At 66.4% G+C, this 55274-nt stretch carries 57 protein-coding genes and 5 tRNA genes (1 of these 62 cut by a window edge); 54 read left to right on the top strand and 8 right to left on the bottom strand.

Going from position 1 to position 55274, the window contains the following annotated elements:
- Positions 1-118: 118 nt before the first annotated feature.
- The 3 genes from alaS to EDC25_RS07765 all read left to right on the top strand — a co-directional run bounded on the left by alaS (position 119) and on the right by EDC25_RS07765 (position 3341).
- Positions 119-2755: an alanine--tRNA ligase gene (alaS, locus tag EDC25_RS07775; RefSeq protein WP_123521714.1), complete on the top strand. Its 2637-nt coding sequence runs from the start codon at positions 119-121 to the stop codon at positions 2753-2755.
- A 205-nt stretch (positions 2756-2960) separates the two neighbouring features.
- Positions 2961-3167, top strand: coding sequence for a carbon storage regulator CsrA (gene csrA, locus EDC25_RS07770; RefSeq protein WP_123521713.1), 207 nt, complete (start codon positions 2961-2963; stop codon positions 3165-3167).
- An 81-nt stretch (positions 3168-3248) separates the two neighbouring features.
- Positions 3249-3341: transfer RNA gene (locus EDC25_RS07765), tRNA-Ser, on the top strand.
- A 420-nt stretch (positions 3342-3761) separates the two neighbouring features.
- On the opposite strand, the gene yjgA is transcribed toward EDC25_RS07765, so the two are convergent.
- Positions 3762-4376 carry a ribosome biogenesis factor YjgA gene (gene yjgA, locus EDC25_RS07760; RefSeq protein WP_123521712.1) on the bottom strand — a complete coding sequence of 205 codons (615 nt, stop codon included), beginning with the start codon at positions 4374-4376 and terminating at the stop codon, positions 3762-3764.
- Positions 4377-4489: 113 nt separating this feature from the next.
- Here yjgA and EDC25_RS07755 point away from each other — a divergent pair, with 113 nt between their 5' ends.
- The 4 genes from EDC25_RS07755 (at position 4490) to pmbA (ending at position 9729) form a co-directional block, all read left to right on the top strand.
- Positions 4490-6850, top strand: a complete 2361-nt coding sequence (locus tag EDC25_RS07755; RefSeq protein WP_132577386.1) for a serine/threonine-protein kinase — start codon at positions 4490-4492, stop codon at positions 6848-6850.
- Complete coding sequence (locus EDC25_RS07750) at positions 6847-7578, top strand: sensor histidine kinase (protein WP_205984929.1); 732 nt, start codon at positions 6847-6849, stop codon at positions 7576-7578. Before EDC25_RS07755 ends, EDC25_RS07750 begins: the two co-directional genes overlap by 4 nt.
- Complete coding sequence (locus tag EDC25_RS07745) at positions 7575-8243, top strand: response regulator (RefSeq protein WP_123521710.1); 669 nt, start codon at positions 7575-7577, stop codon at positions 8241-8243. Before EDC25_RS07750 ends, EDC25_RS07745 begins: the two co-directional genes overlap by 4 nt.
- A 121-nt stretch (positions 8244-8364) precedes the next feature.
- Positions 8365-9729, top strand: coding sequence for a metalloprotease PmbA (pmbA, locus tag EDC25_RS07740; RefSeq protein WP_123521709.1), 1365 nt, complete (start codon positions 8365-8367; stop codon positions 9727-9729).
- Between the two features lie 369 nt (positions 9730-10098).
- Here pmbA and EDC25_RS07735 read toward each other — a convergent pair whose 3' ends face one another.
- Positions 10099-14475, bottom strand: coding sequence for a glycosyltransferase (locus tag EDC25_RS07735; protein WP_123521708.1), 4377 nt, complete (start codon positions 14473-14475; stop codon positions 10099-10101).
- A gap of 150 nt (positions 14476-14625) precedes the next feature.
- On the opposite strand from EDC25_RS07735, the gene EDC25_RS07730 reads away from it, so the two are divergent.
- From EDC25_RS07730 to EDC25_RS07505, 46 genes are all read left to right on the top strand, one after another.
- Positions 14626-14711, top strand: a tRNA-Tyr gene (locus EDC25_RS07730).
- A gap of 16 nt (positions 14712-14727) precedes the next feature.
- Positions 14728-14801, top strand: a tRNA-Gly gene (locus EDC25_RS07725).
- A 30-nt stretch (positions 14802-14831) separates the two neighbouring features.
- Positions 14832-14907: transfer RNA gene (locus EDC25_RS07720), tRNA-Thr, on the top strand.
- Between the two features lie 76 nt (positions 14908-14983).
- The gene (gene tuf, locus EDC25_RS07715) at positions 14984-16174 is read left to right on the top strand and encodes an elongation factor Tu (protein ID WP_132577383.1); all 1191 of its coding nucleotides are present in this window, start codon (positions 14984-14986) and stop codon (positions 16172-16174) included.
- 98 nt (positions 16175-16272) lie between these two features.
- Positions 16273-16348 (top strand) — tRNA-Trp (locus tag EDC25_RS07710).
- A 115-nt stretch (positions 16349-16463) separates the two neighbouring features.
- On the top strand, positions 16464-16844 hold the full coding sequence (gene secE / locus EDC25_RS07705) for a preprotein translocase subunit SecE (RefSeq protein WP_123521485.1): 381 nt from the start codon (positions 16464-16466) through the stop codon (positions 16842-16844).
- Positions 16845-16846: 2 nt separating this feature from the next.
- Positions 16847-17407 (top strand): transcription termination/antitermination protein NusG, encoded by a 561-nt coding sequence (gene nusG, locus EDC25_RS07700; protein WP_123521484.1) that lies wholly within the window; start codon positions 16847-16849, stop codon positions 17405-17407.
- Between the two features lie 83 nt (positions 17408-17490).
- Positions 17491-17919 carry a 50S ribosomal protein L11 gene (gene rplK, locus EDC25_RS07695; RefSeq protein WP_123521483.1) on the top strand — a complete coding sequence of 143 codons (429 nt, stop codon included), beginning with the start codon at positions 17491-17493 and terminating at the stop codon, positions 17917-17919.
- A 4-nt stretch (positions 17920-17923) separates the two neighbouring features.
- Entirely contained in the window at positions 17924-18628 is a 705-nt protein-coding gene (gene rplA / locus EDC25_RS07690) for a 50S ribosomal protein L1 (protein WP_123521482.1), read from the top strand.
- A 350-nt stretch (positions 18629-18978) separates the two neighbouring features.
- Positions 18979-19506 carry a 50S ribosomal protein L10 gene (gene rplJ, locus EDC25_RS07685; protein ID WP_123521486.1) on the top strand — a complete coding sequence of 176 codons (528 nt, stop codon included), beginning with the start codon at positions 18979-18981 and terminating at the stop codon, positions 19504-19506.
- A 51-nt stretch (positions 19507-19557) separates the two neighbouring features.
- Positions 19558-19935: a 50S ribosomal protein L7/L12 gene (gene rplL, locus EDC25_RS07680; RefSeq protein ID WP_123521481.1), complete on the top strand. Its 378-nt coding sequence runs from the start codon at positions 19558-19560 to the stop codon at positions 19933-19935.
- A gap of 239 nt (positions 19936-20174) precedes the next feature.
- Positions 20175-24260: a DNA-directed RNA polymerase subunit beta gene (rpoB, locus tag EDC25_RS07675; RefSeq protein WP_132577385.1), complete on the top strand. Its 4086-nt coding sequence runs from the start codon at positions 20175-20177 to the stop codon at positions 24258-24260.
- Positions 24261-24283: 23 nt separating this feature from the next.
- The gene (gene rpoC, locus EDC25_RS07670; protein WP_132577384.1) at positions 24284-28504 is read left to right on the top strand and encodes a DNA-directed RNA polymerase subunit beta'; all 4221 of its coding nucleotides are present in this window, start codon (positions 24284-24286) and stop codon (positions 28502-28504) included.
- 163 nt (positions 28505-28667) lie between these two features.
- On the top strand, positions 28668-29042 hold the full coding sequence (rpsL, locus tag EDC25_RS07665; protein WP_123521480.1) for a 30S ribosomal protein S12: 375 nt from the start codon (positions 28668-28670) through the stop codon (positions 29040-29042).
- A 21-nt stretch (positions 29043-29063) separates the two neighbouring features.
- Complete coding sequence (rpsG, locus tag EDC25_RS07660; protein WP_123521479.1) at positions 29064-29537, top strand: 30S ribosomal protein S7; 474 nt, start codon at positions 29064-29066, stop codon at positions 29535-29537.
- Positions 29538-29567: 30 nt separating this feature from the next.
- Positions 29568-31658, top strand: coding sequence for an elongation factor G (gene fusA, locus EDC25_RS07655; RefSeq protein WP_123521478.1), 2091 nt, complete (start codon positions 29568-29570; stop codon positions 31656-31658).
- Positions 31659-31700: 42 nt separating this feature from the next.
- Positions 31701-32891: an elongation factor Tu gene (gene tuf / locus EDC25_RS07650; protein ID WP_132577383.1), complete on the top strand. Its 1191-nt coding sequence runs from the start codon at positions 31701-31703 to the stop codon at positions 32889-32891.
- A 120-nt stretch (positions 32892-33011) separates the two neighbouring features.
- Entirely contained in the window at positions 33012-33323 is a 312-nt protein-coding gene (rpsJ, locus tag EDC25_RS07645; protein WP_123522568.1) for a 30S ribosomal protein S10, read from the top strand.
- A 13-nt stretch (positions 33324-33336) separates the two neighbouring features.
- A complete protein-coding gene (rplC, locus tag EDC25_RS07640) occupies positions 33337-33975 on the top strand; it encodes a 50S ribosomal protein L3 (RefSeq protein ID WP_123522569.1) in 639 nt (212 codons plus the stop codon).
- A gap of 10 nt (positions 33976-33985) precedes the next feature.
- Positions 33986-34585, top strand: coding sequence for a 50S ribosomal protein L4 (gene rplD, locus EDC25_RS07635; RefSeq protein ID WP_123522570.1), 600 nt, complete (start codon positions 33986-33988; stop codon positions 34583-34585).
- Entirely contained in the window at positions 34582-34881 is a 300-nt protein-coding gene (rplW, locus tag EDC25_RS07630; RefSeq protein ID WP_123522571.1) for a 50S ribosomal protein L23, read from the top strand. The genes rplD and rplW overlap by 4 nt, the downstream gene beginning before the upstream one ends.
- A gap of 16 nt (positions 34882-34897) precedes the next feature.
- Positions 34898-35719, top strand: a complete 822-nt coding sequence (gene rplB, locus EDC25_RS07625) for a 50S ribosomal protein L2 (protein WP_123522572.1) — start codon at positions 34898-34900, stop codon at positions 35717-35719.
- Positions 35720-35733: 14 nt separating this feature from the next.
- Positions 35734-36006 (top strand): 30S ribosomal protein S19, encoded by a 273-nt coding sequence (gene rpsS, locus EDC25_RS07620; protein ID WP_123522573.1) that lies wholly within the window; start codon positions 35734-35736, stop codon positions 36004-36006.
- Between the two features lie 12 nt (positions 36007-36018).
- A complete protein-coding gene (rplV, locus tag EDC25_RS07615; protein ID WP_123522574.1) occupies positions 36019-36351 on the top strand; it encodes a 50S ribosomal protein L22 in 333 nt (110 codons plus the stop codon).
- A 10-nt stretch (positions 36352-36361) separates the two neighbouring features.
- Positions 36362-37111, top strand: coding sequence for a 30S ribosomal protein S3 (gene rpsC / locus EDC25_RS07610; protein WP_123522575.1), 750 nt, complete (start codon positions 36362-36364; stop codon positions 37109-37111).
- A 6-nt stretch (positions 37112-37117) separates the two neighbouring features.
- Positions 37118-37531, top strand: coding sequence for a 50S ribosomal protein L16 (rplP, locus tag EDC25_RS07605; protein WP_123522576.1), 414 nt, complete (start codon positions 37118-37120; stop codon positions 37529-37531).
- Positions 37531-37716, top strand: coding sequence for a 50S ribosomal protein L29 (rpmC, locus tag EDC25_RS07600; RefSeq protein ID WP_123522577.1), 186 nt, complete (start codon positions 37531-37533; stop codon positions 37714-37716). The genes rplP and rpmC overlap by 1 nt, the downstream gene beginning before the upstream one ends.
- Positions 37717-37728: 12 nt before the next feature.
- Positions 37729-37992 (top strand): 30S ribosomal protein S17, encoded by a 264-nt coding sequence (rpsQ, locus tag EDC25_RS07595; protein WP_123522578.1) that lies wholly within the window; start codon positions 37729-37731, stop codon positions 37990-37992.
- A gap of 31 nt (positions 37993-38023) precedes the next feature.
- Positions 38024-38392 carry a 50S ribosomal protein L14 gene (rplN, locus tag EDC25_RS07590; protein WP_123522579.1) on the top strand — a complete coding sequence of 123 codons (369 nt, stop codon included), beginning with the start codon at positions 38024-38026 and terminating at the stop codon, positions 38390-38392.
- A 13-nt stretch (positions 38393-38405) separates the two neighbouring features.
- Positions 38406-38726, top strand: coding sequence for a 50S ribosomal protein L24 (gene rplX / locus EDC25_RS07585; protein WP_123522580.1), 321 nt, complete (start codon positions 38406-38408; stop codon positions 38724-38726).
- Between the two features lie 11 nt (positions 38727-38737).
- Complete coding sequence (gene rplE / locus EDC25_RS07580) at positions 38738-39280, top strand: 50S ribosomal protein L5 (RefSeq protein ID WP_123522581.1); 543 nt, start codon at positions 38738-38740, stop codon at positions 39278-39280.
- 68 nt (positions 39281-39348) lie between these two features.
- Positions 39349-39654, top strand: coding sequence for a 30S ribosomal protein S14 (gene rpsN / locus EDC25_RS07575; protein WP_123522582.1), 306 nt, complete (start codon positions 39349-39351; stop codon positions 39652-39654).
- A 72-nt stretch (positions 39655-39726) separates the two neighbouring features.
- Entirely contained in the window at positions 39727-40125 is a 399-nt protein-coding gene (gene rpsH, locus EDC25_RS07570; protein ID WP_123522583.1) for a 30S ribosomal protein S8, read from the top strand.
- Between the two features lie 13 nt (positions 40126-40138).
- Positions 40139-40666 carry a 50S ribosomal protein L6 gene (rplF, locus tag EDC25_RS07565; protein WP_123522584.1) on the top strand — a complete coding sequence of 176 codons (528 nt, stop codon included), beginning with the start codon at positions 40139-40141 and terminating at the stop codon, positions 40664-40666.
- A gap of 5 nt (positions 40667-40671) precedes the next feature.
- Positions 40672-41034 (top strand): 50S ribosomal protein L18, encoded by a 363-nt coding sequence (rplR, locus tag EDC25_RS07560; protein WP_205985011.1) that lies wholly within the window; start codon positions 40672-40674, stop codon positions 41032-41034.
- Between the two features lie 10 nt (positions 41035-41044).
- The gene (gene rpsE / locus EDC25_RS07555) at positions 41045-41569 is read left to right on the top strand and encodes a 30S ribosomal protein S5 (protein WP_123522585.1); all 525 of its coding nucleotides are present in this window, start codon (positions 41045-41047) and stop codon (positions 41567-41569) included.
- Complete coding sequence (rpmD, locus tag EDC25_RS07550; protein WP_123522586.1) at positions 41559-41750, top strand: 50S ribosomal protein L30; 192 nt, start codon at positions 41559-41561, stop codon at positions 41748-41750. Before rpsE ends, rpmD begins: the two co-directional genes overlap by 11 nt.
- A 7-nt stretch (positions 41751-41757) precedes the next feature.
- Positions 41758-42192, top strand: a complete 435-nt coding sequence (gene rplO, locus EDC25_RS07545; protein ID WP_123522587.1) for a 50S ribosomal protein L15 — start codon at positions 41758-41760, stop codon at positions 42190-42192.
- A gap of 30 nt (positions 42193-42222) precedes the next feature.
- Positions 42223-43575, top strand: coding sequence for a preprotein translocase subunit SecY (gene secY / locus EDC25_RS07540; RefSeq protein WP_123522588.1), 1353 nt, complete (start codon positions 42223-42225; stop codon positions 43573-43575).
- A 73-nt stretch (positions 43576-43648) separates the two neighbouring features.
- Entirely contained in the window at positions 43649-44005 is a 357-nt protein-coding gene (rpsM, locus tag EDC25_RS07535; RefSeq protein WP_123522589.1) for a 30S ribosomal protein S13, read from the top strand.
- A gap of 12 nt (positions 44006-44017) precedes the next feature.
- Positions 44018-44410 (top strand): 30S ribosomal protein S11, encoded by a 393-nt coding sequence (gene rpsK / locus EDC25_RS07530; RefSeq protein ID WP_123522590.1) that lies wholly within the window; start codon positions 44018-44020, stop codon positions 44408-44410.
- A 12-nt stretch (positions 44411-44422) separates the two neighbouring features.
- The gene (gene rpsD, locus EDC25_RS07525) at positions 44423-45052 is read left to right on the top strand and encodes a 30S ribosomal protein S4 (RefSeq protein WP_123522591.1); all 630 of its coding nucleotides are present in this window, start codon (positions 44423-44425) and stop codon (positions 45050-45052) included.
- Positions 45053-45068: 16 nt separating this feature from the next.
- The gene (locus EDC25_RS07520; protein ID WP_123522592.1) at positions 45069-46064 is read left to right on the top strand and encodes a DNA-directed RNA polymerase subunit alpha; all 996 of its coding nucleotides are present in this window, start codon (positions 45069-45071) and stop codon (positions 46062-46064) included.
- A 131-nt stretch (positions 46065-46195) separates the two neighbouring features.
- Positions 46196-46588, top strand: coding sequence for a 50S ribosomal protein L17 (gene rplQ / locus EDC25_RS07515; protein ID WP_123522593.1), 393 nt, complete (start codon positions 46196-46198; stop codon positions 46586-46588).
- Positions 46589-46733: 145 nt separating this feature from the next.
- The gene (locus tag EDC25_RS07510) at positions 46734-47234 is read left to right on the top strand and encodes a disulfide bond formation protein B (protein WP_123522594.1); all 501 of its coding nucleotides are present in this window, start codon (positions 46734-46736) and stop codon (positions 47232-47234) included.
- A gap of 52 nt (positions 47235-47286) precedes the next feature.
- Positions 47287-48672: a class II 3-deoxy-7-phosphoheptulonate synthase gene (locus EDC25_RS07505; protein ID WP_123522595.1), complete on the top strand. Its 1386-nt coding sequence runs from the start codon at positions 47287-47289 to the stop codon at positions 48670-48672.
- A 56-nt stretch (positions 48673-48728) separates the two neighbouring features.
- On the opposite strand, the gene EDC25_RS07500 is transcribed toward EDC25_RS07505, so the two are convergent.
- Positions 48729-50303 carry a CSLREA domain-containing protein gene (locus EDC25_RS07500; protein ID WP_123522596.1) on the bottom strand — a complete coding sequence of 525 codons (1575 nt, stop codon included), beginning with the start codon at positions 50301-50303 and terminating at the stop codon, positions 48729-48731.
- A gap of 257 nt (positions 50304-50560) precedes the next feature.
- Positions 50561-51145: an LOG family protein gene (locus tag EDC25_RS07495; protein ID WP_123522597.1), complete on the bottom strand. Its 585-nt coding sequence runs from the start codon at positions 51143-51145 to the stop codon at positions 50561-50563.
- A gap of 159 nt (positions 51146-51304) precedes the next feature.
- On the opposite strand from EDC25_RS07495, the gene EDC25_RS07490 reads away from it, so the two are divergent.
- On the top strand, positions 51305-51727 hold the full coding sequence (locus tag EDC25_RS07490) for a DUF6916 family protein (protein ID WP_123522598.1): 423 nt from the start codon (positions 51305-51307) through the stop codon (positions 51725-51727).
- Positions 51728-51739: 12 nt separating this feature from the next.
- Here the strand turns inward: EDC25_RS07490 and ung are convergent, their stop codons facing one another.
- From ung to EDC25_RS14910, 4 genes are all read right to left on the bottom strand, one after another.
- Positions 51740-52465: a uracil-DNA glycosylase gene (ung, locus tag EDC25_RS07485; protein WP_240639681.1), complete on the bottom strand. Its 726-nt coding sequence runs from the start codon at positions 52463-52465 to the stop codon at positions 51740-51742.
- The gene (locus EDC25_RS07480) at positions 52462-53397 is read right to left on the bottom strand and encodes a cell division protein FtsX (protein WP_123522600.1); all 936 of its coding nucleotides are present in this window, start codon (positions 53395-53397) and stop codon (positions 52462-52464) included. Before EDC25_RS07480 ends, ung begins: the two co-directional genes overlap by 4 nt.
- Entirely contained in the window at positions 53394-54080 is a 687-nt protein-coding gene (ftsE, locus tag EDC25_RS07475; RefSeq protein WP_205985016.1) for a cell division ATP-binding protein FtsE, read from the bottom strand. Before ftsE ends, EDC25_RS07480 begins: the two co-directional genes overlap by 4 nt.
- Positions 54081-54358: 278 nt before the next feature.
- Positions 54359-55274 carry the 3' portion of a response regulator gene (locus tag EDC25_RS14910; RefSeq protein ID WP_243695109.1) on the bottom strand. The gene runs 587 nt beyond the window's last position, so 916 of the gene's 1503 nt are visible here — the last part of the coding sequence; its start codon lies beyond the right edge, outside the window — the gene reads right to left on this strand; the stop codon is at positions 54359-54361.

The following is a 55274-nucleotide window of genomic DNA, read 5'->3' as shown; positions in this document are numbered from 1 at the left end:
CCGGCCGGGATCGGGAGGCGCGGACGGGGTTTCCCACGCACTTCGCCAACCCGGCCATGGCGTTCCGGCCGATTTTTCGTCATTCTTTTGTGCTACGCACAAGCCGCCGCAGCCACCCATGTACAGCTCCAAGCAGATCCGCCAGCAGTTCCTCGACTTCTTCCGCAGCAAGGCGCACGAGATCGTGCCCTCGGCGCCGCTGGTGCCGGGCAACGACCCGACCCTGCTGTTCACCAACTCGGGCATGGTCCAGTTCAAGGACGTGTTCCTGGGTGCGGAAAAGCGCAGCTATGTGCGTGCGGCGGACGTCCAGCGCTGCCTGCGCGCCGGCGGCAAGCACAATGACCTGGACTCCGTGGGCTATACCGCGCGCCACCACACCTTCTTCGAAATGCTGGGCAACTGGTCGTTCGGGGACTACTTCAAGAAGGAGGCGATCGCGTGGGCCTGGGAACTGCTGACCGGCGTGTGGAAGCTGCCGGCCGAACGCCTGCTGGTGACCGTCTATCACTCCGACGACGAGGCCTACGCCATCTGGCGTGACGACATCGGCGTGCCGGAGTCGCGCATCGTCCGCATCGGCGACAACAAGGGCGCGCCGTACGCGTCCGACAATTTCTGGCAGATGGCCGACACCGGCCCCTGCGGACCCTGCACGGAGATCTTCTACGACCACGGCGCGCACATCGCCGGTGGCCCACCGGGCTCGCCGGACGAGGATGGCGACCGCTTCATCGAGATCTGGAACCTGGTGTTCATGCAGTTCGACCGCCAGCCCGACGGCACACTCGTGCCCCTGCCGGCGCCTTGCGTCGACACCGGCATGGGCCTGGAACGGCTGGCGGCAATCCTGCAGGGCGTCCACTCCAACTACGAGATCGACCTGTTCCAGGCCCTGATCCGCCGCGCCGCCGAGCTGACCGCGACCGCCGACCTGCAGAACAAGTCGCTGCGCGTGATCGCCGACCACATCCGCGCCAGCGCCTTCCTGATCGTCGATGGCGTCCTGCCTTCGAACGAAGGTCGTGGCTACGTGTTGCGCCGGATCATCCGTCGCGCGTTGCGCCACGGCTGGATGCTGGGCGTCCGGGAACCCTTCTTCCATCGCCTCGTTGCCGATCTCGTCGCGCAGATGGGCGATGCCTATCCGGAACTGGTCCAGCGCCAGGCGGTGGTCGAGCAGGCCCTCAGGGCCGAGGAAGAGCGCTTCGCGGAAACACTCGATGCCGGCATGAAGATCTTTGACGAGGTGGCAGCGCGCGCCACCGGTACCATCGCCGGCCAGGATGCTTTCCGTCTCTACGACACCTATGGTTTCCCGGTCGACCTGACCGCCGACATCGCCCGCGAGCGTGGACTGTCGCTGGACATGGCCGGCTTCGAAGCGGCCATGGAACAGCAGCGCCAGACGGCGCGCGCCGCGGGCAAATTCGGCGGCGGCCACACCATTCCGGCGGAGCTGGTGGCGCAGCTGTCGGCCACGCAGTTCCTCGGCTACGACCAGGTCGAAGCCGAGGACCTCAAGGTCGTCGCGCTGCTGCGGGACGGCCAGTCGGTCGCCGCCATCGGCGACGGCGAGCGCGCGCTGGTGATTCTCGACTGCACGCCTTTCTACGGCGAATCCGGCGGCCAGGTCGGTGACACCGGAGAACTGTCCAGCGCCACTGGCCGATTCGCAGTCGAAGACACGCTGAAGCTGGCGGGCGCGTTCCACGCCCACCTCGGGCAGTGGACCGGCGGCACGCTCAAGGTGGGCGACCTGGTCAACGGCCGCATCGACCGCGACCGCCGCAGCGCGATCGTGCTCAACCACACCGCCACCCACCTGCTGCACGCCGCGCTGCGCAAGGTGCTCGGCGACCACGTCCAGCAGAAGGGTTCGCTGGTGGCGCCCGACCGCCTGCGCTTCGACTTCGCGCATTTCCAGCCGTTGTCGGCGGATGAGCTGGCGCGGATCGAAGCGCTGGTCAATGACGAGATCCGCGCCAACCACGACGCCGACATCCGCCACATGGGCATGCAGGAAGCGCTGGATTTCGGCGCCATGGCACTGTTCGGCGAGAAGTACGGCGAGCGCGTGCGCGTCCTGCGGCTGGGCGAATTCTCCACCGAGCTGTGCGGCGGCACCCATGTGCGCCGCACCGGCGACATCGGTGTCTTCAAGATCCTCTCCGAAGGCGGCGTCGCTGCCGGCGTGCGTCGCATCGAGGCGGTGACCGGCACGGGCGCCCTGGCATGGATCGGCCAGCAGCAGGCGCGCCTGGATACCGTCGCCGAACTCCTCGGCGGTCGCCGTGACGAAGTGCCCGACCGCGTTCGCGCCCTGATCGAGCGCCAGAAGCAGCTCGAGAAGGACATCGAGGCACTGAAGGCCAAACAGGCGGCCAGTGCGGCGGGCGATCTCGCCGCCCAGGCGGTGGACGTGGCCGGACTGAAGGTGCTGGCGGCGGTGCTGGAGGGCGCCGACAGCAAGGCGCTGCGCGACAGTGTCGATCGCCTGAAGGACAAGCTCGGCAACGCGGTGATCCTGCTGGCCGCACGCAGTGGCGACGGCAAGGTGCAGCTGGTGGCCGGCAGTCACGGCGCGGCGCTGGCGAAGGTCAAGGCCGGCGAACTGCTGGGTCATGTCGCCAGCCAGATCGGTGGCCGCGGCGGCGGCCGTCCCGACCTCGCCCAGGGCGGCGGCGAAGACTCGCCGGCCCTCGACGCGGCGCTGCGCGCGGTGCCCGACTGGGTGCGCGAGCGGGCGGCCTGAGTACGGGTTGATCGCCTTCACTGATCGTGAAGGCGGTCACATCCCTACGTCGAAGTACGGCTTTCTGCGCATTGCGGGCGTTCGCGCGGCTCCATTACTATCGAAAAGACAGGGGCCCGACCGCGATGCATGTGCGGGGTCGGAGCATCGGAAGCTCCATACACTGGTGCCGCGAGGTACCGCGGGCGTCAAGGAGGCAAGCAACATGCTGATTCTCACACGCAGAGTCGGCGAGACCCTGATGATCGGGGACTCGGTGACCGTTACCGTGCTCGGTGTCAAAGGCAACCAGGTGCGTCTGGGCATCACGGCGCCGCGTGACGTCACCGTGCATCGCGAGGAAATCTTCCAGCGCATCCACCCGGAAGGCGAGTCACGCCCGACCGGCGAGAAGGAAAAGCCTGCCAGCTGAGCGCGCAGCTTTGACCCGCCGCGAGGTTCCCGCTATTCTTCCCGCCCTTGCACGGCCCGAGCGGTCGCTGCAATCCAGTCCGGAGTGATGCCCGAGAGGCCGAAGGGGCTCCCCTGCTAAGGGAGTATGGGGTCAAAAACTCCATCGAGGGTTCGAATCCCTCTCACTCCGCCAGATAGGACAAGGCCCCGAAAGGGGCCTTTGTTCTTTCCACGGGCCTGTCGGTGCAGACGGATCGTCACCGGTTCGTCGGCGGGGCAGTCCGTGCCGCACAAGTCAGCTTGCTGCCTCCCGGATGGAATCCGCGCCCGTTCGCCTGTTCCGCCACGCAAGGCCTGCGCCGCACCTGGCCCGGGTCATTCCGGCGAGGTGCCCGACACGGCGCCGGCAGACCGGCTCCGCTCCGCCAGCCGGCGACGGCGCTGGTCGGGCCAAAGAAAGGTTGGCTGGGCGGGCCCCAAGGCGGTGCGGTCGGGTGCACTTCCGCAGCATGCGCGCCCTGCACACCCGCCATGGTCGAGGAGAAACACCCGCCCGGGGCGTCCCTGTCACGCGTGCGAACCGAAGCGATGACCGGCCGTCGAGCTTAGGACCTCACGATTCCCCGTCGAAACCGTCGTCGTCATCCTGGATGTCAGCGCCCGCATCCGTTGCGGCCGGCGCATCCAGCAGTTCGCGCAGATAGCGGAACAGTTCGCGCGCGGCCCGTGGCGTGGCCGCCTGCTGGCGCTCGCGGGCGGCCTGTCGCTGCAACTGGCGCAGGCGATTGCGGTCCGCATCGGGATGCTCGTCGAGCAGTCCGGCAAGGGCTTCGTCACCCCCGGCGATCAATCTGTCGCGCAAGGCCTCCAGACGGTGCAGGCGTGCCGTTTCCTGCCGCACCTGCGCCTGGTCGACGACGAAAACCCGCCGCAGGGCGTCCAGTTCGTCCTCGTCGAGGCGGCGCAGCTGCTTGGCCAGGTACTGGGTCTGGCGCTTGCGTGCGATCTGCTGGCGGATGCGCCGCGATGTGCGCAACAGTTCGGCGAGTTCTTCCGACATCGGCAGCCTGGCGACGATGCCGTCGGTGGCGTCCATCATCTTTCCGGCCAGGTCGAGGACGTCCAGCGCTTCGCGACGGCGATGGCTGCGCGAGGGGCCGGTGGCGCGCTTGCTGATGCGCTGGGGGGGATCGTCGTTCGGGAGGTCATCCCGGGAATGGTCATTCATGGCGAAAGCTTACCAGTGCGCTGTCGGCACCGTTGCGCGCTGGCGTGTTGCAATTCGACACAGGCGTGCCGTTGGCGTTGTGGCAGCATGAGACGCATGTGCAGGGAGAGGCCATGACGGCGACGGCCGTCCAGGTTGGCGGATTCACCATGGTCGAGGAAATCGGCCACGGTTCGATGGGGCGCGTGTTCCGGGCGCGGCAGCGCCAGCCGGCGCGCGAAGTCGCCTTGAAACTGGTGGCCGCGCTCGGCCCCGAATCACGCCTGCGGCTGGCGCGCGAGGTCGAGGCGCTCGCCCGTCTCGAACACCCCGGCATCGCCCGTCTCTACGCAGCGGGCACCGAGACCGTCAATGGCGTCGAACAGCCCTGGCTGGCCATGGAATACGTCCGCGGCGTCGGCCTGCGCGAATGGTCGGAACCGCTGCCGCTGGCGGCGCGGATCGCGGCGATGGCGCAGGTCTGCCGCGCCGTCCATCACGCGCATGGGCGCGGCATCATCCATCGCGACCTCAAGCCGGCCAATATCCTGGTCGAAGCCAGCGGCCAGCCACGCGTGCTGGACTTCGGCGTTGCCCGCGTCCTGGAGCCGGAAGCGGGGCCGCAGACGCGGCAGGGACAGGTCTTGGGGTCGCTGCCATACATGAGCCCTGAGCAGCTGGGTGGCGACAGCCACGCCGTCGATGCGCGCAGCGACGTCTATGCGCTGGGTGCGATCGCCTACGAGCTGGTCACCGGGGCGCTCCCGCATCCCGGTCTTCTGGACGCGAGCCTGTTCAAGGCGCTGTCCATCCACCGCGACGGCAAGATCCTCCCGCCCTCGTCACGGCTCCCGGCCGCGCGCGGCGACCTCGACGCGGTGCTGATGAAGGCGCTGGCGGTCGAGCCCGAGCGCCGTTACGCCTCGGCCGCCGAGCTGGCGGCCGATTTCGAGCGCTGGCTGCAGCATCGGCCGGTGGATGCGCGGCCGCCGACGCCGGGCTATGTCATCAGTCGTTTCATGCGCCGTCACCGCGCTGCCAGCGCCGCTGCGGGGCTGGCGGTGCTGACGCTCGTCATCGCCACCGCGGTCTCGCTGCGATTCGCCTGGCGCGCGCAGCAGGCGCAGGCGCTGGCCGAGCAGCGGGCGACCGAGGCCGGAGCGGTCAACACATTCCTGGAACGCATGCTCGCGGCCGCTGATCCGGCCCAGGCGCAAGGCCGCAATGTCGGCGTGGCCGAAATCCTCGATGCCGCCGAGCAGACGCTCGCCGCTGAAGCGCCGGCGCCGGCGGTGCGTACCGCGGTGCTGCGGACACTGGCCGGCACGCGCCTGGCACTGGGCGATTACGAACGCGCGCTGGACATCAGCGGCCAGGCGCTGGCCGACCTTCCGGAATCCGACGCGACGACGCGGCTGGCCCTGCTGCGCATGCGTGGTTCCATCCTGACGGAACTGGGCCGCTTCGATGAAGCCGCTTCGGCATTGCGCGAAGCCGACGCTTTCGCCGCCAATGCGGACGCACCTGCCCGGCTTGGCCTGCGCCTGACGCGCGCGCGCCTGGATGACGAAGCCGGCCGTCGCGACGAGGCGATGGCCGGCTACCGCGAACTGATCGTCGCCGGTGAAAGCGGTGCGTTGCCGGACAGCGACCTGTCGCTGGAAATCGCGCGCAGCAACCTGGCCGGTCTGCTGCGTGATGAAGGGCGCTTCGACGAGGCACTCGCGCTCAGCGACGCGGTGCTGGAACAGCGACGGCAGCGTTACGGCGAACGGCATCCCCGTACCCTGGCAACCCGGCACTCGCGCTCGCTGATCCTGCAGGAAGCCGGACAGCTCGACCTCGCCGCCGCGGAATCGGAGGCGGTGCTGGCATTGCGCCGGACCGTCCTCGGCAACGACCACGCCCATACCATGACGACGGCGCAGATGCTGGCCAACATGCGCCTGGAACAGGGCCGCCTGGATGAAGCGGCACCCCTGATCGAGGAAAGCCTCGCGTTCTTCAGCAGCCGCCTGGGTGCATCGCATGCGCAGACGATCACCAGTTTCAACGCACTGGCCTACCTGCAGTCCGAGCGGCGTGAGTTCGATCTCGCCGAGGCGACCTATCGCCGCATCCTCGCGCTTCAGCGCCAGGCCAATGACAGTCATCCGGCCACGCTGGGGCCTCAGAACAACCTGGCCATGCTGCTGCTGGATGCGGGCCGGGCACAGTCGGCGGAAGTCGAACTGCGGGACCTCATCGAACGCAGCCGCGGCATCCTTGGCGAAGGACATCCCCTCGTCGCGGTGTTCCAGAGCAACCTCGGCCTCTGCCTGGGCAAGCAGGAGCGCGACACAGAGGCCATCGACGTGCTGACGGCTGCGCAGGCCCGGCTGGCCGGAACCTTCGGTGCCGAGCATCCGCGGACCCGAACCGCCGCCGAACGCCTGCAGGAAATCCTCGCGCGGCAACCGGCGCGCGCTGTGCCGGCGCAAGACGGGCGTCCGTGAGCGCGCTGCCCTGGTCCATCGCGGCGCTGTCGCTCCTGGCGCTGCCGGTATTCGCGGCCGGGATGTCGCGCCGGCTGCGTCAACAGTCCGCGCGCCTGCACCAGGAGCTTGCCGCGCAGCGCGCGCAACTTGCGGCACAGGCGGTCGCGGCGGAACGCGAGCGCATCCATGCCGACCTTCATGACGACTTGGGCGCGCGCCTGCTGGAGCTGATCTACGCCGCGCCCGATCGCGCCACGGCCGACCGTGCCCGTGCCATCCTGCAGGACCTGCGCGACGTCGTTTCCCGTTCGCGCGGCGAGCCCGGCACGCTGCAGGATGTCCTCGCCAGCATCCGCAGCGAAGCGGCGCAGCGACTCGCAGCGGCCGGGGCCGGGCTGTCCTGGGAGGAGGAAGAGGCCTTGCCCGACCCCATGCTCGACCCTGCGTCCTCGCTGCACCTGCACCGCATCGTGCGCGAGGCGATCAGCAACGCCCTCCGCCACGCCGGCGCCCGCAGCCTGCGCATCCGCGTCCGAGCCTCTACGGCGGGCGAACTGTTGCTGGAGCTGACCGACGACGGCTGCGGCGGTGGAGACGTGCCGCCGTCCGGCGGTGGTGGCGCCGGTCTCGACAACATGCGCGCCCGGGCCCGCGAACTGCAGGGACAGATCGACTGGACAGCCGGTACGCTCGGCGGTACCAAGGTCCTCCTGAAGGCGCCGTTGCCCGGCGGAACGCGAGCGTGACAACCGTCCAGCGCATTGTGGTCGTCGACGATCTTCCGGCCAGCCGGGAGTGGCTGGCGCGCGCTGCCGCGCGGGCTTTCCCGGGCGCGGAAGTGGAGGTGTTCGCGGATCTTGCCGGCGCCCTCGGCACCGTTCCGGCGCCGCCCGACCTGGCGCTGGTCGACCTGGGGCTTCCGGACGGATCGGGTATCAGCTACATCGCCGAGCTGCGGGAGGCTTCGGCGCCCACGCTCTGCGTGGTCGCGACCGTGTTCGACGATGATGCGCACCTGTTCCCGGCATTGAGTGCCGGCGCCCAGGGTTACGTGCTCAAGGACCTCGCGCTCGAGGACCTGGTGGAACTGCTGCGCGGCATCGTCAGTGGCCAGCCGCCGCTGTCGCCGAGCATCGCCCGTCGCCTGCTGCGCCATTTTTCCACGCCGCCGGTCGAAGTGCCGCAATCACTGGAGTGCGAAGGTGCGGCCCTGACGCCGCGCGAGACCGATGTGCTGCGCCTGATCGGCAAGGGCTTCACTGTCGTGGAGGCCGCCGAGGCGCTGGGCCTGTCCCGCCATACCTGCGCCGGCTACGTGAAGGAGATCTACCGCAAGCTGCGGGTCGGCAGTCGCGCCGAAGCCACGCTGGCCGCGAGCCGGCTGGGGCTGGTCAGCCCCGCTGCGCGCTGAGCGCCACCGCCCGGTGGCAACGGCTGGATGGCGCGCCTGTGCGCCGCCGGGCGCGTCCGGGCGAACTCCCGTCGGCAATGCTTCACGAAGCGGGCCTCGGCGTCTGTGGGACAATGTCGCCATGAACCAGGTCAACGTGAAGGCGGACGATTCCCGCCGCGAAGAACTCGATCGGCTGGTGGAGCTGGCCGATGACATCCTGCGCCGCTGCGCGCGCCATGGTGCATCGCAGGCCGAGGTGTCGATCAGCTCCGATCGCGGGCTGAGCACCACCGTGCGCCTGGGCGAGGTGGAAACCATCGAGCACCAGCGCGACCGTGGCGTCGGCATCACCGTCTACTTCGGCCAGCGCAAGGGCAGTGCCAGCACCGCCGACCTTGATCCGAAGTCGGTGGAAACCAGCATCGAACAGGCCTGCGCCATCGCCCGCTTCACCGAGCCGGACCCGGCTGCGGGGCTGGGCGATCCGGCACGCATGGCGCGGGAGTTTCCCGACCTCGACCTCTGGCATCCCTGGCCGCTGGACGCCGGGCATGCCGTCGAGCTTGCCCGCGCCTGCGAGGCCGCCGGTATGGGGGTCGATCCGCGCATCAGCAACTCCGACGGCGCCAGCGTGCAGACCGGCGAAAGCCTGGGCGTGTACGCCAACAGCCACGGCTTCATCGGGCCCGAACGCACGACCCGGCACAGCGTGTCCTGCGTGCTTGTCGCCGGCGATGACGCCGGCATGCAGCGCGATTACTGGTACGACAGCACGCGTGCCCGAGATGACCTCACCGATCCGGCGGTGATCGGCCGCCGCGCAGCCGAACGCACCGTGGCCCGACTGGGGGCGCGCGCGCTGACGACCCGCAGTTGCCCGGTGATGTTCGCCCCGGAGCTGGCGCGCGGCCTCATCGGCCATTTCGTCGGCGCCGTCAGTGGCGGTGCGCTTTACCGCAAGGCCTCGTTCCTGCTTGACCACCTCGGCAAGCCGGTGTTCGCCGACGGCATCGACATCGTCGAGCGGCCCTTCCTGCTGCGCGGCCACGCCTCCGCCACTTTCGATGGCGATGGCATTGCCACCGCCGATTCCGATCTGGTCCGCGACGGCGTACTGCAGCGTTACGTCCTCGGCAGCTACTCGGCGCGCAAGCTGGGCATGGAAAGCACCGCCAATGCCGGCGGCATCCACAACCTGGTCGTCACCGCGCGCGAGCCGGGTGGCGATTTCGAGCGCATGCTCGATCGCCTCGGGACCGGCCTGCTGGTGACCGAGCTGATGGGGCAGGGCGTCAACACCGTCACCGGCGACTATTCGCGCGGCGCGGCCGGTTTCTGGGTCGAGAACGGCGTGATCGCCTATCCGGTCGAGGAGATCACCATCGCCGGCAACCTGCGCGACATGTATCGGCGGATCGTCGCCATCGGCAGCGATGTCGACCCTCGTTCGCACATCCTCACGGGTTCCATCCTGATCGGGCGGATGACGGTCGCCGGCGGCTGAGCCGGCATCGAGCGACCGCTCCTATAGCCGTGCGCGCCGATGCAGGGCGGGCGCGGTGGCCACGCATGGCGGTCTCTTCCAGCCGCCGGACAGGCCTGTTGTTGCGAACCGTTCTCAAATAAATCAAGATCCGGGCAAGTCCAGGACCCACCCGACCCAGGCAGGCATTGGCCCCATTCCTACGAGGAGACTGCCATGCCCGATCCCATCCGTGCCCGCCTGCGCATCGCCGACACGATGTCGCCGTCATGAGCGGCGGCGTGTTCCTGGGGCTGTATCTGGGCGGATGCCTGCTGACCGGCCTGGTCCTGCGACTGCTGGGCCCGCGACCGCCCATGCGGCGTTGAACCGGCGCCGCCGTGTCGTGGCTCAGGCGTCGAAGATCCGCGCGATGGCGTCGCGCGCCGTGTCGAACGAGAAGTGGCGGCGGACGTTCGCCAGGCCTTCGGCCGACAGACGGTTCCACAGGGCCTCGTCGCCGTACAGGCGCAAGACGGCGTCGGCGAATCCGGCCGGATCGTCGGCGACCAGGACTTCCTTGCCGGATTCCAGGTGCATGCCTTCCACCGCGATGGATGTCGCCACGGCCGGCTGGCCGTAGCTCATGCTCATGTTGAGCTTGCCCTTGACACCGGCGCCATAGCGAAGAGGTGCCAGCGCGATGCGGCAGCCGTCGAGGTAGGGTTCCAGGTCGGCGACGTGCCCGTGGACACAGACGCCGGGCCCCGCCAGCGCCGCGACCGCCGGCGGCATCTTGCTGCCGATGACATGGACCCGGATGTCCGGGCGGCTGGCGTGGATGGCCGGGAAGACCTCGCGCACGAACCAGGTGATCGCGTCGATGTTGGGTGGATGCTGGAATCCGCCGACGAACAGCAGGTCGGCACGATCGCCGAAACCGCGTCGGCAGCCGTGTACCGGATGCACGTTGGACAGGATGTCCACGCGCGAACCGGGCGCGTCGGTGGCGAGCAGGGCCTTTTCCGCCGGGCTGACGACCAGCGTGACGTCGCTGGCGCGGATCAGCGCGAGTTCCTGCTGGCGCGTCTTGGCGGCCTGGCGGGCGAGCTCCTCGCTGCCGGTCAGCTCGGCCGCGCGCTGCTCGCGCAGGTAGTGTAGGTCGACGGTGTCGAAGATGAAGCGCGCGCGCGGCGCGTACTGGCGGACCAGCGGCAGGTAGTGGCTGGCGATGTAATGGCGACAGACCAGGACCGCGTCCAGCGCGGGCCCGTTGTCGCGCAGCCAGGTGACCGGATCGCCCAGCCAGGCCCCGTGCAGCACCTCGATGCCCAGGGCCTGCAGGCGCTCGGTATAGCGCGGAACGTAGGCGCGGTTGTCGGCGAAGAAATAGACGTGGCGCCCGGATTCGCGCAGCAGGCGCAGTGTATGGGTCAGGCGCACCGAGCCGGAATCCTGGTCGGGCTCCGGTGTGGTGGCGTCGATCACCAGCACGCAGCCGTTCGGCCGACGGCGCACCAGTGCGTCGACCGGCGTCCCGGCTGCGGGCTGCCGGCGCAGGACGTCCTGCCAGCGCGCCAGGAACTTTTCCTGGTTCACAACCTGGAACCGTTTCATCCCGCTGCCGGCGGTGTCGGTGCCGCTGGTGATGCCTTCATGGTGGATCACCGTGGCCGTGGGCTGCACCACGACCTTCAGACCGGCTTCGCGGACCTTGAACGCCAGGTCGGTGTCCTCGTAGTACGCGGGCGCATAGCGCTCGTCGAAACTGCCCAGGCGCCGGAACAGCTCGCGTTCGATGACGATCGCGGCACCCGAGCAGTAGTCCGTCTCGCGCGCCCAGGCCAGGCGCGGATCGGCAGGATCGGCGAAGCGGCCGTAATTCCAGCCCGATCCGTCGCTGAAGACGAGTCCGCCGGATTCCTGCAGCCGGCCATCGGGATAGACCAGCCGAGCGCCGACCAGGCCGGTGCCGTCGAACTGTTCGAAGGTGGCCAGCAGCGCTTCCAGCCAGCCGGCTGTGACCATGGCGTCGTTGTTGAGGAACACCAGCCAGCGGCCACGCGCCGCCGCCGCGCCGGCATTGCAGCTGCCGACGAAGCCGAGGTTGCGTTCGTTGCGCAGTAGGCGCAGGCCGGCGACGCCTGCGAGGACGTCGGCGCTCCCGTCCGGCGAAGCGTCATCGACGACGATCACCTCGAACGGCGTGGGGCCGGCATGTTCGGCCAGGGCGGCCAGACAGGCGCAGGTGTAGGGCAGCTTGCCGTGGATCGGGATGATGATGGAGACGGCGGGCGTGTCCGAGGTCGGCAGGCGGGCCGGCGGCTGCCGGCTTTCCGGCGCCACCACGGGCAGCAGGGCCATCGGCCCCGTGCCGGCGCCACGGCGGCGCTGCCACAGGTGGCGAAGGGTGCCGCTGAATCCGCGCGTGGACAGGCTCAATCGCAGGCGCTTGAGCATGTTGGCGAGGCGCTTGAGGTTGAAGGCCGCGCGCGCGCGCGTCGAGCGCAGCGCCCGCACCAGCCGGCGCGCCGGCCCCATCAGCTGCCACGAACGACTGCGATGGACGCGCTCCAGCTCGTCGGAGCGGCCCTGGAGGATCTGCCGATCGCGCTGCAGTTCGGCGATTTCCCGCTGCAGCTCCGGGATCCAGTGGTCCAGCGCCTCGCGTTCCTTGCGCTCGCGTTCCAGATGCGTGGCCAGCGTCCTGTTCTGGCGTTCCAGGCCGAAGCCCCAGTCGGCGCGTCGCGCCAGTTCGGCTTCCTGCTCGGCCTGCGTGGCCAGCAGTTTCGCGATGGCCAGTTCCGCCTCCAGCGCGCGCCGGTAGAGTGCGCCGGCGGCGGTGGCGACGGGGTCGGCTTCGCTGGCGGTTCGGGGTGCGGAAACGCTGCGCACCTCGGGGACCGCAAGCAGGCGACGGTAGTCGGCAGCCATCATCGCCGTGTCTCGCGGTGCATGCGAAGCCAGGTGCGCGCGGACCGCGTCCAGCGGCGCGCGGTCGGCGGCCAGCGCGGCGAGGCGGGCGGCAATCGCGCCGGCGTCGGGTTCCACCAGCAGTCCATCGCGGCCGTCGGCGATGCGCTCGGCATAGGCGCCGATGGCGGTGGCCAGCACAGGGATGCGCAGGCTCTGCAACTCGCTCAGGACATAGCCGAAGGTTTCCGCGACCGTCGCCGGCAGCAGCGCCAGATCGGGCGCCAGGCCCGCGACCAGGGCGGGAAGCGATTCGCGCGCGTAGTCGCCGAGGATATGCACACGGTTGCGCCCATGCAGCTGCGCCGCGGCCGTGCCGGCGCCGACCAGGACCAGTTCGCAGCCTGCCGGCAGGGCGCGGCTCAAGGGATCCAGCAGGGACAGGCCCTTGCCACCGTCGATCCGGCCTGGAACGAACACGCGCAACGGGCGACCGGCCGGGCGCGGCGAAGGCGTGGCGACCGCCGCGGGCCACGGCGCCAGGCCATGGCCGACGACGTTCCAGTCCAGGGCGGAGAGGGCGGGTGCCATGCGCAGCCAGTTGTCGCGAACCTGCGCGGTCGGCGTGACCATGCGCGGACGTTGCGCCAGCAGCGCGGCGATGAAGTCCTCGCGGAGCTGCCACCAATGGTCGGCGTCGCGGTTGCCGAACAGCGTCGGTGCGCGCCGTGCCAGCGAGCGCTCGAGGTCGTCGCGATCGAAGCGGCGGCCGGGTTCGCCGAAGTCGCAGTGCAGTTCCGGCCACAGCGGGTAGTAGTCGTGGCCAACGACCAGCGTGGGCAGGCCGGTGGACAGCGCGGCCAGGTCGTGACCGATCAGCGACGACACCATGACGGCATCGACCTGCCAGCAACTGCGGACCTCGTCGAGAATCCGGAGGTAGCCGGCATTGCCGTTGCCGGTATCGCTGATCACCGCCGGCAGGGGAAAGCGGGCCAACTGCAGTTCCGGCGATGCCGCGCTGCGCAGCTCCAGCCACTCGCCGAAGCGACGCCGGCCGGTGTCGCCGTGGCTGGTCAGCAGCAGGTGGATCCGCTCGCCGTCGGCCCGGGCGAGGTCATGGATGAAGCGGGCGCTGCCGCCACCCCAGCCGTGGCAGATGTGCAGGACCACCGGCAGCGCGTCCTGGCCCGGGAACGGCACGGCGGCCGGGACGGGCGCCTGCAGTTCGCCTGTGAGCGGGTCGCCGCGGAGGTCGCGGCTGTGCGGCCAGCGCGCCCGCAGCGAATCCAGTGCCGAACCTGGTGGCGGCACGGTATTGCGCTGCCATGCCGGCGGCGAGGGCAGCGGCCGGGCCGGATCGACCGCGAGTATCCTGTCCAGCACGCGGCAGGCGACGCGGGCCGGAAGGGGGTCGTCGCGAGCCGGCCAGCCGGCCGCCAGCAGGGACGCGGCGGCGCCCGGCATCCATACCGCTGCACCCAGTGGAATATCTTTCGAATCAACCAGTTGCCCCCGACCCAGCCAGCCGCAGGTGCGCGCCAGCGCGGCTGCGTCCAGCGGCGCCGGGATCGTCGCCCCCGGCGGCAGCGGACTCAGGGTTGCAACAAGATTGTCCAGCGCGCCGACAATGACGCCGCTGCCCAGGCTGCAGGCGGCCGCGTGCAACTGGCCGGCCGCGGTCTCCGGCAGCACGATGCCGTTTCGAAGCAGCAGCACGGGCCCGTCGAAGGCGGCAAGGCGACGCAACAGTTCCGGCCACTCGGCCGGATTGTGTTCCGGGTCCAGGTCCGGCCAGCACAGCCCTTCGTCCGGCGCGACGGGCGCGGCCTGGGCCCTGCCCCAGCGGATCGTGACGGGTGCGGTTGGCGACATGGAGTCTCGGCTGCGCGCAGGGCGCGTGAAGGGCCGCGGATTATCGCCAATCAGGGCGAGGTTCGGCCAGCCGTGACGGGACGATGAAAATTCCCCACATCAGCCCGTTGACACGGCCACGGGCTTGCGGGGACAATGCGCGGCTCCCAAGGAGGGATACCCAAGCGGCCAACGGGGGCAGACTGTAAATCTGCTGGCTTACGCCTTCGGTGGTTCGAATCCACCTCCCTCCACCAGGAGTTTGCCCGTCGAGCGGGAGTAGTTCAATGGTAGAACCTCAGCCTTCCAAGCTGATGGTGCGGGTTCGATTCCCGTCTCCCGCTCCATGGGACGCTCCAGCCGCGGAAACAAAATTTGCCCACGTAGCTCAGTCGGTAGAGCACTTCCTTGGTAAGGAAGAGGTCGATGGTTCGATTCCATTCGTGGGCACCACTTTCAATCACCTCGGGTGACGCGTCCGGCGCCATCCGCCTCCACCCGACATCGAGAGCCTAGAACAGGTACCGCCATGGCCAAGGAAAAGTTCGAACGCAAGAAGCCGCACGTGAACGTGGGCACGATTGGTCACGTTGACCACGGCAAGACGACGCTGACGGCGGCGCTGACGAAGGTGGGCGCGGAGCGTTTCGGTGGCGAGTTCCATGCGTACGACGCGATTGACAAGGCGCCGGAAGAGAAGGCGCGCGGCATCACGATCTCGACCTCGCACGTCGAGTATGAATCGCCGACCCGTCACTACGCGCACGTGGACTGCCCGGGTCACGCCGACTATGTGAAGAACATGATCACCGGCGCGGCGCAGATGGACGGTGCGATCCTGGTGTGCTCGGCCGCTGACGGTCCGATGCCGCAGACGCGCGAGCACATCCTGCTGGCCCGCCAGGTGGGCGTGCCGTACATCGTGGTCTTCCTGAACAAGGCGGACATGGTGGACGACGCCGAGCTGCTGGAGCTGGTGGAGATGGAAGTCCGCGAGCTGCTGTCGAAGTACGAGTTCCCGGGCGACGACACGCCGATCGTGAAGGGTTCGGCGCTGAAGGCGCTGGAAGGCGACCAGTCGGAAATCGGCGTGCCGGCGATCATCAAGCTGGTGGAGGCGCTGGACTCGTGGATTCCGGAGCCGGAGCGCGACATCGACAAGACGTTCCTGATGCCGGTTGAGGACGTGTTCTCGATCTCCGGCCGCGGCACCGTGGTGACCGGTCGTATCGAGCGCGGCATCATCAAGGTCGGTGACGAAGTTGAGATTGTCGGTATCCGTCCGACGGTGAAGACGACGGTGACCGGCGTCGAGATGTTCCGCAAGCTGCTGGACCAGGGCCAGGCTGGCGACAACGCGGGCCTGCTGCTGCGCGGCACGAAGCGTGACGAAGTCGAGCGCGGCCAGGTGCTGTGCAAGCCCGGTTCGATCAAGCCGCACACCAAGTTCGAAGCCGAGGTGTACGTGCTGTCGAAGGACGAGGGCGGCCGTCACACGCCGTTCTTCAAGGGTTACCGCCCGCAGTTCTACTTCCGCACGACGGACGTGACCGGTTCGTGCGAGCTGCCGGAAGGCGTCGAGATGGTCATGCCGGGCGACAACATCAAGATGGTGGTGACGCTGATCGCCCCGATCGCGATGGAAGAAGGCCTGCGTTTCGCGATCCGCGAAGGCGGCCGCACCGTCGGCGCCGGCGTGGTGGCGAAGATCATCGAGTAACCGCTGCATGCGGTGGTCCGGACTGGCGCCTGCCGGTCCGGACAGTGAAAGCTAAGGCGGGTCCGCAAGGGCTCGCCGAATGCGTTTGAGGACAACGTACGCCAGTAGCTCAATTGGCAGAGCAGCGGTCTCCAAAACCGCAGGTTGGGGGTTCGAGTCCCTCCTGGCGTGCCACTGACACAAGGACAGACGACGGCGAGCAGCAGGTTCGACGATTCCAGGATGACGTCGCCCGAAAGGCGGCGCCCCGTAACCGGTCCGAGCCGCGCCTGCCTCCGTCCACTCAAGCATGAACGGCAAGGTTGAACAACAAAGCACCGGTTCGTCGGTGGATACGGTCAAGCTGCTGGCTGCCCTGCTGATCCTCGTGGCGGGCGTGGTTGGTTATTACTGGTTCGCCGAGACGGGGCACTTCGCCATCCGCTTCGCGGGCCTGGTCGTGTGCCTGGTGGCCGCCGGCGTCATCGCCGCGTTCACCGGTCCGGGTCGCGCGCTGGTCGGGTTCTTCAGCGAGACGCGGTTCGAGCTGCGCAAGGTTGCCTGGCCGTCGCGCCAGGAGACGGTGCAGACGACGATCATGGTCATGATCGTCGTGGTGATCATCTCCATCCTGCTGTGGCTGATCGACATGCTGCTGGCCTGGATCGTCCGCGGGCTGGTGGGAGTCTGAGCATGGCCAAGCGCTGGTACGTCGTACATGCCTATTCGGGCTTCGAGAAGTCGGTGGCGCAGGCCCTGCGCGACCGCATCGTCCGCAATGGCATGGAAGACCGCTTCGGCGAAGTGCTGGTCCCGACCGAGGAAGTGGTCGAGATGCGTGGCGGCCAGAAGCGCAAGAGCGAGCGCAAGTTCTTCCCCGGCTACGTGCTGGTCCAGATCGAGACCCACGAGGACGGCAACGCCAAGCGCATCGACGACGAGAGCTGGCACCTGGTCAAGGAAACGCCGAAGGTGATGGGCTTCATCGGTGGTACCGCCGACCGTCCCGTCCCGATCAGCGACCGGGAGGCCGACAACATCCTGCGTCGCGTCAAGGAAGGCACCGACAAGCCCAAGCCGAAGGTGCTGTTCGAGCCGGGCGAAATGGTCCGCGTCATCGACGGGCCGTTCAACGACTTCAACGGCGTGGTTGAGGAAGTCAACTACGACAAGAGCCGCCTGCGGGTGGCCGTCCTGATTTTCGGGCGTTCAACACCGGTCGAACTCGAGTTCGCACAGGTCGAGAAGGCCTGACAAGTCCGGGGCCGCGAGGTCCCGAATGTAAACCGACGGGGAGCCAGTGAACGCTGGCGCTTGCACCCGAGGAGCACAAAGCAATGGCAAAGAAGATCACGGGTTACATCAAGCTGCAGATCAAGGCCGGCCAGGCCAATCCCAGCCCGCCGGTCGGTCCGGCGCTGGGTCAGCGCGGCGTCAACATCATGGAGTTCTGCAAGGCGTTCAACGCCGCCACGCAGAAGCTGGAGCCGGGTCTGCCGACGCCGGTGATCATCACGGTCTACTCCGACCGCAGCTTCACCTTCGTCACCAAGACCACCCCGGCCACCGTGCTGCTGAAGAAGGCCGTCGGCATCCAGAGTGGTTCGCCGAAGCCGAACTCGCAGAAGGTGGGCAAGGTCACGCGCGCCCAGCTCGAAGAGATCGCCAAGGCGAAGGAGCCGGATCTCACGGCGGCTGATCTGGACGCTGCGGTGCGCACCATTGCCGGTAGCGCGCGCAGCATGGGCTTGACGGTGGAGGGCTGAGGCCATGGCAAAGCAGACGAAGCGTTTCAAGGCAATGTCGTCCCTGGTCGATCCGACCCGGACCTATCCGATCGAGGAAGCGCTGAAGATCCTCAAGGACAACAGCAAGGTGAAGTTCGTCGAGTCCATCGACGTGGCCGTTCGCCTGGGCATCGACCCGCGCAAGTCCGACCAGGTGGTTCGTGGTTCTTCCGTGCTGCCGAACGGCACCGGCAAGACCGTGCGCGTCGCCGTGTTCGCCCAGGGCCCGAAGGCCGAGGAAGCCCGCGCCGCCGGCGCCGAGGCCGTTGGCATGGACGACCTGGCCGAGCAGATGCAGAACGGTGACCTGAACTTCGGCGTCGTCATCGCCACGCCGGACGCCATGCGCGTCGTCGGCAAGCTCGGTACCCTGCTGGGTCCGCGCGGCCTGATGCCCAACCCGAAGACCAACACCGTCACCATGGACGTGGCGTTGGCGGTCAAGAACGCCAAGGGTGGCCAGGTGCGTTTCCGCGCCGACAAGGGCGGCATCGTCCACAGCACCATCGGCAAGGCGAACTTCGAAGTCGAAGCGCTGAAGGAAAACCTCAACTCGCTGCTTGGTGACCTGGTCAAGGCCAAGCCGTCGGCGGCGAAGGGCCAGTACCTGCAGAAGGTGTATGTGTCGAGCACGATGGGCCTGGGTATCGGCGTCGATACCTCGACCCTGTCGGTCGCCACCAAGTAATTGAAGGTTCCAGTCCGGCCAGGATGGCCGGATTGCGGTCAGGGATGACCGTGTTTGAGGGCTGCCAACCCGTTCCGGTGTGACACCGCAAGGTGGTGGAGCGGGAAGGCGAGCCGTCAAAGACCGCAGGTCCTGGCGCGGACAGTCCTGTTCGCGACGGGGTAATCGGGCAACCGGCCTGCGTAGATGGTGTTGCCCTCGTCCCGCTACTCAAGCGCAGGCCCGGCCTGCGTTTGCGTAGCGGGATGATGGCCACCACCCAGGTGCCGAAAGGCATCGACGGATCGCAAGGATGTGATCCGGTCACCGCGGAATGCATGGTGCATTCCGCCTGCAAGTTCGGAGTCGATATGGCACTAAATCTTGCTCAGAAGAAAGAGCTGGTAGCCGAACTCGCGGAAGTGGCGGCCAAGGCCTACTCCCTGGTCGCGGCAGACTACATCGGTCTGTCCGTCGCGCAGCTCACCGAGCTGCGTGCGAAGGCCCGTCAGGGCGGCGTGTACCTCAAGGTGGCTAAGAACACCCTGGTGCGCCGCGCTGTCGACGGCACGGAATACGAGTGCGTCGCCGACGCGCTGACGGGTCCGCTGCTGTATGCCTTCTCGAAGGACGATCCCGGTGCGGCCGGTCGCCTGATCAAGGACTTCGCCAAGGCGAATGACAAGCTGAAGCCGCGTCTCGTCGCGGTTGGCGGACAGATGTACCCGGCGTCCCATGTGGAGCAGCTGGCATCCCTGCCGACCCTGGAGCAGGCACTGGGCATGCTGGCCGGCGTCATGATCGCCCCGGTCGTCAAGTTCGTGCGCACGCTCAACGAGCCGGTGGCCCAGACCGCGCGCGTCGTCAACGCCGTGGCCGAAGCCAAGAAGGCTGCCTGATCCGCGTTTTCGCAATCAATCATCCCGTAACGTTTTTGAGGTTAAGCAATCATGGCCGTTAGCAAGGAAGATATCCTGGAAGCCATCGCCACCATGTCCGTCATGGACGTGGTCGAGCTGGTCAAGATGATGGAAGACAAGTTCGGCGTGTCCGCCGCCGCTCCGGTTGCCGTGGCTGCCGCCCCGGCCGCTGGTGGTGGTGCCGCCGCCGCTGAAGAGCAGACCGAGTTCACCGTCGTCCTGAAGTCGGCCGGCGAGAAGAAGGTCGAGGTCATCAAGGCCGTCCGCGCCATCACCGGCCTGGGCCTGAAGGAAGCCAAGGACCTGGTCGAGGCGACTGGCACCGTGAAGGAAGGCGTCAGCAAGGAAGATGCTGACAAGTTCAAGAAGGAGCTGGAAGCTGCCGGCGCGACCGTCGAGCTCAAGTAATCGACCGTTGCGTCGCTGGTTTCACAGCGACCGGTTCAGCCTGGGGGCGAAAGCCCCCGGGCTTTTCCTGCTTTCAGGGAATGCGACACCGACGAGAAGCCAGACCTGAGTCGCGAATCCGATCCGATGCGCCCGCCGCCTGCCGCGTGCGCCCGCATCGATCCGCCATTCATGTCTGACCTTTCTTTATCCAGTCGCCGGCGATGTCCGTCGGCGACAGCCACAGCGAGGCGGTTCCAATGACCACCACACAGTACTCCTTCACCGAGAAGAAGCGCATCCGCCGTGATTTCGGCAAGCAGCGTTCGATCCTCAAGGTGCCTTTCCTGCTGGCCACCCAGGTGGACTCCTACCGCGAGTTCCTGCAGCTGGATCGTTCGTCGGGCGAGCGCCACGACATCGGCCTGCATGCCGCGCTGAAGTCGATCTTCCCGATCGTCAGCTACAGCGGCAACGCCGCCCTGGAGTACGTGAGCTACAAGCTGGGTGAGCCGGCGTTCGACGAGCGCGAGTGCCGTACCCGGGGCCTGAGCTACGGCGCGCCGCTGCGCGTGCTCGTCCGCCTGGTGATCTACGACAAGGACTCCCCGGCCAGCAACAAGGCGATCAAGTACGTGAAGGAGCAGGAGGTCTACATGGGCGAACTGCCGCTCATGACCGACACCGGCACCTTCATCATCAACGGTACCGAGCGCGTCATCGTCTCGCAGCTGCACCGCTCACCGGGCGTGTTCTTCGACCACGACCGCGGCAAGACGCACAGCTCCGGCAAGTTGCTGTACAGCGCGCGGGTGATCCCCTACCGCGGCTCCTGGCTCGACTTCGAGTTCGATCCGAAGGATGCCGTGTTCACGCGTATCGACCGTCGCCGCAAGCTGCCGGTGACGATCCTGCTGCGTGCCCTGGGCATGAGCAACGAGGAGATCCTCTCGACCTTCTTCGAGATGAATACCTTCACGCTCAACGCCGACGGCGGCGCGCAGCTGGACCTGGTGCCGGAACGCCTGCGTGGCGAGACCTTCAACTTCGACATCGTGGTCGGCAACAACGTCCTCGTCGAGGCCGGCAAGCGCATCACCGCCCGCCATGTCCGCGAGCTCCAGAAAGCCGGCATCGGCGCGCTGGAAGTGCCGGATGACTACCTGTCCGGGCGCATCCTCGGCGCCGACGTGGTCAATCCGGCCACCGGCGAGCTGATTGCCGCGGCCAACGAAGAGCTCAACGAGACGCACCTGGCGAAGTTCCGCGAGGCCGGCATCGAGCGCATCGACACCCTGTACGTGAACGACCTCGATCGCGGTCCGTACATTTCGCACACCCTGCGTATCGACCCGACCCGCAACCAGCTGGAGGCGCTGGTCGAGATCTACCGCATGATGCGCCCGGGCGAGCCGCCGACCAAGGAAGCCGCGCAGAACCTGTTCCAGAACCTGTTCTTCAGCTTCGACCGCTACGACCTGTCGGGCGTCGGCCGCATGAAGTTCAACCGCCGCGTCGGCCGCAAGGAGATCACCGGCGAAGGCACGCTGTCGACCGAAGACATCATCGACGTGCTGCGCGTGCTGATCGACATCCGCAACGGCAAGGGCACGGTGGACGACATCGACCACCTGGGCAACCGCCGCGTGCGCAGCGTCGGCGAGATGGCCGAGAACACCTTCCGCGTCGGCCTGGTACGCGTCGAGCGCGCCGTCAAGGAACGCCTGTCGATGGCCGAGGCCGATGGCCTGACGCCGCAGGACCTGATCAACGCCAAGCCGGTGGCCGCCGCGATCAAGGAGTTCTTCGGCTCCTCGCAGCTGTCGCAGTTCATGGACCAGAACAACCCGCTGTCGGAAGTCACCCACAAGCGCCGCGTCTCGGCGCTGGGACCGGGTGGCCTGACGCGCGAGCGCGCCGGCTTCGAAGTCCGCGACGTGCACCCGACGCACTACGGCCGCGTCTGCACCATCGAGACGCCGGAAGGTCCGAACATCGGCCTGATCAACTCGCTGGCCGTGTACGCGCGCACCAACTCCTACGGTTTCCTGGAAACCCCGTACCGCCGCGTCATCGACGGCAAGGTCACCGACCAGGTCGACTACATCTCGGCGATCGAGGAGAACGACCTGGTCATCGCCCAGGCCAGTTCGCCGCTGAACAAGGACGGCAGCTTCGCCGAGCAGTTCGTCGCCTGCCGCTACCAGGGTGAAACCCTGCTCAAGGCGGCGTCGGAAGTGCACTACATGGACGTCTCGCCTATGCAGACCGTGTCGGTCGCGGCGGCCCTGGTCCCGTTCCTCGAGCACGACGACGCCAACCGCGCCCTGATGGGCGCGAACATGCAGCGCCAGGCCGTGCCGACGCTGCGCGCCGAGGCGCCGCTGGTCGGCACCGGCATCGAGCGCGTGGTCGCCACCGACTCCGGCGTGAACGTGGTCGCGCGCCGCAGCGGCGTCATCGACCAGGTCGATGCCGGCCGCATCGTGGTCAAGGTGGATGAGTCCGAAATCGGCGAGAACGATGCCGGCGTCGACATCTACTCGCTGGTCAAGTACACCCGTTCCAACCAGAACACCTGCATCAACCAGCGTCCGCTGGTGAAGGTCGGCGACCGCGTCGCCCCGAACGACGTGCTGGCCGACGGTCCTTCGACCGACCTGGGTGAGCTGGCGCTGGGCCAGAACATGCTGGTCGCGTTCATGCCCTGGAACGGCTACAACTTCGAGGACTCCATCCTCATCTCCGAGCGCGTTGTCCAGGAGGACCGCTACACCTCGATCCACATCGAGGAGCTGACCTGCGTCGCCCGCGACACCAAGCTTGGCCCCGAGGAAATCTCGGCCGACATCCCCAACGTCGGCGAGGCCGCGCTGTCGCGCCTGGACGAGTCCGGCGTCGTCTTCATCGGCGCGGAAGTGCAGGCCGGCGACATCCTCGTCGGCAAGGTCACGCCGAAGGGCGAGAGCCAGCTGACCCCGGAAGAAAAGCTGCTGCGCGCGATCTTCGGCGAGAAGGCGTCCGACGTGAAGGACAGCTCGCTGCGCGTGCCGCCGGGCATGGACGGCACCGTCATCGACGTGCAGGTCTTCACCCGTGACGGCCTGGAAAAGGACAAGCGTGCGCTGTCCATCGAGCAGGGCGAGATCAAGGCGATCAAGAAGGACCTGGACGACCAGTTCCGCATCCTCGAGAACGCCATCTACGGACGCCTGCGCGCGGCGATCGTCGGCAAGCCCGCCAATGGCGGCCCGAACGGGCTGAAGAAGGCCGACATCACCGACGAATACCTCGACGGACTGAAGAAGGACGAGTGGTTCTCCATCCGCATGAAGGACGAGGACCTGGGCGACCTGATCGAAAAGGCCGGCGAGCAGATCAAGCGCCACAAGGCCGAGTTCGACAAGCGCTTCGAGGAAAAGAAGAAGAAGATCACCGCCGGCGACGACCTGGCTCCGGGCGTGCTGAAGATGGTCAAGGTCTACCTGGCCGTGAAGCGTCGCATCCAGCCTGGTGACAAGATGGCCGGCCGCCACGGCAACAAGGGCGTGGTCTCGATGATCGTTCCGGTCGAGGACATGCCGCACATGGCCGACGGTACGCCGGTCGACATCGTGCTCAACCCGCTGGGCGTGCCGAGCCGCATGAACATCGGCCAGATCCTCGAAACGCACCTGGGCTGGGCGGCGAAGGGCGTCGGCACGCGCATCCAGGGCATGCTCGAGCAGCAGGCGAAGGCGGACGATCTGCGCGGCTTCCTCGACAAGGTCTACAACAGCAGCGAGAAGCGCGTCGACCTGAAGTCCTTCTCGGACGGCGAAATCGCCGAGCTGTCGCGCAACCTGTCGCGTGGCGTGACCACCGCGACGCCAGTGTTCGACGGTGCCCACGAAGAGGAGATCAAGGACCTGCTGAAGCTGGCGGGCCTGCCGGAATCCGGCCAGACCATCCTCTTCGACGGCCGCACCGGCGAAGCCTTCGATCGCCCGGTCACCGTCGGCTACATGTACATGCTGAAGCTGAACCACCTGGTCGACGACAAGATGCACGCGCGTTCGACCGGCCCGTACTCGCTGGTCACCCAGCAGCCGCTGGGCGGCAAGGCGCAGTTCGGCGGCCAGCGTTTCGGCGAGATGGAAGTCTGGGCGCTGGAAGCCTACGGCGCGGCCTACACCCTGCAGGAAATGCTGACGGTGAAGTCCGACGACGTCGGCGGCCGCAACCAGATGTACAAGAACATCGTCGACGGCAACCACGAGATGGTCGCGGGCATGCCCGAATCCTTCAACGTGCTGGTCAAGGAAATCCGTTCCTTGGGCATCAACATGGAACTTGAGACCGAGTAAGGGCCAGGACGCGGAGAACCGACATGAAAGATTTGCTCAACCTGTTCAACCAGCAGCGCCAGGTCCTGGATTTCGACGCCATCCGCATCGGACTGGCGTCGCCGGAACTGATCCGCTCGTGGTCCTTCGGCGAGGTCAAGAAGCCGGAGACCATCAACTACCGCACCTTCAAGCCGGAGCGTGACGGCCTGTTCTGCGCCGCCATCTTCGGGCCGATCAAGGACTACGAGTGCCTGTGCGGCAAGTACAAGCGCATGAAGCACCGCGGCGTGGTCTGCGAGAAGTGCGGCACCGAGGTCACCCTGGCCAAGGTCCGTCGCGAGCGCATGGGCCACATCGAACTGGCCAGCCCGACCGCGCACATCTGGTTCCTCAAGTCGCTGCCGTCGCGCATCGGCCTGATGCTGGACATGACGCTGCGTGACATCGAGCGCATCCTGTACTTCGAGGCCTTCGTGGTCGTCGACCCGGGCCTGACCTCGCTGACGCGCGGCCAGGTGCTCAGCGAAGAGCAGTACCTGCAGTCGATGGAAGAGTTCGGCGACGAGTTCGATGCCCGCATGGGCGCCGAAGCGGTGCACGAATTGCTGCGCACGCTCGACCTGCAGGCCGAGCTGCTGCAGCTGAAGGAAGACATCGCCAGCACCGGTTCGGAAACCAAGCTCAAGCGCCTCACCAAGCGCATCAAGCTGGTCGAGAGCTTCGTCGAGTCCGGCAATCGCCCGGAGTGGATGGTGCTGACCGTGCTGCCGGTGCTGCCGCCGGACCTGCGTCCGCTGGTGCCGCTGGACGGCGGCCGCTTTGCGACCTCCGACCTGAACGACCTGTACCGCCGCGTCATCAACCGCAACAACCGCCTGCGCCGCCTGCTCGAGCTCAACGCGCCGGACATCATCGTGCGCAACGAAAAGCGCATGCTGCAGGAGTCGGTGGACGCGCTGATGGACAACGGCCGCCGCGGCCGCGCCATCACCGGCACCAACAAGCGCCCGCTCAAGTCGCTGGCCGACATGATCAAGGGCAAGCAGGGCCGTTTCCGCCAGAACCTGCTCGGCAAGCGCGTCGACTATTCCGGCCGTTCGGTCATCGTGGTCGGCCCGACGCTGAAGCTGCACGAGTGCGGCCTGCCCAAGCGCATGGCGCTGGAGCTGTTCAAGCCCTTCATCTTCTCGAAGCTGCAGCGCCGTGGCCTGGCCACGACGATCAAGGCGGCCAAGAAGATGGTCGAGCGCGAGGAAGGCACCGTCTGGGACATCCTGGAAGAGGTCATCCGCGAGCATCCGGTGATGCTCAACCGCGCGCCGACGCTGCACCGCCTCGGCATCCAGGCGTTCGAGCCCGTGCTGATCGAAGGCAAGGCGATCCAGCTGCATCCGCTGGTCTGTACCGCGTTCAACGCCGACTTCGACGGCGACCAGATGGCCGTGCACGTGCCGCTGTCGCTGGAAGCGCAGCTGGAAGCGCGCGCGCTGATGATGTCGTCGAACAACATCCTGTCGCCCGCCAACGGCGAGCCGATCATCGTGCCGACCCAGGACGTCGTCCTCGGCCTGTACTACATGACCCGCGAGCTGGTGAACCAGGCCGGCGAGGGCATGGCGTTCGCCAACATCTCCGAAGTGTTCCGCGCCTACCAGAACAAGGCCGTCAGCCTGCACGCCAAGGTCAAGGTGCGCCTGGATGAGGTGGTCATCGCCGAGGACGGCAGCCGCGAGCGCATCCGCCGCATCGTCGACACCACCGTCGGCCGCGCCCTGCTGAAGGAAATCCTGCCGGAAGGCCTGTCGTTCGACCTGGTCAACGTCGAGCTCAACAAGAAGACGATCTCGCGCCTGATCAACGCCTGCTACCGCCAGCTCGGCCTGAAGCCGACCGTCGTGTTCGCCGACCAGCTGATGTACACCGGCTTCCGCTATGCGACGCGCGCCGGCATCTCGATCGGCATCAACGACATGAACATTCCGGACGAGAAGCGAGAGATCCTCGCGGCGGCCGAGAAGGAAGTGCTGGAGATCCAGGAACAGTACGCGTCCGGCCTGGTCACCTCGGGCGAGCGCTACAACAAGGTCGTCGACATCTGGTCGCGCACCAATGAACTGGTGGCGAAGGCGATGATGGACCACCTGGGCAGCGACGAAGTGCCGCTGGCCGATGGCAGCCTCACCAAGCAGAAGTCGATGAACTCGCTGTTCATCATGGCCGACTCCGGCGCCCGTGGTTCGGCGGCGCAGATCCGCCAGCTCGCCGGCATGCGTGGCCTGATGGCAAAGCCGGACGGCTCGATCATCGAGACGCCCATCAAGGCGAACTTCCGCGAAGGCCTGAACGTGCAGGAGTACTTCTCCTCCACCCACGGTGCGCGAAAGGGCCTGGCCGATACCGCCCTGAAGACCGCGAACTCCGGTTACCTGACCCGCCGCCTGGTCGACGTCGCCCAGGACGTGGTCGTCACCGAGGTCGACTGCGAGACGCGCGCGGGCCTGACCATGACGCCGATCGTCGAAGGTGGTGATGTGGTCGAGCCGCTGCGCGAGCGGGTGCTGGGTCGTATCGTCGCCGAGGACGTGTTCCTGCCCGGTAACGACGAGGATCCGGTCGTCGAGCGCGGCACCCTGCTCGACGAGCGCTGGGTCGAAAGGCTGGAAGAGATGGGCGTGCAGTCCATCCTGGTCCGTTCGCCGATCACCTGCGAAACCAAGCACGGCGTCTGCGCGGCCTGCTACGGCCGCGACCTGGCCCGTGGCCACCTGGTCAACAACGGCGAAGCGGTGGGTGTCATCGCCGCGCAGTCGATCGGTGAGCCGGGTACTCAGCTGACGATGCGTACCTTCCACATCGGTGGTGCCGCCTCGCGTGCCGCCGCCGTGGACAACATCACGGTGAAGACAAACGGCTCGCTGCGCTTCACCAACCTGAAGACGGTCCAGCACGCCGCCGGGCACCTGGTGGCGGTGTCGCGTTCCGGCGAACTGTCGGTGATCGACGCCCACGGTCGCGAGCGCGAGCGCTACAAGCTGCCGTACGGCGCGGCCGTGCAGGTCAAGGAAGGCGAGGAGGTCAAGGCCGGTCAGGTCGTGGCCAACTGGGACCCGCACAACCATCCGATCATTTCGGAGGTCGAGGGCTACATCAAGTTCGTCGATTTCGTCGAGGGCATCACCGTTGACGAGATGGTGGACGAACTGACCGGCCTGCAGAGCTCGGTGATCACCGATCCGAAGCGCCGCACCGGTGGCGCCAAGGACTTGCGTCCGATCGTCCGTATCCTCGACAAGTCCGGCAAGGACCTGAAGCTGCCGGGTACCGACATCCCGGCGCAGTACTTCCTGCCGCCGCGCTCGATGGTGACCCTGCAGGACGGCGCCGCCGTCGGCGTCGGCGACGTGGTCGCGAAGATCCCGCAGGAAGCGTCGAAGACCCGCGACATCACCGGTGGTCTGCCGCGCGTGGCCGACCTGTTCGAGGCGCGCAAGCCCAAGGATCCGGCGATCCTGGCCGAGCGCTCGGGCATCGTCAGCTTCGGCAAGGACACCAAGGGCAAGCAGCGACTGCTGATCACCGACAAGGACGGCAACGTCCATGAAGAGCTGATCCCGAAGTACCGCCAGATCGTCGTCTTCGAAGGCGAGCACGTCGAGAAGGGCGAGACCGTGGTCGAGGGCGAGCCGAACCCGCAGGACATCCTGCGCCTGAAGGGCGTCGAGGAGCTGGCGGCGTTCCTGGTCAAGGAAATCCAGGACGTCTACCGTCTGCAGGGCGTGAAGATCAACGACAAGCACATCGAGACGATCATTCGCCAGATGTTGCGCAAGGTCGAGATCACCGACGCCGGCGACACCCGTTTCCTGAAGGGCGAGCAGCTGGAGCGCGTCCGCGTCCTGGAAGAAAATGCCCGCGCAGTGGCCCGGGACGAGTTGCCGGCCAAGTACGAGCCGGTCCTGCTGGGCATCACCAAGGCCTCGCTGGCAACCGAATCGTTCATTTCCGCGGCCTCGTTCCAGGAAACGACCCGCGTCCTGACCGAAGCGGCGGTTCGCGGCACGCGGGATGGCTTGCGCGGTCTGAAGGAAAACGTTATAGTGGGTCGCTTGATTCCGGCCGGTACCGGTTTGGCATACCACAGCTCCAGGCGCCAGGATGGCGGGGCGCTGACGGAAGCCGAAAAGGCGGCCCTGGCCGGGGAAGCGGTGGCAACGGTGGACGCTGATGACAGCGAGCCGGACACCACCGCCTCCGCGGAGTGATTTAACGTAAGACCGACAACGAAATGAGGCCACGGACCGGCCTCGTGTTCGGCGGCAGGATGCCGCAGGCGGTGTTGACAGATTTCTGAAGATACCGTTAAACTCTCAAAGCTCACAGGCCGGGCATAACTCGGCCTGTGTTTTTGTTTCCCCGAGGCTGACGATGTCAACGATCAACCAGCTGGTCCGCAAGGGACGGCACCCGAAAACCTACAAGAGCGCCTCCCCGGCACTCGAGTCCTGCCCGCAGCGTCGTGGCGTCTGCACGCGCGTCTACACGACCACCCCGAAGAAGCCGAACTCGGCCCTTCGCAAGGTCGCCAAGGTCCGCCTGACCAATGGTTACGAGGTTATCTCGTACATCGGTGGCGAAGGGCACAACCTGCAGGAGCACTCGGTGGTCCTGGTTCGCGGTGGTCGCGTCAAGGATCTTCCTGGCGTGCGCTACCACATGGTTCGCGGCTCGCTGGATGCTTCGGGCGTGGCCAAGCGCAAGCAGGCCCGTTCCAAGTACGGCGCCAAGCGTCCCAAGTCCTAACGGAACAGCAGGAACAGCACGATGTCCAGAAAGGGTTCCCATCCCGCCCGTGTGATCCTCCCGGATCCCAAGCATGCCAGCCAGATGGTGGCGCGCTTCATCAACATGGTCATGAAGAGCGGCAAGAAGTCGGTGGCCGAGCGTATCGTCTACGGTGCTCTCGACCATATCGGCGAAAAGGCCGGTGCCGACCAGCCGCTGGGCCTGGTCGAGAAGGCGCTCGACAATGTCGCGCCGCTGGTCGAGGTGAAGAGCCGTCGCGTCGGTGGCGCCACCTACCAGGTGCCCGTCGAAGTGCGTCCGGCCCGTCGCCAGGCGCTGGCGATGCGCTGGCTGATCGACGCCGCCCGCAAGCGTTCCGAGAACACCATGCCGCGCAAGCTGGCCGGTGAGCTCCTCGATGCGGCCGAGAATCGCGGCGGCGCCGTGAAGAAGCGCGAGGAAACCCACCGCATGGCCGAGGCCAACAAGGCCTTCTCGCATTACCGCTGGTAATCCGGCGGAAACGAAACAAGGAATCAGACTGTGGCGCGTACGACTCCCATCGACCGTTATCGCAACTTCGGCATCATGGCTCACATCGATGCCGGCAAGACGACGACGTCCGAGCGCATCCTGTTCTACACCGGCGTGAGTCACAAGCTGGGTGAAGTGCACGATGGTGCTGCGACCATGGACTGGATGGAGCAGGAGCAGGAGCGCGGCATCACCATCCAGTCGGCGGCCACGACCGCGTTCTGGAAGGGCATGGACAAGTCCCTGCCGGAGCACCGCTTCAACATCATCGATACCCCGGGCCACGTCGACTTCACCATTGAGGTCGAGCGTTCGCTGCGCGTGCTCGACGGCGCCGTGTTCGTGCTGTGCGCCGTCGGCGGCGTGCAGCCGCAGTCGGAAACGGTGTGGCGCCAGGCCAACAAGTACAAGGTGCCGCGCCTGGCCTTCGTCAACAAGATGGACCGTACCGGTGCTAACTTCGACAAGGTTGTCGACCAGCTGAAGACCCGCCTGGGCGCCTATCCGGTGCCGATGCAGGTCCCGATCGGTGCCGAGGACGGCTTCGAGGGCGTCGTCGACCTGCTCAAGATGAAGGCGATCCACTGGGATACCGCCAGCCAGGGCACGACCTTCGAATATCGCGACATCCCTGCGAACCTGCAGGACAAGGCCGCATCGGCGCGCGCCTTCATGGTGGAGGCTGCGGCTGAAGCCAACGAAGACCTGATGAACAAGTACCTGGAAGAAGGTGAGCTGACCGAGGCCGAGATCATTGCCGGCCTGCGCGAGCGCACCATCCGCGTCGAGATCGTCCCGGCCTTCTGCGGCAGCGCCTTCAAGAACAAGGGCGTGCAGGCGATGCTCGATGGCGTGATCCAGTTGCTGCCGTCGCCGGTCGACCGTCCGCCGGTGCAGGGCGTCGACGAGAACGAGAACGAGGACACCCGTCTGGCCTCCGACGACGCGCCGTTCTCGGCGCTGGCGTTCAAGATCATGACCGATCCGTTCGTCGGTTCGCTGACCTTCTTCCGCGTCTATTCCGGCGTGCTGACGTCCGGTGACCAGGTCTACAACCCGGTCAAGGGCAAGAAGGAGCGCATCGGCCGCCTGCTCCAGATGCACTCGAACAACCGCAACGAGATCAAGGAAGTCCGCGCTGGCGACATCGCCGCTGCGGTCGGCCTGAAGGACGTGACCACCGGCGACACGCTGGCCGACACGGCCAACGTGATCACGCTGGAGCGCATGACGTTCCCGGAGCCGGTGATCGAGATGGCGGTCGAGCCGAAGACCAAGGGTGACCAGGAAAAGATGGGCATCGCGCTGGGCCGCCTGGCCCAGGAAGACCCGTCGTTCCGCGTCAAGACCGACGAGGAATCCGGCCAGACGATCATCGCCGGCATGGGCGAGCTGCACCTGGACATCATCGTCGACCGCCTGAAGCGCGAGTTTAACGTCGAAGCCAACGTCGGCAAGCCGCGCGTGGCCTACCGCGAGACCATCCGCAAGGCGGTCAAGCAGGACGGCAAGTTCGTCCGGCAGTCCGGTGGCCGCGGCCAGTACGGCCATGTCGTGCTCGAGATCGAGCCGCAGGAGCGTGGCGCGGGTTATGTCTTCGAGAACGCCATCGTCGGTGGCGTGGTTCCGAAGGAATACATCCCGGCGGTCGACAAGGGCATCCAGGAAGCCATGGCCTCCGGCATCATGGCGGGCTTCCCGATCGTCGACGTCAAGGTCCGCATCGTCGACGGTTCGTACCATGAAGTCGACTCGAACGAAATGGCGTTCAAGATCGCCGGCTCGATGGGCTTCAAGGACGGCTTCCAGAAGGCGAACCCGGTCCTGCTCGAGCCGATCATGAAGGTCGAGGTGGTGACGCCGGAAGACTACATGGGCGACGTGATGGGCGACCTGAGCCGCCGTCGTGGCGTGCTGCAGGGTTCCGACGAGAGCCCGTCCGGCAAGGTCATCAACGCGCACGTGCCGCTGGGCGAAATGTTCGGTTACGCCACGTCGCTGCGCTCGATGTCCCAGGGTCGCGCCACGTTCACCATGGAATTCGACCATTACGCGGAAGCCCCGGCGAACATCGCCGAGGCTGTGATCAAGAAGTCCTGACGTTTTTCACCAAAGAATCGATTCTGACGAGGTTTTCTAGCCATGGCCAAGGAAAAGTTCGAACGCAAGAAGCCGCACGTGAACGTGGGCACGATTGGTCACGTTGACCACGGCAAGACGACGCTGACGGCGGCGCTGACGAAGGTGGGCGCGGAGCGTTTCGGTGGCGAGTTCCATGCGTACGACGCGATTGACAAGGCGCCGGAAGAGAAGGCGCGCGGCATCACGATCTCGACCTCGCACGTCGAGTATGAATCGCCGACCCGTCACTACGCGCACGTGGACTGCCCGGGTCACGCCGACTATGTGAAGAACATGATCACCGGCGCGGCGCAGATGGACGGTGCGATCCTGGTGTGCTCGGCCGCTGACGGTCCGATGCCGCAGACGCGCGAGCACATCCTGCTGGCCCGCCAGGTGGGCGTGCCGTACATCGTGGTCTTCCTGAACAAGGCGGACATGGTGGACGACGCCGAGCTGCTGGAGCTGGTGGAGATGGAAGTCCGCGAGCTGCTGTCGAAGTACGAGTTCCCGGGCGACGACACGCCGATCGTGAAGGGTTCGGCGCTGAAGGCGCTGGAAGGCGACCAGTCGGAAATCGGCGTGCCGGCGATCATCAAGCTGGTGGAGGCGCTGGACTCGTGGATTCCGGAGCCGGAGCGCGACATCGACAAGACGTTCCTGATGCCGGTTGAGGACGTGTTCTCGATCTCCGGCCGCGGCACCGTGGTGACCGGTCGTATCGAGCGCGGCATCATCAAGGTCGGTGACGAAGTTGAGATTGTCGGTATCCGTCCGACGGTGAAGACGACGGTGACCGGCGTCGAGATGTTCCGCAAGCTGCTGGACCAGGGCCAGGCTGGCGACAACGCGGGCCTGCTGCTGCGCGGCACGAAGCGTGACGAAGTCGAGCGCGGCCAGGTGCTGTGCAAGCCCGGTTCGATCAAGCCGCACACCAAGTTCGAAGCCGAGGTGTACGTGCTGTCGAAGGACGAGGGCGGCCGTCACACGCCGTTCTTCAAGGGTTACCGCCCGCAGTTCTACTTCCGCACGACGGACGTGACCGGTTCGTGCGAGCTGCCGGAAGGCGTCGAGATGGTCATGCCGGGCGACAACATCAAGATGGTGGTGACGCTGATCGCCCCGATCGCGATGGAAGAAGGCCTGCGTTTCGCGATCCGCGAAGGCGGCCGCACCGTCGGCGCCGGCGTGGTGGCGAAGATCATCGAGTAACAGCCGGGCCTGGTCGCCGGCTCCGGCCGGCGACGCCCTGAAGTGTTTTTTTAGAATCGCCCCAAACCTGGAAACTGGTCCTCAAGTCTAGTTCTCCAGTTTCCAGCAGGAACCAAGGTTATGGCACAGCAGAAGATCCGCATCAGGTTGAAGGCGTTCGATTACCGCCTGATCGACCGTTCGGCCAGTGAAATCGTCGAGACGGCGAAGCGTACCGGCGCCCAGGTGCGCGGTCCGATCCCGCTGCCGACCAAGAAGGAGCGCTACACGATCCTGGTCTCGCCGCACGTCGACAAGGACGCACGCGACCAGTACGAAATGCGCACGCACAAGCGCGTCATGGACATCGTTGATCCCAACGACAAGACCGTGGATGCGCTGATGAAGCTCGACCTCGCTGCCGGCGTGGACGTGCAGATCAAGCTGTATTGACGGGATGTCAGTCATGAAAGTCGGAATGGTAGGCCGCAAGGCCGGAATGAGCCGGGTGTTCACCGAAGACGGTCGCTCCGTGCCCGTCACCCTGATCGAGGCGAGCCCGAACCGCATCGTCCAGGTCAAGACCCGTGATACCGATGGCTACAACGCGATCCAGGTCGCCGCGGGCAGCAAGCGCGCCGCGCTGATCAGCAAGCCCCTGGCTGGCCACTACGCCACCGCCAAGGTCGAAGCCGGTCGTGGCCTGTGGGAGTTCCGTGTGGCCGATGACGCCATCGGCAACTATGAAGTCGGCGCCGAGCTGAAGGTTGACCTGTTCGAGGTCGGCCAGATGGTGGACGTCGCCGGTGTGACCAAGGGAAAGGGCTTCCAGGGCACGATCAAGCGCTGGGGCTTCACCATGGGCGACGCCACGCACGGTAACTCGCTGTCGCATCGCGCCCCGGGCTCGATCGGCCAGCGCCAGACGCCGGGCCGCGTGTTCAAGGGCAAGAAGATGGCCGGCCACATGGGCAATGTGCGCCAGTCGGCGCAGAACCTCGAAGTGGTCAAGGTCGACGCCGAGCGCGGCCTGATCGCGGTCAAGGGTTCCATTCCGGGTGCACCGGGTGGTGACGTCATCGTCCGTCCGGCAGCCAAGGCGTAAGGAGTACACGATGGAACTGCAGATTCAAGGCGGCGACAAGCTCGCTGTCTCCGAGACGATCTGGGGTGAGGACTTCCGCGAAGACCTCGTCCACCAGGTGGTCGTCGCCTACCGCGCAGCTGGCCGTTCCGGCACCAAGGCGCAGAAGACCCGTTCGGAAGTGTCCGGCACGACCAAGAAGTCGAAGAAGCAGAAGGGTGGTGGCGCGCGTCACGGTGCCCTGACCGCTCCGATCTTCGTCGGTGGTGGCCGTGCGTTCGCCGCCAAGCCGCGCAGCTTCGAACAGAAGGTGAACCGCAAGATGTACCGCGGCGCCCTGCGTTCGATCCTGTCCGAGCTGGTCCGCCAGGATCGCCTGCACGTCGTCAGCGACATCACCGTTGCCGAGCCGCGCACCAAGCTGCTGCTCGAGAAGCTGGGTGAGCTGAAGGCCGACCGTGCGCTGATCGTGACCGAACAGGACGACCTGAACCTGTACCTGGCCGCCCGCAACATCCCGCACGTGTACGTGACGGATGCCGGCGCGCTGGATCCGGTCAGCCTGGTGCACGCCGAGCGCGTGTTCATGACCGTTGATTCGGTCAAGAAGATCGAGGAGTGGCTGGCATGAGCAGCAAGAACCGCCTGTACGACATCCTGCGGGCGCCGGTCGTCTCCGAGAAGTCGGCCCGTACCCAGGAGTTGTACAACCAGTATGTGTTCGAGGTGATCCAGGGTGCGACCAAGGCCGAAGTCAAGGCGGCCGTGGAGCAGATCTTCAGTGTGAAGGTCGACAACGTAACCGTGGTCAATCTCAAGGGCAAGAACAAGAGCTTCCGGTTCCAGCCGGGACGCCGCAGCGATCGTCGCAAAGCCTACGTGCGTCTGGCCGATGGCCAGAGCATCGACCTGGGTGCGAAGGCCTGATCCGAGGAATACGCCGATGGCACTGATGACACTCAAGCCGACTTCGCCGGGACGCCGCTCCGCTGTGCGCGTCACCACCCCGGAGTTGCACAAGGGCGGCCCTTACCAGCCGCTGATCCAGCCGCAGTCGAAGACCGGTGGCCGTAACAACAACGGCCGCATCACCACGCGTCACCGCGGCGGTGGTCACAAGCAGCACTACCGTCTGATCGACTTCAAGCGTGACAAGGAAGGTATTCCTGCGCGCGTCGAGCGGATCGAGTATGATCCGAACCGCACGGCGCACATCGCCCTGCTTTGCTACGTCGATGGCGAGCGCCGCTACATCATCGCGCCGAAGGGCATCCAGGTCGGCGACCAGCTGATGGCGGGTACCGACGTGCCGATCAAGGTGGGCAATACGCTGCCGCTGCGCAACATGCCGATCGGCTCTCTGGTGCACTGCATCGAGATGAAGCCCGGCAAGGGCGCGCAGATCGCCCGCAGCGCCGGTGCCTCGTGCCAGCTGGTTGCACGCGAGCAGGGCTACGCCACGCTCCGCCTGCGTTCCGGCGAAATGCGCAAGGTGCCCGCTGATTGCCGCGCCACCATCGGTGAGGTCGGCAACGCAGAGCATGGCCTGCGCAAGCTGGGCAAGGCGGGCGCGAAGCGCTGGCTGGGTATCCGCCCGACCGTTCGCGGCGTGGTGATGAACCCGGTGGACCACCCGCACGGTGGTGGCGAGGGCAGGACTTCGGGCGGTCGCCATCCGGTGACGCCGTGGGGCGTGCCGACCAAGGGTTACAAGACCCGCAAGAACAAGCGTACGACGCAGCTCATCGTGCGTCGTCGGAAGTGATGAGGCTGAACTAGATGGCACGCTCACTCAAGAAGGGCCCGTTTGTCGATCACCACCTGATGGCGAAGGTGGAATCGGCCCTGGCCAGCAACAGCAAGAAGCCGATCAAGACCTGGTCGCGTCGCTCGATGGTTCTGCCGGAGATGGTGGGTTTCACCATCGCCGTGCACAACGGCAAGCAGCACGTGCCGGTCCTGGTCAACGAGAACATGGTCGGGCACAAGCTCGGCGAGTTCGCTCCGACGAGGACCTTCAAGGGTCACGGCGGCGACAAGAAGTCGAAGTAAGGGAGAGCAGCGATGGAAGCCAGAGCGATTCTGCGCGGCGCGCGCATTTCCCCCCAGAAGGCCCGCCTGGTCGCCGACCAGGTTCGTGGCCTGCCGGTGGGCCGTGCGACCGACCTGCTCGCGTTCAGCCCGAAGAAGGGTGCGCACCTGATCAAGAAGCTGCTGTTGTCGGCAATCTCCAATGCCGAGAACAACGAAGGCGCCGATGTGGACGAGCTCAAGGTCGCCCGCATCTTCGTCGACGAGGGTCCGCGCCTGAAGCGTTTCGGCGCCCGGGCCAAGGGCCGCGGCACCCGCATCATCAAGCGCACCAGCCACATCACTGTGGTCGTCGGCGACAACTGAGGACGTTACGATGGGTCACAAGGTACATCCGATCGGCATCCGCCTTGGCATCGCCAAGGACTGGAATTCCAAGTGGTATGCCGGCAAGAAGGAATTCGCCGGTTACCTGGCCGCCGATCTGCGCGTGCGCGAGATGCTGCTGAAGGACGAGCGCCTCAAGGACGCCGACATCAGCCGGATCCAGATCGAACGCCCGGCCAAGACCGCGCGCATCACCATCCACACGGCGCGTCCGGGTGTGGTGATCGGCAAGAAGGGCGAGGACATCGAGCGCCTGCGCAAGAAGGCCACCAGCGTCATGGGCGTGCCCACCCACATCAACGTGGTGGAAGTGCGTCGTCCGGAACTGGACGCCCAGCTGATCGCCAAGTCGATCGCCGGTCAGCTTGAGCGCCGTATCATGTTCCGTCGCGCCATGAAGCGGGCCGTCGGCAACGCGATGCGCCTGGGTGCCCTGGGGATCAAGGTCAATGTCGCCGGCCGCTTGAACGGTGCGGAAATCGCACGTTCGGAGTGGTACCGCGAAGGTCGTGTGCCGCTGCACACCCTGCGCGCCGACATCGACTACGGTTTCGCCGAGGCCCTGACCACCTACGGCATCATCGGCGTCAAGGTGTGGGTCTACAAGGGCGAGATCTTCGATCTGTACGCACCGCAGGCCGAGGAAGCGCCGGCGCCGAAGGGCCGCGAGCGCGGTGACCGTGGTGATCGTGGCGACCGTGAGCCGCGCGGCGAGCGCAGCGGACGCGGCAAGGAGTAACCGACAATGTTGCAACCCAAGCGAACCAAGTTCCGCAAGGTCCACAAGAGCCGCAACCGTGGTCTGGCGTTCGTCGCCAACCAGGTCAGCTTCGGCGAGTTCGGCCTGAAGGCGACGCAGCACGGCATGCTGACCGCGCGCCAGATCGAGTCGGCGCGTCGTGCCATCTCGCGCCATGTCAAGCGCGGCGGCAAGCTGTTCATCCGCGTGTTCCCGGACAAGCCGATCACGCGCAAGCCGATCGAGGTCCGAATGGGCTCCGGTAAGGGCGGCGTGGAGTTCTGGGCGGCCGTCGTGCAGCCGGGCCGCATGATTTACGAGATCGAAGGCGTGTCCGAGGAAGCGGCACGCGAGGCGTTCGCCCTGGCGTCCGCCAAGCTCCCGATCAAGACCACATTCGTGACCCGGACGGTGCTGTGATGAAGATGACCGACCTGCGCAAGCAGTCCGCCAAGGAGCTGGGCGAACAGCTCGGCGAGCTCAAGCGCGAACAGTTCAACCTGCGCATGCAGAAGGCCGGCGGCCAGCTGACCAAGACGCACGAGATCCGTCGCGCCCGTCGCGACGTGGCGCGGATCAAGACCGCCCTCGGCGAGAAGAAGTAAGGACCAGAACAGATGAACACGTCCGAGAAGCGCGCCAACACCCTGGAAGGGCGGGTGGTCAGCGACAAGATGGATAAGACCGTTACGGTGCTGATCGAGCGCCAGGTCAAGCACGGCATGTACAACAAGTACATCCGCCGCTCGACCAAGGTGCACGCCCACGACGCCGAGGGCGAGTGTCGCGAAGGTGACTTCGTGCGCATCGCCGAGTGCCGCCCCCTGTCCAAGACCAAGAACTGGCAGGTGGTGGAGATCCTTGAGCGCGTCGAGCGCTGACCGCCGCGTGCACTGACCAGGAGATCGAATCATGATCCAGATGCAGAGTACGCTGCAGGCCGCCGACAACAGCGGCGCCCGTGAACTGATGTGCATCAAGGTGCTGGGCGGATCCAAGCGCCGTTATGCACGCATTGGCGACATCATCAAGGTGTCGGTGAAGGACGCCATTCCGCGTGGCAAGGTCAAGAAGGGCGAGGTCTACAATGCCGTGGTCGTCCGCACCAGCAAGGGTGTGCGTCGTGCCGACGGTTCGCTGATCCGCTTCGACGGCAATGCCGCGGTGCTGCTCAACAACAAGCACGAGCCGATCGGCACGCGAATCTTTGGACCGGTGACGCGCGAACTGCGCTCCGAGCGGTTCATGAAGATCGTGTCGCTGGCGCCGGAAGTACTGTAAGGAAATCGCTGCCATGAAACGTCTGCGCAAGGGCGACCGCGTCATCGTGATCGCCGGCAAGAACAAGGGCCAGAAGGGTGAGGTGCTGCGCGTCGAAAGCGGCAGCGACCACGTCGTCGTGGCCAACGTGAACCTGGTCAAGCGCCACACCAAGCCGAATCCCCAGGCCAACCAGCCGGGTGGGATCATCGAGCGTGAGGCGCCGATCCATAGCTCCAACGTGATGTTGCTCAACCCGGCGACGGGCAAGGGCGAGCGCGTCGGTTTCAAGGTGCTGGAGGATGGACGCAAGGTTCGCGTGTTCCGCTCCAGCGGTGAAGTGGTCGACGCCTGAGGAAACACGTCATGACCGTGCGTCTGGAAAAGTTCTACAAGGAAGAAGTGGTGCCGAAGCTCATGGAGAAGTTCGGCTACTCCAACATCATGCAGGTGCCGCGCCTGACCAAGGTCACGCTCAACATGGGCGTGGGCGAGGCGGTCGGAAACAAGAAGGTGCTGGAGAACGCGGTCGCCGACATGGCCAAGATCGCCGGCCAGAAGCCGGTGACGACGCTGGCCCGCAAGTCGGTCGCGAGCTTCAAGATCCGTGACGGCTGGCCGATCGGCTGCAAGGTCACCCTGCGCCGCGCCAAGATGTTCGAGTTCCTGGATCGCCTGATCAATGTCTCGCTGCCGCGTGTGCGTGACTTCCGTGGCATCTCCGGCCGTTCCTTCGACGGCCGCGGCAACTTCAACTTCGGCCTGAAGGAACAGATCGTTTTCCCGGAAATCGATTTCGACCAGGTCGACGCCCTGCGCGGCATGGACATCGCGATTGGCACCACCGCCAAGACCGACGCCGAAGCCAAGGCGCTGCTGGAAGCCTTCAGCTTCCCGTTCCGCAACTGACGATCACCCCGATCATCGCCCGGCCGGCCCCGGCCGGGCATTTCGACAAGCATTAGGATCCAGGAAACATGGCCAAGACCTCCATGGTGAACCGCGAGCTGAAGCGCGCGAAGCTGGTCAAGCGTTATGCCAGCAAGCGTGCCGAGCTCAAGGCCGTCCTCAACGACCAGAATGCCTCCTACGAGGCCAAGCTGGAGGCGAGCGCGAAGCTGCAGAAGCTGCCGCGCGATTCCTCGCCGGTGCGCGTCCGTACCCGTTGCGAGATGTCCGGGCGCCCGCGCGCGGTCTATCGCAAGTTCGGGCTTGGCCGCAACAAGCTGCGTGAAGCCACCATGCGTGGCGACGTGCCGGGCCTGCGCAAGGCCAGCTGGTAACAGCAACCCCGCGGCGGTGCGATTCCCGCTCCGCCATCCCATCGAGATATCGGTGCTTACCAGGAAACCACAATGAGCATGACTGATCCCATCGCCGACATGTTCTCGCGCATCAAGAATGCGCAGGGCGCTCGCAAGCAGAGCGTCCGCATGCCGGCCTCCAAGCTGAAACTCGAAATCGCCCGCGTCCTCAAGGAAGAGGGTTACATCACCGACGTCGCCACCCGCGACATCGGCCCGGGCAAGAAGGAGATCGAGATCCTCCTGAAGTATTTCGAGGGTCGTCCCGTTATCGAACAGCTTCGCCGCGTCAGCCGTCCCGGCCTGCGCCAGTACCGTGGCAAGAACGATCTGCCGAAGGTCCTGGGTGGCATGGGCATCAGCATCGTGACCACGTCCAAGGGCGTGATGACCGATGCGCATGCGCGCAAGCAGGGCCTGGGTGGCGAAGTCCTCGCCGTCGTGGCCTAAGGAGACGATAGACATGTCACGAGTCGCCAAGAAGCCGATCGCTCTGCCCAAGGGTGTCGAGCTGTCGGTCAACGACCAGCAGATCCAGGTCAAGGGCCCCAAGGGCACCTTGAACGGTCCGCGCCCGGCCGGCGTGGACGTCAACATCGAGAACGGCACGGTCCAGATCGCCGTCAAGTCCGAGCAGGACTGGGCGATGGCCGGTACGCTGCGTGCGCTGCTGAACAACATGGTCACCGGCGTCAGCCAGGGCTTCGAGCGCAAGCTCGAGCTGGTCGGCGTCGGTTACCGCGCCAGCATGCAGGGTCGCGACCTGAACCTGTCCCTGGGCTTTTCGCATCCGGTGGTTTTCAAGTCGCCTGAAGGCATCACGATCGAAACGCCGACCCAGACCGAGATCCTGGTCAAGGGCAGCGACAAGCAGGCCGTTGGCCAGGTCGCGGCGAAGATTCGCGCGTACCGTCCGCCGGAACCCTACAAGGGCAAGGGCGTGCGCTATTCCGGCGAGAAGATCGTCATGAAGGAAGCGAAGAAGGCCTGATCGAGATGACAACCGTGGACAAGAACCAGTCACGCCTGCGTCGCGCCAAGCGCACGCGCATCCATATCCGTCAGCTGGGTGTTGCCCGCCTGAGCGTCCATCGCACTGGCCAGCACATCTACGCCCAGGTCTTCTCCGCCGATGGCGAGAAGGTCGTCGCTGCAGCCTCTACCGTCCAGAAGTCGGTACGCGAGGGTCTGAAGGGCACCAAGAACAAGGAAGCCGCCGCCGCCGTCGGCCGCGCCGTGGCCCAGGCCGCGCTCGCCAACGGAGTGGATTCGGTCGCTTTCGATCGCTCCGGTTTCCGTTTTCATGGCCGCATCAAGGCCCTTGCCGACGCCGCGCGTGAAGCCGGCCTGAAGTTCTGAGGATTCATTCATGGCAAACGAACGCGACAACCGCGACCGCGACCGCGACAACGACGGCATGATCGAAAAGCTGGTCGCGGTCAACCGCGTCAGCAAGACCGTCAAGGGTGGCCGCATCTTCGGCTTCGCCGCGCTGACCGTGGTCGGCGATGGCTCCGGCAAGGTCGGTTTCGGTTATGGCAAGGCCCGTGAAGTGCCTGTCGCCATCCAGAAGTCGATGGAGCGCGCCCGCAAGAGCATGGTCGACGTGCACCTCAACGAAGGCACGATTTGGTACCCGGTCAAGGCACAGCATGGCGCCGCCAAGGTGTACATGCAGCCGGCGTCGGAAGGTACTGGTGTCATTGCCGGTGGCGCCATGCGCGCCGTCTTCGAGGTGCTGGGCGTGCGCAACATCCTGTCGAAGGCACAGGGTTCGCGCAATCCGATCAACCTGGTCCGCGCCACCATCAACGGCCTGACCAGCATTGCCTCGCCGGCCCGCATCGCGGCCAAGCGCGGCAAGTCCGTCGAGGAGATCACCGGTGGCAACTGACAACACCAAGACCATCCGCGTGCGCCTGGTCAAGGGCCTGCGTGGCTGCCAGCAGCGCCATCGCCTCAGCGTCAACGCGCTGGGCCTGCGCAAGCTCAATGACGTGCGCGAATTGAAGGATTCCCCGAGCGTGCGCGGTCTGATCAACCAGGTCTATTACCTGGTTCGAGTCGAGGAGTAAGCAAGTCATGCGTCTGAATGACATCAAGCCTGCCGACGGCGCCCGCAAGGAGCGCACCCGCGTCGGCCGTGGTATCGGCTCGGGCCTCGGCAAGACCGGCGGTCGCGGTCACAAGGGCCAGTTCGCCCGCTCGGGCAAGGGCAAGGTCAAGGCCGGCTTCGAAGGCGGCCAGATGCCGCTGCAGCGACGCCTGCCGAAGGTCGGCTTCCGCTCGAAGACCAAGCACGAGTGTGCACAGGTGTTCTTGTACCAGCTCGAGCAGCTGGCCGACGCCACCATCGATTTCGCTGCACTGCAGGCCGCTGGCCTTGTCGATCGCCTGGCCAAGCGCGCCAAGATCGTCAAGAACGGTGAGCTGTCCCGTGCCGTGACCGTCAAGGGTGTGGCCGTCACCGCTGGTGCCCGGGAGCAGATCCTGGCTGCCGGTGGCAGCGTCGAGTAAGGCAAGAACGGAGCAACCGTGGCTTCCAACATGTCCAATGCGGGTGCGCTGGCCGGGCTCGGCAAACTGACCGAGCTTCGCCAGCGCCTGTTGTTCGTGATCGGCGCCCTGATCGTCTATCGTCTGGGCACGTTCATCCCGGTACCCGGCGTCAACCCGGGAGCGATGGCCCAGTTCATGGACCAGCAGAGCGGCACCATCGTCGACATGTTCAACATGTTCTCCGGTGGCGCGCTGGAACGGTTCTCGATCTTCGCGATCGGCATCATCCCGTACATCTCCGCCTCGATCATCGTGCAGTTGCTGGCGGCCGTGCTGCCCAGCCTGCAGGCGATCAAGAAGGAAGGTGAGTCGGGTCGACGCAAGCTGACCCAGTACACCCGCTACGGCACCGTGGCCCTGGCCGTCTTCCAGGCGGCGGGAGTGGCCATTGCCCTGCAGAACCAGTCGCTGGGTGGTGGCCTGTCGGTGGTGATCAATCCCGGTCCCGCATTCGTGTTCAGCGCCGTGGTCGGCCTGACCGCCGGCACCATGTTCCTGATGTGGCTGGGCGAGCAGATCACGGAGCGTGGCGTCGGCAACGGCATCTCGCTGATCATCTTCGCCGGTATCGTGGCGGGCCTGCCGTCCGCGATCGCGGCGACGCTGGAACTCGCCCGCAACGGCGACCTCAGCCCGCTGGTGGTGATCATGGTGCTGGCACTGGTCGTGGCCGTCACCCTGTTCGTGGTGTTCATGGAGCGTGCCCAGCGGCGCATTCCTGTGAACTACGCACGCAAGCAGGGTGGTCGCAACGCGTACATGAACCAGACCTCCCACCTGCCGCTGAAGCTGAACATGGCGGGCGTGATCCCGGCCATCTTCGCATCGAGCATCATCCTGTTCCCGGCCACGGCGGCATCGTGGTTTGGCAGCGGTACCGGCACCGCCACGCGCGTGCTGCAGAACATCTCGCAGGCGCTGTCGCCGGGCGAGCCGCTGTACCTGCTGCTGTACGCAGCACTGATCGCCGGCTTCTCGTTCTTCTACACGGCCATCGTCTTCAATTCCCAGGAGACGGCGGACAATCTGAAGAAGTCGGGCGCCCTGATCCCGGGCATCCGCCCGGGCAAGGCGACGGCGGACTACATCGACAGCGTGTTGACCCGCCTGACGGCGGTCGGTGCGGCCTATATGGTGGCGGTCTGCCTGTTGCCCGAGTTCCTTCGGGCCGGCTGGAACGTCCCGTTCTACTTCGGCGGAACGTCGCTGCTGATCGTCGTGGTCGTGGTCATGGACTTCACGGCCCAGGTCCAGGCGCACCTGATGTCGCATCAGTACGAAAGCCTGATGAAGAAGGCCAACCTGAAGGGTTCCAGTCGTTCAGGTCTGGCCCGACGCTGAGCACTTGAGTTCCAGCACGCTTTTTAACTATAATTTTCGGTTCACTGCGCTTTAAGTTTTTCGGAGACGCATCATGGCGCGTATCGCAGGTGTCAATCTTCCGGTCCAGAAGCATGTCTGGATCGGCCTGACCAGTATCTACGGCATTGGCCGCTCGCGCGCGCGCAAGATTTGCGACGACGCAGGCGTGGTGCCCAGCACAAAAATCCGTGACCTCACCGAGGCCGAGGTCGAGAAGCTCCGCGCCGAGGTGGGCCGGTTCGCTGTCGAAGGTGATCTGCGTCGTGAGAACGCCGTCAGCATCAAGCGTCTGATCGACCTGGGCACCTACCGTGGCCTCCGCCACCGCAAGGGCCTGCCGCTGCGCGGCCAGCGTACCCGTACCAATGCACGCACCCGCAAGGGCCCGCGTCGCGCCATCAAGAAGTAAAGGCGACTTTCTATGAGCAAGCCGGCAGCTGCCAAGGCCAAGAAGAAGATCAAGCGCGTGGTCACGGACGGCATCGTCCATGTCCAGGCCTCGTTCAACAACACCATCGTCACCATCACCGATCGCCAGGGCAATGCCCTTTCCTGGGCGACGGCAGGTGGCGCCGGTTTCCGCGGTTCGCGCAAGTCCACGCCGTTCGCCGCCCAGGTCGCCTCCGAAAAGGCCGGTCGCGTGGCGCTCGACTACGGCGTGAAGAACGTCGAAGTGCGCATCAAGGGACCGGGCCCGGGCCGTGAGTCGTCCGTGCGCGCGCTGAACGCGCTGGGCATCAAGGTCACCAGCATCACCGACATCACCCCGATCCCGCACAACGGCTGCCGTCCGCCGAAGAAGCGTCGCGTCTAAGGAAGTATTGCCATGGCACGTTACATTGGTCCCACCTGCAAGCTGGCCCGACGCGAGGGCGCCGACCTCAGCCTGAAGAGCCCGGCGCGCGGCATCGACTCCAAGTGCAAGTTCGAGCAGAAGCCCGGCCAGCACGGCGCCGTCGCCAAGCGCGGCAAGCTGTCCGACTACGCGCTGCAGCTGCGTGAAAAGCAGAAGGTCAAGCGCATCTACGGCTTGCTCGAGCGCCAGTTCCGCAACTATTACGCCAAGGCGACCGCCCGCAAGGGCAATGCCGGCGAGAACCTGCTGCAGTTGCTCGAAACCCGCCTGGACAACGTTGTCTATCGCATGGGTTTCGCGGTCACCCGCGCGCAGGCCCGCCAGCTGGTGTCGCACAAGGGCATCGTGGTGAACGGCAAGAGCGTCAACCTGCCGTCCTACGCCGTCAAGCCGGGTGATGAGATCGCCGTGCATGAGCGCGCGAAGAGCCAGCTGCGCATCCAGGAAGCTGTTGCCCTGGCCGACCAGATGGATCTGGTCCCGAGCTGGATCGATGTCGATGGCAAGAAGCTGACCGGCGTGTTCAAGGCCCTGCCTGAGCGCGCGGATCTGCCGGCCGACATCAACGAAAGCCTCATCATCGAGTTGTATTCCAAGTAATTCGGAGAAAGCCTGAATGGCAAGCGCCTCCATCAGCGTGCTGCGCCCGCGCGGCGTCACCGTGGAAAAGATCAGTGCTCACCGCGCGAAAGTCGTGGTCGAGCCGCTGGAGCGTGGCTTCGGCCATACGCTCGGCAACGCGCTTCGCCGCGTCCTGCTGTCGTCGATCCCCGGTGCCGCCATCGTGGAAGCCGAGATCGACGGCGTACTTCACGAGTACACCACGGTCGAGGGTCTGCAGGAGGACGTCCTTGATGTCCTGCTCAATCTCAAGGATGTCGCGATCCGCCTGAACGGCCGCGACGAGACCACGGTGCAGCTCAGCCGCAAGGGTCGTGGTGTCATCACCGCCGGTGACATCCAGGGCGACGCCAGTGTCGAGATCGTCAATCCCGACCACGTCATCGCCAACCTGACCAAGGACATCGAGTTCAGCATGCGCCTGCGCATCAGCCGTGGCATGGGCTACCAGCCCGCGACCGCGCGCCTGGTCGGCGACGAGCCTCGCGCGATCGGCAAGCTGCAGCTGGATGCCTCGTTCTGCCCGGTCCGCCGCGTTGCCTATGAAGTCGACGCCGCGCGCGTCGAGCAGCGTACCGACCTGGATCGCCTCATCCTGGACGTCGAGACCAACGGCACGATCGAGGCCGAGGACGCGGTGCGCCAGGCCGCCGGCATCCTTGCCGAGCAGATCTCGGTGTTCGGTGACTTCGCCCGCGTCGAGCCGGAGAAGTCGCGTGCCGAGACCGCGGGTTTCGATCCGCTGCTGCTGCGCCCGATCGACGATCTGGAGCTGACGGTGCGTTCGGCCAACTGCCTGAAGGCCGAAAGCATCTACTACATCGGCGACCTCATCCAGCGTTCGGAAGTCGAGCTGCTCAAGACCCCGAACCTGGGCAAGAAGTCGCTTACCGAGATCAAGGATGTTCTCGCTGCCCATGGCCTTTCCCTGGGCATGAAGCTGGAAAACTGGCCACCGTCCGGACTGGGTTCCGGCATGATGGCCGGCTGAGAAACCGATCCCTGACCCGGTCCGCGCTGCGGGCCGGGTTTGCAGTGGGTCCATAACAAACCTCGCATTCGCTCCGGTCAGGGAACGGCCGGTTTTCACGGACAGGACGTCCAGAACCAGGAATCACCGTCATGCGTCACCGCAAATCCGGTCGCAAGCTCAACCGCACCAGCAGCCATCGCGAAGCGATGTTCCGCAACATGGCTGCCAGCCTGATCAAGCACGAGCTGATCAAGACCACCCTGCCGAAGGCCAAGGAACTGCGCCGCGTCGCCGAGCCGCTGATCACGCTGGCCAAGAAGGATGGCGTAGCCAACCGCCGCCTCGCGTTCGCCCGCCTGCGCGACGACGTCGCCGTCGGCAAGCTGTTCGTCGAACTGGGCCCGCGTTACCGCGAGCGTCCCGGTGGTTACCTGCGTATCCTGAAGTGCGGTTTCCGCGCTGGCGACAATGCGCCGATGGCCTATGTCGAACTGGTTGACCGTCCTCAGGTCGAGGCCGCCGTCGAGGTGGATGCCGCCTGATCGCGGTACCCTCACGACGTATGGTCAAGAGGCCTGGGCGGCAGCGTCCGGGCCTTTTCGTTTTACAGGTTCCGATTTTCCCGAATCCAGGGAACCCGGCCACGCCGCGCCGGTCCCTGTGTGGCTTCGTCCTTGAGGTGATTCCATGCCGCTGACCTTCCGTTCCGCCTGCCTGCTCGGATTCCTGGCCTGTGCCGGCCTGATGGGCTATGCGCTGTACGCGCAGCACGTACTCGGCCTTGAGCCCTGCCCGCTGTGCATCCTTCAGCGCATGGCGGTGATCGCCACTGGCATCGTATTCCTTGTCGCCGCCTTGCACGGTCCCGCGGGCTTCGGCCGATGGGTGTACGGCGGGCTGGCCACCGTTGCCGCAGCCGCGGGTGCCGGCGTGGCCGGACGCCACGTCTGGCTGCAGTCGCTGCCGCCGGACCAGGTGCCGGCCTGTGGTCCGGGCTACGAGTACATGATGGAGGCGTTCCCGCTGACCAAGGCGCTGTCGATGATCTTCACCGGCTCCGGTGAATGTGCCGAAGTGGACTGGCAGCTGCTGGGCCTGAGCATGCCCTGGTGGACGCTGTTTGCATTCATCGGCCTCGCCCTGTGGGCGCTGGTTGCCGCCGCTGCAGCGCGCCACCGTCGCGCTTGACCGCTCCCGCCAAGCGCGCGATGCTGCGAAGCAACAACCGGAGTTGCCCCGAATGACCGCTTCCGCCCCGCCTCCCGTCACTGCCGTCCGTTCCCCCGAAAACTGGCGGCCGGACAGCTGGCGGGCGCATGCGGCCGCGCAACAGCCGTCTTATCCCGACAGGGCGGCGCTGGAAGAGGCGCTGGCAACGCTGGCGCAGCTGCCGCCCCTGGTGACGTCGTGGGAGATCATGGCGCTGAAACAGCAGCTGGCCGATGCCGCCGCCGGTCGGCGCTTCCTGCTGCAGGGCGGTGACTGTGCGGAGAGCTTCGGCGACTGCCGCTCCGACCGTGTTGCCGATCGCCTGAAGATCCTGCTGCAGATGAGCCTGGTGCTGGTGCACGGGCTGGAGATTCCGGTGGTGCGCGTCGGCCGCTTTGCCGGCCAGTACGCCAAGCCGCGCTCGACCGATACCGAGACCCGTGATGGTCAGACGCTGCCGAGCTATCGCGGCGACATCGTCAATGGCGTCGCCTTCGATGCCGCAGCACGGCAGCCCGATCCGCGGCGGCTGATCCAGGCGCACTCGCGCTCGGCGCTGACGCTCAACTTCGTGCGTGCGCTGATCGATGGCGGCTTCGCCGACCTGCACCATCCCGAGTACTGGGATCTGGCCTGGGTGCAGCATTCGCCGCTGGCGGACGAATACCATCGCCTGGTCGAGAGCATCGGCCAGTCGGTTCGTTTCATGGAAACGCTGGTCGGCAAGCAGATCGGCGCGCTGAATCGCGCAGAGTTCTACATTTCGCACGAGGCCCTCCTGCTCGATTACGAGCAGGCGCTGACGCGCGAAGTGCCGCGACAGTGGGGCTGGTTCAACCTGGCCACGCATTTCCCCTGGATCGGCATGCGCACGGCAGACCTCGATGGCGCGCATGTCGAGTATTTCCGCGGCATCCGCAATCCGGTCGCTGTCAAGATCGGCCCGTCGGTGACCCCGGACCAGCTGATGCGCCTGGTTGAGCGGCTGGATCCGGACAACGAGCCCGGCCGCCTGACGCTGATCCATCGCATGGGCGCCGCGGCCATCGCTGATAAGCTGCCGCCGCTGCTGCGCGCGGTCCGGGCCAGTGGCCGTACCGTGCTGTGGAGCTGCGACCCGATGCACGGCAATACCGAAAGCGTGGCCGGCGGCATCAAGACGCGCCGCTTCGACAACATCCGTGCAGAGCTGGAACGCGCGTTCGACCTGCACGCCGAAGCTGGTACGCGCCTGGGTGGCGTGCACCTGGAAATGACTGGCGACAACGTCACCGAGTGCATGGGTGGCGCGCGCGACCTGAGCGAGGCCGATCTGCAGCGCGCCTACCGTTCAACCGTCGATCCGCGCCTCAACTACGAGCAGTCGCTGGAACTGGCGATGCTCATCGTCCGCAAGCGCCGCCAGCTCGGCGCGTAAGGCGAAACCGCCGGCACCGGAGCGCGCTGCCGGGCTGGCCACGGCGGGCCAGGCACTCAGCCCTCGACGCCGTCCGCGAAAATCAGGTCGGGAATGGCCCCGGCCTCGATGGCGCCGACATCGCAAGGCTCGCCGTTGCCCGGTCGTATGTAGCGACGCTGGTCAAGCCCGCCCAGTTGGCAGATGGCCGGATCGGCGCGGTCGCGCAGGAAGCTGCCCGGATCCGGCTCGAAACTGTGCGTGAATCCGCCGTGGTCGGCCAGTGAGCCCATACGCAGTCCAACCTCGCCGACATGGAAGTTGGTGCCATTGTCGGGAACGCAGGAACCACCGGGCGCCTCCACGTTGCCGATGGCGGAAGTGATCGACGCGCCACCTCCGAACTCGCAGGTACCGCGCAGGACATTGTTGCCCAGGACCACCTGGGCCGCCGGGCCGCGCACCGTCAACACCGAACCGGCGGCATTGGCCGCCAGGCCGGGTCCGCGATGGAACGTGCTGTGCAGGATCGTCAGGATGGCCGGGGTGGAGCCCGCGTTGTACACGGCAATCGTATGGCCGAAACCATTGCTGTCCTGGAAACCGTTGTCATGGAACGTGCTGTTGGCGATTCCCAGCCGGCCGCCGGCCAGCACCAGGATGGCGCCGCCTTCAAGGCCGCTGCCGCGGTTGCCGTGCACCAGACTGCGGCGCAGGAACCAGGTCGGGCCTTCATGGATCATCATCGCCGCAGGAAGCTGCTGGTTCGGCGCCGCTTCATGACCGAAGATTTCGACTTCGTCGAGGTTGACGATGCCCGGCCGGTCACCCGTAAGGGGGCCATGGTTGTGGAGAAAGCGTGTCCTGGAAACGTATGCGGCAGGCGCCACGGCCGGGCCGTCGGCGAGCAGATAAAGCGGCCTGAGTGCGCGTCGGACGATGCTGTCCTCGACCTGGATGGCGGCCGTGCCATGCGCGGCAATACCGTTGAGGGTGGCGCCCGTGGCCGGGCCGATGACCGAACGCACCACCTTCAGGGACACTTCCGCGCCGTCGGTGGCGACGCCACCGGAAATCTCGGAATCGTAGACGTGGCACTTGCCGGATGCCTGGCGGCAGGCGACATGATCGTCGATGCCGAAGCGGCTGTTGCGGATCACGACGTCGAAGGACAGTCCCACGGCGCCGGAAGTCGAGACGTTCCGGCTGCCATCCGGCACGACGACGTCCTCGAACTCCACCGCGCCGGAACCGTTTGCGGACACCGCCCAGTTGCCGGCGTTGACGATCTCCATGCCGCGCACGGTAAGGGCGGTCAGGGCCGACATGGCCAGCACCGGTTCGGATGTGGCGCCGACGATGCGCGTCTGGTCGCTGCCGACGCCGGAAATCTCCACCGTTCCCAGCACCTGGATCTGGCCCTGGGTGACGTGGAACAGGCCACTGCCCAGGTGGATGCGGTCGGCTTCGGGCGTTGCGCCGGCCGCCGCGATGGCCTCACGCAGCGAACAGTCGCCGGGCTGGCAACCGTCGGGCGCCGGATCATCGGCGCGGGTGACATGGAAATCGGCGGGGTACACCGGCAATGCCAGCATGGCAAGGAGGAAGCTGCCGAAAACCGGGCGGAAGCGGGGTCGGGATACCAGGCGCATGGTCGTGGGCCACTTGAAGTGATGTCCGCGCCCACGCAATTAACGCCCGGGAGGGGCCAAAGTGCGGGTTCCCATGCCGTCGATTCCGGGCCTGGCGCGCGCTGCCGGCGTGTCCCGTGTGTATGTCCTGCCTTCCACGCTGTCAGAACGGCTGCACGCGGGCATGCCCCTACGGTGCACGTCCCGGTAGCGGCAACAGGACCCGCCACCGGCGTCGGCGCTATGCAACGCGTCTTGCCGACGCCGTTCGCCATCCGTCAGCCGTGCAGGGCGACGTCCACCCACTTGCTGATGGCGACCGGTTCATGCGCGGACAGCCTGTCCAGCAGCCGGTCGATGTCGTCGTCGAGCATCACAAGGTCGCGATGCCGCGGCCGCACGAAGCCTTCGCCCACCGCATGGTCGATCCACTGCACCAGTGACGTGTAGTAACCGTCGACGTTCAACAGGCCGCAGGGTTTTCCATGCAGGCCCAGCTGCGCCCAGGTGAGGATCTCGAAGAGTTCATCCAGGGTGCCGAAGCCGCCGGGCAGCGCGATGAAGGCATCGGAAAGTTCAGCCATCCGCGCCTTGCGGGTGTGCATGGAGTCGACCACTTCAAGTCGTGTCAGGCCCAGGTGCGCGACTTCGGCATCGACCAGGCGTTGCGGGATCACGCCGGTCACTTCGCCACCGGCAGCGAGGACGCTGTCGGCGATGATGCCCATGACGCCGACGTGGCCGCCACCATAGACCAGACCCAGTCCGCGCTCCGCCAGTCGACGGCCGAGCGCGCGTGCGGCGCCGGCGTGGACGGGACTGTTGCCCGGACTCGATCCGCAGTAGACACAGACGCGTTGCATGGTGTTATCCGTATTGGCTGACCGGCAGGACGGGGATGTTAACGGAGAGCCGCCGCCGGCATCCGATCTTTCGTCAGCCCAGGTGCTGATGCAGCGGATCGCCGCATCCGGCGGCAACGCGCTGCTAGACTTGCGTGCAGGGGAACAAGGGAGAGAAAAATGGCCTGGGACCGGCGTGGGTTCCTGCAGCTTGCAGGCGTGGGCACCGCAGCGTGCGTGACGGGAGGTCGGGCGGGTGCCGTGGAAGCGGCGTCGGCGTCGGCGTCCAGGCCGGCGTTCGGCATCAGCTACGAGCATTTCCGCGCCTGCGAAGGTCGCGACTTCATGGTCGCCGTACAGACCGACGAGCCGGTTTCCCTGCGCCTGCGGGAAGTTGTCGCCGCGCCCACGCTTGAAGGCTATCCGCGGCCGCGGCAGACGCTTTCCGGTTGTTTCACGTTGGTCTTCGAATCCGAACAGGCGGTCGATCTGGTCGAAGCCATTCACGCCATCCTCACGCCAGAGGGCGATACCTTCGCAGCGCTGGTCTCACCGCTTGGCAACGACGGGCGCCGCTTCCAGGTGGTGTTCAACCGCATCTAGCGCGTCGGCGACTCATGCCGCCGTGTCCGCCGTGAGCGGCGGCAGCGACCAGTCGATGCCGGGCTGGCCGTGTTCGCGCAGCCAGGCATTGGCGCGCGAGAAATGGCGGCAGCCGAAAAAGCCGCGATAGGCCGACAGCGGCGAAGGATGCGGTGCCTTGAGGACGAGATGGCGCCGCGTATCCAGCAGGCGACCCTTGTTCTGCGCCGGTGAGCCCCAGAGCAGGAACACGAGATTCTCGCGTTCCCGGTTCAGACGGTCGATGACCGCATCGGTGAACACTTCCCAGCCGCGGCCCTGGTGGGCGCCGGCGCGTCCGCGCTCGACCGTCAGCACCGCGTTGAGCAGCAGCACGCCCTGGCGCGCCCAGTGCATGAGGTAGCCATGGCGGGGCGGTGCAAGGCCGAGGTCGTCCTGGATTTCCTTGAAGATGTTGGCCAGCGACGGCGGCACTGCGACCCCTGGCTGCACCGAGAAGCACAGACCATGCGCCTGCCCGGGTCCGTGGTACGGATCCTGGCCGAGGATCACCACCTTGACGTCGTCGAAGGGCGTCGCGTCCAGTGCGGAGAAGATCTGCGATGGCGGCGGGTAGATCGTCTTGCCGGCGGCCAGTTCGTCGCGCAGGAACGCGCGCAGTTCCGGCATGGGCGATGTCGTGAAGACATCGACCAGGCGCGATTTCCAGCTGTCGTGCAGGCGGATCCGGTCCGTGGCCTGTCCGGCTTCGCCGTTCACGCCGACGCCTCCACGTCCTTCTCGAACAGGCAGGCCAGCCATGCGCCGGCGGTGCCCATCACGACCGCTGCCGGGATCATGCCGACCAGCCACGGCCAGTCTGGACGACTGCCGGCCGGGTCCAGGGCGAACGCCGCCGTCAGTTCGGCCAGCGCCGGTCCAAGCAGCAGGAACACGACCAGTGCCAGCACGACCGCTGCCACGCTGGCGATCAGCCCGTACAGCGCGCCGAGATAGAGGTAGGGCCGGCGCAGGTCGGCTTCGCTGGCGCCGAAGATGCGCTGAAGCGCGCGCTCTTCGGCGCCTTCGACGCGGATCGTCCGCACCGCGTTGGCGACCAGCAGCACGACGCCGCCGATCACCAGCAGGGCCAGTCCGGTGAGGACCGCGCGCGCTGTCCGCACCACCGCGTCGGCGCGATCCCGCCACTGCGATTCCTCGGCGATATCCGACACCTGCGCACGACCGCGCCAGTCGCGGGCCAGCGTCGCCGCCGCATCGCGGTCTCGCGGTTCGATGACGATGACCCAGGGCAGGGGATTGCCGGGCAGCGCGGACAACGCTTCCTCGCTGCCTTCGGCGTGCAGGAGTTCCGCCAGGCCGGCGTCGGGGCTGATGGCCTGCGCCAGCACGACCCGCGGGTCGTCCTGCAACTGTTCGCGCAGCGCAGCGGCAGCGGTGCCGTCGATGGATTCGTCCAGGAACAGGCTGAGCGCGTGTGCCTGCTGAAGCGGTGCGCCCAGGTGGCGGAACTGGTCGATGCCGGTCTTGAGCAGCAGCAGCGCAAGCAGGGCCAGTGCGAGCAGCAGCAGGGCGAAGGCGTGGCCCGCCGGCTGCCGCGACAGGTGCAGCAGGGCGTCCTTGCGCGCGCGCTGGTGCCGCCAGCGCAGGCGCCGCAGCCGTGATTCGCCACGCAGGTTGGCGCGACTCATGCCGGTTCCGCCTGCGGCCGGAAGTCTTCCTGCAGTCGTCCCTGCTCCAGGACAAGGACGCGCTTGCGCATCTGGCGGATCAGCGGCAGGTCGTGGCTGGCGATCAGCACGGTGGTCCCGTGTGCGCCCAGTCGTTCGAACAGGGCCATGATCTCGACGGACAGCTGCGGGTCGAGGTTGCCGGTGGGCTCGTCGGCCAGCAGCAAAGGTGGGCGATGCACGATCGCGCGCGCGATGCCGACGCGCTGCTGCTCGCCGCCGGAGAGCGTGGCCGGCAAGGCGCGCGCGCGCTGGCCGAGTCCGACCAGGTCGAGCGCGGCGCGCACGCGACGTTCGATCTCGCCATCGGGGGCACCCTGGATGCGCAGCGGTAGTGCGACGTTGTCCGCGGCACTGAGGCTGGGCAGCAGGCGATGGTCCTGGAACACCATGCCGATGCGTCGCCGTAGCCCGGGACGATGGCGACGGGCGAGCCGGGACGGCTCGCAGTCCAGGACACGCAGCACGCCGCGCGAAGGCAGCAGGAGGTTGGCGATCAGTTTGACCAGCGTGCTCTTGCCGGCACCGGAGCGGCCGGTGATGAACACCATTTCGCCGGCGTCGATGCGGAAGCTCAGGTCGCCCAGGGCTTCGCGACCACCGGGATAGCGCAGGCTGAGCGATTCGGCTTCGATCACGGGCAGACGATGCAGGTGAGGGGCGCGGCGACGGTAGCACGAGCGACGTGGCCATGACACCGCCAACCCGTTCGACAACACGCCACCGCAGCGGCGCGCGATTCGGGACCGCGCGCTCGCATTGTCAGGCGGACGCGCGGCTTGAATTAGCGGGGCTTGAACTCATGCAGACGGTTGCAAGCGGGGCCGGCAATCCTGCCGCGGTCACCGGCGTGAACGATGGGGTGGCGCAGGGATCGAACGGGCGTGACAGCGACACCGCGTCCCGGTGCCGACGTCCGGCGTCAGTCGCGTTCCCAGGGTGGCTCGTAGATGATCTTGGAATCCGGATCGCGCAGCTCCGGACGCAGCGCCGGATGCACCTCGCCATCATCCACTGGTGCCGGCGTGAACACGGGGACCTCGCCTTCATCCGGCAACGGAATCGAGTCCGCGGTCGACGGCAGGTCCGCTGCGCTGGCGCCATTGCCGCGCGTTACCTCTGTACTGTCCTGTCCGGTTGTGGTCTCAAACGGATCCGGGAACGGCGAGTCGTCGAATTGCGGCGTGCTGAGGATCGGTTCGCGCTCCACGATCTCGTGCTGCGCGTCGGACAGGGGCGTGGCATCCACGCTGGACTCCACCGGCTCCGCGTGCGCGGACTCGCCCGGACCTTCGTTCGCCGACAGGTCGGGCGCGCCGTCGTCGAGCCCGGTGCCGTGCTGCACCGGCGCTACGTCTTCGTCTGCGGCGACCGGGTCATCGATGCTGGCCGGGAGGCCGCTGTCGCCGGACTCCGGTGTACCGGGTGCGCGCGTCCCGTCCGCGTCGGCTTTCGGACCACTGGCGAGGTTTTCCGGTTCGTCGTTGGCCGGGCTCGCGCCCTCCACGGCACCTGCCGTGTCTTCGCCGGCGTCGATCGCGGTGGCGGTGATGGCTTCGGTGACGTCGACATTCTCTCCGGCGTCGTCGATCGCCGAAACCGCGGTGGCGTCGACGACATCCCCGTGACCGCCGGTGTGCCCGACCTCGACGAGCAATGCCGCGGCGGCAAAGGCGACGGTTCCAGCGCCCGGTGTGGCTTCATCGCCTTGCCCGACCGCCGCCTGCTCCGTTTCGTCGGCCTCCATGCCTGCCGATGTCGTGGCCGTCGCGTCTTCACCAGGCTCGCCGGCCGGGTCGGGCGATGGCGTGGATGCATCAGCGGCTTGCGCCGGAGCG

Source organism: Pseudofulvimonas gallinarii (genome assembly GCF_004343305.1).
Taxonomy (GTDB): domain Bacteria; phylum Pseudomonadota; class Gammaproteobacteria; order Xanthomonadales; family UBA2363; genus Pseudofulvimonas; species Pseudofulvimonas gallinarii.
Note: the sequence above shows the minus strand (reverse complement) of the source record. Positions and strands in the feature narration are given on the sequence as shown.

Excerpts from the sequence above, each read along its gene's own strand:
- alaS (WP_123521714.1), top strand. The coding sequence starts at position 119 with ATGTACAGCTCCAAGCAGATCCGCCAGCAGTTCCTCGACTTCTTCCGC.
- csrA (WP_123521713.1), top strand. The coding sequence starts at position 2,961 with ATGCTGATTCTCACACGCAGAGTCGGCGAGACCCTGATGATCGGGGAC.
- yjgA (WP_123521712.1), bottom strand. The coding sequence starts at position 4,376 with ATGAATGACCATTCCCGGGATGACCTCCCGAACGACGATCCCCCCCAG.
- EDC25_RS07755 (WP_132577386.1), top strand. The coding sequence starts at position 4,490 with ATGACGGCGACGGCCGTCCAGGTTGGCGGATTCACCATGGTCGAGGAA.
- pmbA (WP_123521709.1), top strand. The coding sequence starts at position 8,365 with ATGAACCAGGTCAACGTGAAGGCGGACGATTCCCGCCGCGAAGAACTC.
- EDC25_RS07735 (WP_123521708.1), bottom strand. The coding sequence starts at position 14,475 with ATGTCGCCAACCGCACCCGTCACGATCCGCTGGGGCAGGGCCCAGGCC.
- tuf (WP_132577383.1), top strand. The coding sequence starts at position 14,984 with ATGGCCAAGGAAAAGTTCGAACGCAAGAAGCCGCACGTGAACGTGGGC.
- secE (WP_123521485.1), top strand. The coding sequence starts at position 16,464 with ATGAACGGCAAGGTTGAACAACAAAGCACCGGTTCGTCGGTGGATACG.
- nusG (WP_123521484.1), top strand. The coding sequence starts at position 16,847 with ATGGCCAAGCGCTGGTACGTCGTACATGCCTATTCGGGCTTCGAGAAG.
- rplK (WP_123521483.1), top strand. The coding sequence starts at position 17,491 with ATGGCAAAGAAGATCACGGGTTACATCAAGCTGCAGATCAAGGCCGGC.
- rplA (WP_123521482.1), top strand. The coding sequence starts at position 17,924 with ATGGCAAAGCAGACGAAGCGTTTCAAGGCAATGTCGTCCCTGGTCGAT.
- rplJ (WP_123521486.1), top strand. The coding sequence starts at position 18,979 with ATGGCACTAAATCTTGCTCAGAAGAAAGAGCTGGTAGCCGAACTCGCG.
- rplL (WP_123521481.1), top strand. The coding sequence starts at position 19,558 with ATGGCCGTTAGCAAGGAAGATATCCTGGAAGCCATCGCCACCATGTCC.
- rpoB (WP_132577385.1), top strand. The coding sequence starts at position 20,175 with ATGACCACCACACAGTACTCCTTCACCGAGAAGAAGCGCATCCGCCGT.
- rpoC (WP_132577384.1), top strand. The coding sequence starts at position 24,284 with ATGAAAGATTTGCTCAACCTGTTCAACCAGCAGCGCCAGGTCCTGGAT.
- rpsL (WP_123521480.1), top strand. The coding sequence starts at position 28,668 with ATGTCAACGATCAACCAGCTGGTCCGCAAGGGACGGCACCCGAAAACC.
- rpsG (WP_123521479.1), top strand. The coding sequence starts at position 29,064 with ATGTCCAGAAAGGGTTCCCATCCCGCCCGTGTGATCCTCCCGGATCCC.
- tuf (WP_132577383.1), top strand. The coding sequence starts at position 31,701 with ATGGCCAAGGAAAAGTTCGAACGCAAGAAGCCGCACGTGAACGTGGGC.
- rpsJ (WP_123522568.1), top strand. The coding sequence starts at position 33,012 with ATGGCACAGCAGAAGATCCGCATCAGGTTGAAGGCGTTCGATTACCGC.
- rplC (WP_123522569.1), top strand. The coding sequence starts at position 33,337 with ATGAAAGTCGGAATGGTAGGCCGCAAGGCCGGAATGAGCCGGGTGTTC.
- rplD (WP_123522570.1), top strand. The coding sequence starts at position 33,986 with ATGGAACTGCAGATTCAAGGCGGCGACAAGCTCGCTGTCTCCGAGACG.
- rplW (WP_123522571.1), top strand. The coding sequence starts at position 34,582 with ATGAGCAGCAAGAACCGCCTGTACGACATCCTGCGGGCGCCGGTCGTC.
- rplB (WP_123522572.1), top strand. The coding sequence starts at position 34,898 with ATGGCACTGATGACACTCAAGCCGACTTCGCCGGGACGCCGCTCCGCT.
- rpsS (WP_123522573.1), top strand. The coding sequence starts at position 35,734 with ATGGCACGCTCACTCAAGAAGGGCCCGTTTGTCGATCACCACCTGATG.
- rplV (WP_123522574.1), top strand. The coding sequence starts at position 36,019 with ATGGAAGCCAGAGCGATTCTGCGCGGCGCGCGCATTTCCCCCCAGAAG.
- rpsC (WP_123522575.1), top strand. The coding sequence starts at position 36,362 with ATGGGTCACAAGGTACATCCGATCGGCATCCGCCTTGGCATCGCCAAG.
- rplP (WP_123522576.1), top strand. The coding sequence starts at position 37,118 with ATGTTGCAACCCAAGCGAACCAAGTTCCGCAAGGTCCACAAGAGCCGC.
- rpmC (WP_123522577.1), top strand. The coding sequence starts at position 37,531 with ATGAAGATGACCGACCTGCGCAAGCAGTCCGCCAAGGAGCTGGGCGAA.
- rpsQ (WP_123522578.1), top strand. The coding sequence starts at position 37,729 with ATGAACACGTCCGAGAAGCGCGCCAACACCCTGGAAGGGCGGGTGGTC.
- rplN (WP_123522579.1), top strand. The coding sequence starts at position 38,024 with ATGATCCAGATGCAGAGTACGCTGCAGGCCGCCGACAACAGCGGCGCC.
- rplX (WP_123522580.1), top strand. The coding sequence starts at position 38,406 with ATGAAACGTCTGCGCAAGGGCGACCGCGTCATCGTGATCGCCGGCAAG.
- rplE (WP_123522581.1), top strand. The coding sequence starts at position 38,738 with ATGACCGTGCGTCTGGAAAAGTTCTACAAGGAAGAAGTGGTGCCGAAG.
- rpsN (WP_123522582.1), top strand. The coding sequence starts at position 39,349 with ATGGCCAAGACCTCCATGGTGAACCGCGAGCTGAAGCGCGCGAAGCTG.
- rpsH (WP_123522583.1), top strand. The coding sequence starts at position 39,727 with ATGAGCATGACTGATCCCATCGCCGACATGTTCTCGCGCATCAAGAAT.
- rplF (WP_123522584.1), top strand. The coding sequence starts at position 40,139 with ATGTCACGAGTCGCCAAGAAGCCGATCGCTCTGCCCAAGGGTGTCGAG.
- rplR (WP_205985011.1), top strand. The coding sequence starts at position 40,672 with ATGACAACCGTGGACAAGAACCAGTCACGCCTGCGTCGCGCCAAGCGC.
- rpsE (WP_123522585.1), top strand. The coding sequence starts at position 41,045 with ATGGCAAACGAACGCGACAACCGCGACCGCGACCGCGACAACGACGGC.
- rplO (WP_123522587.1), top strand. The coding sequence starts at position 41,758 with ATGCGTCTGAATGACATCAAGCCTGCCGACGGCGCCCGCAAGGAGCGC.
- secY (WP_123522588.1), top strand. The coding sequence starts at position 42,223 with ATGTCCAATGCGGGTGCGCTGGCCGGGCTCGGCAAACTGACCGAGCTT.
- rpsM (WP_123522589.1), top strand. The coding sequence starts at position 43,649 with ATGGCGCGTATCGCAGGTGTCAATCTTCCGGTCCAGAAGCATGTCTGG.
- rpsK (WP_123522590.1), top strand. The coding sequence starts at position 44,018 with ATGAGCAAGCCGGCAGCTGCCAAGGCCAAGAAGAAGATCAAGCGCGTG.
- rpsD (WP_123522591.1), top strand. The coding sequence starts at position 44,423 with ATGGCACGTTACATTGGTCCCACCTGCAAGCTGGCCCGACGCGAGGGC.
- EDC25_RS07520 (WP_123522592.1), top strand. The coding sequence starts at position 45,069 with ATGGCAAGCGCCTCCATCAGCGTGCTGCGCCCGCGCGGCGTCACCGTG.
- rplQ (WP_123522593.1), top strand. The coding sequence starts at position 46,196 with ATGCGTCACCGCAAATCCGGTCGCAAGCTCAACCGCACCAGCAGCCAT.
- EDC25_RS07510 (WP_123522594.1), top strand. The coding sequence starts at position 46,734 with ATGCCGCTGACCTTCCGTTCCGCCTGCCTGCTCGGATTCCTGGCCTGT.
- EDC25_RS07505 (WP_123522595.1), top strand. The coding sequence starts at position 47,287 with ATGACCGCTTCCGCCCCGCCTCCCGTCACTGCCGTCCGTTCCCCCGAA.
- EDC25_RS07500 (WP_123522596.1), bottom strand. The coding sequence starts at position 50,303 with ATGCGCCTGGTATCCCGACCCCGCTTCCGCCCGGTTTTCGGCAGCTTC.
- EDC25_RS07495 (WP_123522597.1), bottom strand. The coding sequence starts at position 51,145 with ATGCAACGCGTCTGTGTCTACTGCGGATCGAGTCCGGGCAACAGTCCC.
- EDC25_RS07490 (WP_123522598.1), top strand. The coding sequence starts at position 51,305 with ATGGCCTGGGACCGGCGTGGGTTCCTGCAGCTTGCAGGCGTGGGCACC.
- EDC25_RS07480 (WP_123522600.1), bottom strand. The coding sequence starts at position 53,397 with ATGAGTCGCGCCAACCTGCGTGGCGAATCACGGCTGCGGCGCCTGCGC.